General features: G+C 68.5%; 41 protein-coding genes (2 of these 41 cut by a window edge). 26 read left to right on the top strand and 15 right to left on the bottom strand.

Annotation, left to right across the window (positions count from 1 at the left end; genetic code table 11):
* Together ACAG20_RS18460 and ACAG20_RS18465 are read left to right on the top strand one after the other, a co-directional pair.
* Positions 1-397, top strand: the 3' portion of a protein-coding gene (locus tag ACAG20_RS18460) for an MmpS family transport accessory protein (protein ID WP_013831062.1). The gene continues 29 nt to the left of window position 1, outside the view; the window shows 397 of its 426 coding nt (coding positions 30-426); its start codon lies beyond the left edge, outside the window; it ends in the stop codon at positions 395-397.
* Positions 394-3,294 carry an RND family transporter gene (locus tag ACAG20_RS18465; protein ID WP_370493608.1) on the top strand — a complete coding sequence of 967 codons (2,901 nt, stop codon included), beginning with the start codon at positions 394-396 and terminating at the stop codon, positions 3,292-3,294. Before ACAG20_RS18460 ends, ACAG20_RS18465 begins: the two co-directional genes overlap by 4 nt.
* Before the next feature lie 6 nt (positions 3,295-3,300).
* On the opposite strand, the gene ACAG20_RS18470 is transcribed toward ACAG20_RS18465, so the two are convergent.
* On the bottom strand, positions 3,301-3,861 hold the full coding sequence (locus ACAG20_RS18470; protein ID WP_370493609.1) for a TetR/AcrR family transcriptional regulator: 561 nt from the start codon (positions 3,859-3,861) through the stop codon (positions 3,301-3,303).
* 59 nt (positions 3,862-3,920) lie between these two features.
* The gene (locus ACAG20_RS18475; protein ID WP_013831059.1) at positions 3,921-4,394 is read right to left on the bottom strand and encodes a DUF2834 domain-containing protein; all 474 of its coding nucleotides are present in this window, start codon (positions 4,392-4,394) and stop codon (positions 3,921-3,923) included.
* 81 nt (positions 4,395-4,475) lie between these two features.
* Here ACAG20_RS18475 and ACAG20_RS18480 point away from each other — a divergent pair, with 81 nt between their 5' ends.
* Positions 4,476-5,105 (top strand): TetR/AcrR family transcriptional regulator, encoded by a 630-nt coding sequence (locus ACAG20_RS18480; protein WP_370493610.1) that lies wholly within the window; start codon positions 4,476-4,478, stop codon positions 5,103-5,105.
* 67 nt (positions 5,106-5,172) lie between these two features.
* Entirely contained in the window at positions 5,173-6,738 is a 1,566-nt protein-coding gene (locus ACAG20_RS18485) for a phytoene desaturase family protein (RefSeq protein WP_370493611.1), read from the top strand.
* 13 nt (positions 6,739-6,751) lie between these two features.
* On the opposite strand, the gene ACAG20_RS18490 is transcribed toward ACAG20_RS18485, so the two are convergent.
* Together ACAG20_RS18490 and ACAG20_RS18495 are read right to left on the bottom strand one after the other, a co-directional pair.
* Positions 6,752-7,072 carry a hypothetical protein gene (locus ACAG20_RS18490; protein ID WP_112686089.1) on the bottom strand — a complete coding sequence of 107 codons (321 nt, stop codon included), beginning with the start codon at positions 7,070-7,072 and terminating at the stop codon, positions 6,752-6,754.
* Positions 7,069-8,637, bottom strand: a complete 1,569-nt coding sequence (locus ACAG20_RS18495) for a Rieske 2Fe-2S domain-containing protein (protein WP_370493657.1) — start codon at positions 8,635-8,637, stop codon at positions 7,069-7,071. The genes ACAG20_RS18490 and ACAG20_RS18495 overlap by 4 nt, the downstream gene beginning before the upstream one ends.
* A 138-nt stretch (positions 8,638-8,775) precedes the next feature.
* Between ACAG20_RS18495 and ACAG20_RS18500 the strand changes: the two genes are divergently transcribed.
* From ACAG20_RS18500 to ACAG20_RS18515, 4 genes are read left to right on the top strand one after another with little or no spacing between them, the layout of a single operon-like run.
* On the top strand, positions 8,776-9,564 hold the full coding sequence (locus ACAG20_RS18500; RefSeq protein ID WP_112686091.1) for a 1-acyl-sn-glycerol-3-phosphate acyltransferase: 789 nt from the start codon (positions 8,776-8,778) through the stop codon (positions 9,562-9,564).
* A 7-nt stretch (positions 9,565-9,571) separates the two neighbouring features.
* The gene (locus ACAG20_RS18505; RefSeq protein WP_370493612.1) at positions 9,572-10,348 is read left to right on the top strand and encodes a lysophospholipid acyltransferase family protein; all 777 of its coding nucleotides are present in this window, start codon (positions 9,572-9,574) and stop codon (positions 10,346-10,348) included.
* Between the two features lie 3 nt (positions 10,349-10,351).
* A complete protein-coding gene (locus ACAG20_RS18510) occupies positions 10,352-11,146 on the top strand; it encodes a lysophospholipid acyltransferase family protein (protein WP_370493613.1) in 795 nt (264 codons plus the stop codon).
* Positions 11,146-11,979 carry an HAD family hydrolase gene (locus ACAG20_RS18515; protein WP_370493614.1) on the top strand — a complete coding sequence of 278 codons (834 nt, stop codon included), beginning with the start codon at positions 11,146-11,148 and terminating at the stop codon, positions 11,977-11,979. The genes ACAG20_RS18510 and ACAG20_RS18515 overlap by 1 nt, the downstream gene beginning before the upstream one ends.
* 64 nt (positions 11,980-12,043) lie before the next feature.
* Here the strand turns inward: ACAG20_RS18515 and ACAG20_RS18520 are convergent, their stop codons facing one another.
* Positions 12,044-13,753 carry an N-acetylmuramoyl-L-alanine amidase gene (locus tag ACAG20_RS18520; protein WP_370493615.1) on the bottom strand — a complete coding sequence of 570 codons (1,710 nt, stop codon included), beginning with the start codon at positions 13,751-13,753 and terminating at the stop codon, positions 12,044-12,046.
* 149 nt (positions 13,754-13,902) lie between these two features.
* Positions 13,903-14,781, bottom strand: coding sequence for a hypothetical protein (locus ACAG20_RS18525; protein WP_234825650.1), 879 nt, complete (start codon positions 14,779-14,781; stop codon positions 13,903-13,905).
* A 326-nt stretch (positions 14,782-15,107) separates the two neighbouring features.
* Between ACAG20_RS18525 and glf the strand changes: the two genes are divergently transcribed.
* The 7 genes from glf (at position 15,108) to ACAG20_RS18560 (ending at position 24,027) form a co-directional block, all read left to right on the top strand.
* Positions 15,108-16,331, top strand: coding sequence for a UDP-galactopyranose mutase (glf, locus tag ACAG20_RS18530; RefSeq protein ID WP_370493616.1), 1,224 nt, complete (start codon positions 15,108-15,110; stop codon positions 16,329-16,331).
* Positions 16,328-18,229: a glycosyltransferase gene (locus ACAG20_RS18535; RefSeq protein ID WP_370493617.1), complete on the top strand. Its 1,902-nt coding sequence runs from the start codon at positions 16,328-16,330 to the stop codon at positions 18,227-18,229. The genes glf and ACAG20_RS18535 overlap by 4 nt, the downstream gene beginning before the upstream one ends.
* Entirely contained in the window at positions 18,226-18,786 is a 561-nt protein-coding gene (locus ACAG20_RS18540; protein WP_370493618.1) for a phosphatase PAP2 family protein, read from the top strand. Before ACAG20_RS18535 ends, ACAG20_RS18540 begins: the two co-directional genes overlap by 4 nt.
* A 29-nt stretch (positions 18,787-18,815) precedes the next feature.
* Positions 18,816-19,706: a decaprenyl-phosphate phosphoribosyltransferase gene (locus ACAG20_RS18545; protein ID WP_370493658.1), complete on the top strand. Its 891-nt coding sequence runs from the start codon at positions 18,816-18,818 to the stop codon at positions 19,704-19,706.
* Positions 19,684-21,696, top strand: a complete 2,013-nt coding sequence (gene zomB, locus ACAG20_RS18550; RefSeq protein ID WP_370493619.1) for a flagellar motor control protein ZomB — start codon at positions 19,684-19,686, stop codon at positions 21,694-21,696. The genes ACAG20_RS18545 and zomB overlap by 23 nt, the downstream gene beginning before the upstream one ends.
* Positions 21,697-21,984: 288 nt before the next feature.
* Positions 21,985-22,968 (top strand): esterase family protein, encoded by a 984-nt coding sequence (locus ACAG20_RS18555; protein ID WP_370493620.1) that lies wholly within the window; start codon positions 21,985-21,987, stop codon positions 22,966-22,968.
* A gap of 165 nt (positions 22,969-23,133) precedes the next feature.
* The gene (locus tag ACAG20_RS18560; protein ID WP_370493621.1) at positions 23,134-24,027 is read left to right on the top strand and encodes an esterase family protein; all 894 of its coding nucleotides are present in this window, start codon (positions 23,134-23,136) and stop codon (positions 24,025-24,027) included.
* A gap of 67 nt (positions 24,028-24,094) precedes the next feature.
* Here ACAG20_RS18560 and ACAG20_RS18565 read toward each other — a convergent pair whose 3' ends face one another.
* Positions 24,095-24,949, bottom strand: a complete 855-nt coding sequence (locus ACAG20_RS18565; RefSeq protein ID WP_370493622.1) for an endonuclease domain-containing protein — start codon at positions 24,947-24,949, stop codon at positions 24,095-24,097.
* 256 nt (positions 24,950-25,205) lie between these two features.
* Here ACAG20_RS18565 and ACAG20_RS18570 point away from each other — a divergent pair, with 256 nt between their 5' ends.
* From ACAG20_RS18570 to ACAG20_RS18595, 6 genes are all read left to right on the top strand, one after another.
* Entirely contained in the window at positions 25,206-26,168 is a 963-nt protein-coding gene (locus ACAG20_RS18570) for a cutinase family protein (protein ID WP_370493659.1), read from the top strand.
* 381 nt (positions 26,169-26,549) lie between these two features.
* Positions 26,550-28,463: a long-chain-fatty-acid--AMP ligase FadD32 gene (fadD32, locus tag ACAG20_RS18575; RefSeq protein WP_112687646.1), complete on the top strand. Its 1,914-nt coding sequence runs from the start codon at positions 26,550-26,552 to the stop codon at positions 28,461-28,463.
* Positions 28,464-28,486: 23 nt separating this feature from the next.
* Complete coding sequence (gene pks13 / locus ACAG20_RS18580) at positions 28,487-33,823, top strand: polyketide synthase Pks13 (RefSeq protein ID WP_370493660.1); 5,337 nt, start codon at positions 28,487-28,489, stop codon at positions 33,821-33,823.
* Between the two features lie 6 nt (positions 33,824-33,829).
* Positions 33,830-35,431: an acyl-CoA carboxylase subunit beta gene (locus ACAG20_RS18585; RefSeq protein WP_112687219.1), complete on the top strand. Its 1,602-nt coding sequence runs from the start codon at positions 33,830-33,832 to the stop codon at positions 35,429-35,431.
* Positions 35,432-35,953: 522 nt separating this feature from the next.
* Complete coding sequence (locus tag ACAG20_RS18590; protein ID WP_370493623.1) at positions 35,954-37,096, top strand: PE-PPE domain-containing protein; 1,143 nt, start codon at positions 35,954-35,956, stop codon at positions 37,094-37,096.
* A 290-nt stretch (positions 37,097-37,386) separates the two neighbouring features.
* The gene (locus tag ACAG20_RS18595; protein WP_370493624.1) at positions 37,387-39,015 is read left to right on the top strand and encodes an MFS transporter; all 1,629 of its coding nucleotides are present in this window, start codon (positions 37,387-37,389) and stop codon (positions 39,013-39,015) included.
* Here the strand turns inward: ACAG20_RS18595 and ACAG20_RS18600 are convergent.
* Positions 39,005-39,613 (bottom strand): TetR family transcriptional regulator, encoded by a 609-nt coding sequence (locus tag ACAG20_RS18600; RefSeq protein WP_370493625.1) that lies wholly within the window; start codon positions 39,611-39,613, stop codon positions 39,005-39,007. The genes ACAG20_RS18595 and ACAG20_RS18600 overlap by 11 nt on opposite strands.
* Positions 39,614-39,829: 216 nt before the next feature.
* Between ACAG20_RS18600 and ACAG20_RS18605 the strand changes: the two genes are divergently transcribed.
* Genes ACAG20_RS18605 through ACAG20_RS18620 form a run of 4 tightly spaced genes read left to right on the top strand, consistent with a single transcriptional unit; the run spans position 39,830 to position 42,232 of the window.
* Positions 39,830-40,588 (top strand): hypothetical protein, encoded by a 759-nt coding sequence (locus ACAG20_RS18605; RefSeq protein ID WP_370493626.1) that lies wholly within the window; start codon positions 39,830-39,832, stop codon positions 40,586-40,588.
* Positions 40,585-41,334: a hypothetical protein gene (locus ACAG20_RS18610; RefSeq protein WP_370493627.1), complete on the top strand. Its 750-nt coding sequence runs from the start codon at positions 40,585-40,587 to the stop codon at positions 41,332-41,334. The genes ACAG20_RS18605 and ACAG20_RS18610 overlap by 4 nt, the downstream gene beginning before the upstream one ends.
* A gap of 20 nt (positions 41,335-41,354) precedes the next feature.
* A complete protein-coding gene (locus tag ACAG20_RS18615) occupies positions 41,355-41,930 on the top strand; it encodes a cytochrome c oxidase subunit 3 (RefSeq protein WP_370493628.1) in 576 nt (191 codons plus the stop codon).
* Positions 41,931-41,932: 2 nt separating this feature from the next.
* Positions 41,933-42,232, top strand: coding sequence for a cytochrome C oxidase subunit IV family protein (locus tag ACAG20_RS18620; protein WP_370493661.1), 300 nt, complete (start codon positions 41,933-41,935; stop codon positions 42,230-42,232).
* Between the two features lie 90 nt (positions 42,233-42,322).
* On the opposite strand, the gene ACAG20_RS18625 is transcribed toward ACAG20_RS18620, so the two are convergent.
* The 4 genes from ACAG20_RS18625 to ACAG20_RS18640 form a co-directional block, all read right to left on the bottom strand.
* Positions 42,323-45,481, bottom strand: coding sequence for an arabinosyltransferase domain-containing protein (locus tag ACAG20_RS18625; RefSeq protein WP_370493629.1), 3,159 nt, complete (start codon positions 45,479-45,481; stop codon positions 42,323-42,325).
* Positions 45,478-48,750 (bottom strand): arabinosyltransferase domain-containing protein, encoded by a 3,273-nt coding sequence (locus ACAG20_RS18630; RefSeq protein ID WP_370493630.1) that lies wholly within the window; start codon positions 48,748-48,750, stop codon positions 45,478-45,480. Before ACAG20_RS18630 ends, ACAG20_RS18625 begins: the two co-directional genes overlap by 4 nt.
* A 159-nt stretch (positions 48,751-48,909) precedes the next feature.
* On the bottom strand, positions 48,910-49,227 hold the full coding sequence (locus ACAG20_RS18635) for a hypothetical protein (protein ID WP_370493631.1): 318 nt from the start codon (positions 49,225-49,227) through the stop codon (positions 48,910-48,912).
* A gap of 238 nt (positions 49,228-49,465) precedes the next feature.
* Positions 49,466-52,687, bottom strand: a complete 3,222-nt coding sequence (locus ACAG20_RS18640) for an arabinosyltransferase domain-containing protein (RefSeq protein ID WP_370493662.1) — start codon at positions 52,685-52,687, stop codon at positions 49,466-49,468.
* Positions 52,688-52,738: 51 nt separating this feature from the next.
* Here ACAG20_RS18640 and ACAG20_RS18645 point away from each other — a divergent pair, with 51 nt between their 5' ends.
* Positions 52,739-53,404, top strand: coding sequence for an alpha/beta hydrolase (locus ACAG20_RS18645; protein WP_370493632.1), 666 nt, complete (start codon positions 52,739-52,741; stop codon positions 53,402-53,404).
* Positions 53,405-53,411: 7 nt separating this feature from the next.
* Here ACAG20_RS18645 and ACAG20_RS18650 read toward each other — a convergent pair whose 3' ends face one another.
* From ACAG20_RS18650 to ACAG20_RS18660, 3 genes are all read right to left on the bottom strand, one after another.
* Positions 53,412-55,370: a galactan 5-O-arabinofuranosyltransferase gene (locus ACAG20_RS18650; RefSeq protein ID WP_370493663.1), complete on the bottom strand. Its 1,959-nt coding sequence runs from the start codon at positions 55,368-55,370 to the stop codon at positions 53,412-53,414.
* A gap of 181 nt (positions 55,371-55,551) precedes the next feature.
* Entirely contained in the window at positions 55,552-56,316 is a 765-nt protein-coding gene (locus ACAG20_RS18655; protein ID WP_370493633.1) for a decaprenylphospho-beta-D-erythro-pentofuranosid-2-ulose 2-reductase, read from the bottom strand.
* On the bottom strand, positions 56,317-57,671 hold the 3' portion of the coding sequence (locus ACAG20_RS18660) for an FAD-binding protein (RefSeq protein ID WP_370493634.1). The gene runs 40 nt beyond the window's last position; 1,355 of the gene's 1,395 nt are visible here — the last part of the coding sequence; its start codon lies off the right edge, out of view; its stop codon occupies positions 56,317-56,319.

Below are 57,671 nucleotides of genomic sequence, written 5' to 3' on the forward strand. Positions count from 1 at the left end.
ACTGCTGATCGTGGTCGTGCTGGTGCTCGGCACGCTGACCGTGCTGCGGCTGCGGACCTTTTTCGGCGGTGAGGATTCCAGCCTCATCAGCACCAAGGTCGACGACACCAAGCCCTACAACCCGAAAGTCGTCACCTACGAGGTTTTCGGTGAACCGGGCGCGACCGCCGACATCAGCTACCTCGATCTCGACAGCAGGCCGCAGCGCGTCGACGACGCGGTGTTGCCCTGGGCGGTGACGTTGAGCACCACGTTGTCCGCGGTGTCGCCCAACCTCTACGCACAGGGCAAGGGCTCCACGCTGGGGTGTCGCATCAGCATCGACGACGAACTCAAGGACGAACGGACCGCCACCGGCGCCAGCGCCATGACCTTCTGTCTGGTCAAAGCCGCATGAGCGCGCAGCCGAACCCGCATGCCGGCGAGCGCGGCCGGATCGCCAAATGGATTCGGCGCCTGGCCATCCCGATCATGCTCGGCTGGATCGGGATCATTGTCCTGGCGAACGTGACCGTTCCGCAGTTGGAGCAGGTCGCCGAGACGGCCGCCGTGCAGATGACGCCCGAGGAGGCGCCGTCGATGATCGCGGTCAAACGTCAGGGCCAGCTCTTCGAAGAATTCAGCTCCAACAGCTCGGTCATGCTGGTGCTCGAGGGCGACGAACCGCTGGGCGCCGACGCTCATCACTACTACGACGAGATCATCGCCAAGCTCAAGACCGACACCGCCCACGTCGAACACATCCAGGACTTCTGGGGCGATCGCCTGACCGCCGCCGGGGCGCAGAGCCCCGACGGCAAGGCCGCATACGTGCAGATCTACACCGCCGGCAACCAGGGCGAGGCGTTGGCCAATGAGTCGGTCAAGGCCGTGCAGCAGGTGGTGGACAGCGTGACGGCCCCGCCGGGCGTCACCGCCTATGTGACCGGTGGTGCCGCGCTGGCGGCCGATCAGGACAAGGCCGGCACCCGCAGCATGCACGTCATCGAATCGCTGACGTTCGTGGTGATCATCACCATGATGCTGCTGGTCTACCGATCCATCACCACCGTGCTGCTGGCGCTGTCGATGGTGGTGACCGGGCTGATGTCGGCCCGCGGCATCGTCGCACTGCTGGGTTACCACAACCTGATCGGGCTCTCGCCGTTCGCGACCAGCCTGCTGGTGACGCTGGCGATCGCGGCCGCCACCGATTACGCGATCTTCCTGATCGGCAGGTATCAGGAGGCCCGCAGCGCCGGCGAGGACCGGGAAAGCGCCTACTACACCATGTTTCGCAGCACCGCGCATGTGGTGCTGGGGTCGGGGATGACGATCGCGGGGGCCACCATGTGCCTGCACTTCACCCGGCTGCCGTACTTCCAGTCGTTGGGCATCCCACTGGGTATCGGCATGACGGTCGTCGTCATCACCTCACTGACGATGGGGGCGGCGGTCATCTCGGTGGCCGGACGCTTCGGCACGCTGCTGGAACCCAAGCGGGCCAGCCAGGGCCGAGGCTGGCGCAAAATCGGTGCGGCCGTGAGCCGTTGGCCCGGGCCGATCCTGATCGCCGCCACGGCGACCACCATGATCGGCATCCTCGCCCTGCCCGGTTATGAGCCGGGTTACAACGACCGCGCCTACATGCCGGCCGACCTGCCCGCCAACCAGGGCTTCCTGGCCTCCGACCGGCATTTCCCCTCGGCGCGGATGAACCCCGAGATGCTGATGATCGAAACCGACCATGACGTGCGCAACTCGGCTGATTTTTTGATCATCGAGCGAATCGCCAAGCGCGTCACCGGCGTGCCCGGCATCTCCCGGGTCATGTCGATCACGCGGCCGCAGGGCATTCCGATGGAGCACTCCACGTTCGGCTACCTGCTCGGCATGCAGTCGGTGAGCCAGGAGATGACGCGGAAGTTCAACGAAGACCGCACCGCCGAGATGCTGGCGCAGGCCGAGGACATGCAGGGCCAGATCGACACCATGACCAAGATGATCGAGCTGATGGAGCAGATGAACGCCACCATGGGCCGCATGGTCGGCAAGATGCACCTGATGGTCTCCGACATCGAGGAACTGCGCGACAAGATCGCCAATTTCGACGACTTCTTCCGGCCGATGCGCAGCTATTTCTACTGGGAACCGCACTGTTTCGACATTCCGGTCTGTTATGCGCTGCGGTCGGTCTTCGATGCCATGGACGGTGTCGACACCATGACCGACGCCTTCAAGGGGATCATCCCGGACATGGACGCGATGGCCGCGCAACTGCCGCAGATGCTCACGTTGATGCCGCCGATGATCCAGATGATGAAGAACGCCAAGGCCATGATGTTGTCCACCTACGCCACCCAGAGCGCACTGGCCAAGCAGCAGGAGGAAGCCCAGGGGGATCCCGCCGCTATGGGGGAGGCGTTCGACAAGGCCCGCAACGACGACTCCTTCTACCTGCCGCCGGAGATCTTCGACAACGAAGAATTCCAGCGTGGCATGAAGATGTTCATACCCCCCAACGGTCACGGGGTGCGGTTCGTCATCACCCACGAGGGTGATCCGCTCAGCGCCGATGGGATCGAACACATCGACGCGATAAAGCTCGCGGCCAAGGAGGCGATCAAGACCACGCCGTGGGAGGGCTCCAAGATCTACGTCGGCGGTACCGCCGCGATGTTCAAGGACATGCAGGAGGGCTCCGATTACGACCTGATGATCGCCGGAGTGGCGGCGCTGTGCCTGATCTTCATCATCATGCTGATCATCACCCGTGCCGTGGTGGCCGCACTGGTGATCGTGGGTACCGTGGTGGTCTCGCTGGCCGGTGCCTTCGGCATGTCGGTGTTGGTGTGGCAGCACATCATCGGGCTGCCGGTTCACTGGATGGTGCTGGCCATGGCGGTGATCATCCTGTTGGCCGTCGGCGCCGACTACAACCTGCTGTTGGTGTCGCGGCTGCGGGAGGAGATCCACGCCGGGCTGCACACCGGCATGATCCGGGCCATGGGTGGCAGTGGGTCGGTGGTGACCGCCGCCGGACTGGTGTTCGCCTTCACCATGATGACGATGGCGGTGAGCGAACTCCGGGTGATCGGACAGGTCGGCACCACCATCGGCATGGGGCTGCTGCTCGACACGTTGATCATCCGCTCATTCATGACGCCGTCGATCGCCACGCTGCTCGGGAAGTGGTTCTGGTGGCCGCAGGTGCCGCGGCTGCGGCCGCCGCCGTCACCGTGGCCCGCACCGCCGCAACGGGATCCGCATGAGGCGCTGGTGGAATCCGGCGGCGGATCCCACCGGAAGTGGTGAGCGTCCTCAGGTCAATGGCGCCATGATCCGCCGTGCGGTGTCGAGCAGGATGCTGTGCAGCTGCTCGTCGTCGATGTCCTCGAGTTCGGGATCGGCTGCGGTGGTGAAGGTTCCGGCCAGCAGTGTGGTCGTGATGATGCGGTCCTCCGCGGTCGGGGAGGGGCCTTGCAGGAGTGCCGCCGCCGCATCGTGGGTCGCCATGAAGTCCTCGCGTGAGCGCACCGCGTATTCCACGGCGCGGTCGTAGAACAGGAAGGTGAGCCGGCGGTATCGCACCGCCAGCTCGACCACGCCGCTGACCGTCACGTCACGCTTGCCCTGCTCGGTCGGCATCGCCTCGGCGATCTTGATCACCCGCACGATGTCGTCGAACATCGGTTCCACCAGGGCCATCACGATGTCGTCGCGGGAACGGAATTGGTAGTACACGGCCGGTTTGCTCACGCCCAGCCGGTCGGCGATCATCTGCAGCGAGGTGCCGCCCACGCTGTGCTCCATGAACAGGTCCAATGCCGCCTGCACTACTCGCTCGCGCGCGGAACCGCGCGGCGCCACCGGCTTGGCCACGACATCCCTCCCGTCGTCGCGGCCAGCCTAGCGCGCGGGGGTTTTCGACAGCGGTCCTGCTACGCGGTTGCCGTGGCGTGGCGACGCTGGCGTTCCATGGTCGCGAAGTAGAAGGCGTAGGCGAACGCGCAGCTGGTGAACAAGCTCGACACGAAGTACAGCCACGGGTGCCGCAGGCCCCGCCGGTAGCCGTCCACGACGGTGAACAGCGGCAGCAGAATGACGTTGATGATGGTGTAGTCCTGGCTGGCCGAGCCGGCAGCCGGGTTGGTGTACATCAGCTGGATGTACTGGGTCCAGCTGCCCGGCCCCCAGATCGGGTTGTGGTTGGGGCCGCCGGCGTACTCGTTGACGAAGCGGATGTTGAAGTACCACCCCAGCCCGATCGAGGCGATGCCGATCACGTAGTACACCACCTCCATCGGCGAGAACTGTCCGCCCTGAGGTGGTTTCGCGAAGACCGCGCGGTTGGCCGCCACGATCCAGCCGACGGTCGCCAGGCCCAGCACTGCGTGCACGAGGAGCGAGATCATGCGCTCAGTGTCTCCACGGCTGGCAAGTTTTGTCAATATTGTCATTCTGGACGGGCCTGGCGCTGCGGTACGTTTAGCCGCATGCCCCGAGCGCCGCAGACCGCGCGCAGCGAACGCACCCGCGAAGCGCTGCGCCAGGCCGCGCTGGTGCGGTTCCTGGCCCAGGGCGTCGAGGACACCTCCGCCGAGCAGATCGCCGCCGACGCAGGCGTGTCGCTGCGCACCTTCTATCGCCACTTCACCTCCAAGCACGACCTGCTGTTCGCTGACTACGACGCCGGCCTGCAGTGGTTTCGCAGCGCCCTGGCGGACCGGCCACCGGGCGAGCCGATCATCGAGTCGGTGCAGGCCGCGATCTTCGCCTTCCCCTACGACGTTGAGGCGGTGACCCGCATCGCCGCGCTGCGCGCCGATGAACTCGACCCCGAGCGGATCGTGCGGCACATCCGGCAGGTCGAGGCCGACTTCGCCGACGCGGTGGCCGAACGGCTTCGGGCCACCGGCGGTTCAGCGAGGCCCGACGGCGGAGGGGCGAAGCCGGGACCGCCCCATGAAACAGCCGGCGACCCACTGCGAGTCGCGGTGACGGCTCGCTGCATCGCCGCGGCGGTGTTCGCCGCGATGGAGGTCTGGATGCTCGGAGAGGATCGTTCGTTGGCTGAGCTGGCCCGGATGTGCCGGACCGCGCTGGATTCGCTGGCCAACCGCTAGTTACGTCAATATTGACAAAACCTTGCCCGCCGTGTCAGCCTCGGCTCGACGGAAGGCGGGTGCTGGGGTGTGGTCCAAGGCCGATTACGACGCGATCGTCATAGGCGCCGGGCACAACGGGTTGGCGGCGGCGCTCATCCTGCAGCGCGCCGGCCTGCGCACGCTGTGTTTGGAGGCTGGGCGTTACCCCGGCGGGATGGCCTCGACGGTGGAGTTGTTCGACGGCTACCGGTTCGAGATCGCCGGTTCGGTGCAGTTCCCGACGTCGGCCGCGGTCAGTGCCGAGCTGGGTCTCGATGCCCTGGAGAGCATCGATCTCGAGGTGATGTCGGTGGCGATGCGCGGCGTCGGCGACGACCCGCTGATCCAGTACACCGACCCGATGAAGCTGTTCACCCACCTGTCCGAGGTGCACGGCGCCGAGGCGGTCAACGGCATGGCCGGACTGCTGGCCTGGAGCCAAGCCCCCACCCGGGCGCTCGGCCGCTTCGAGGCCGGCCGCCCGCCGAAGACTCTCGATGAGATGTATGCCTGCGCCACTAACGAATTCGAACGATCCGCCATCGACGACATGCTGTTCGGCTCGGTCACCGACGTGCTCGACCGGTACCTGCCCGACCGGGAGAAGCATGCCGCGCTGCGCGGTTCGTTCACCGTGCTGGCCGTCAACACGCTCTACCGCGGGCCGGCCACCCCCGGCAGCGCCGCCGCGCTGGCCTACGGACTCGGCGTTCCCGACGAGAACACCGTGCTGATGAAGAAGCTGCGCGGTGGCATCGGGGCGCTCACCCGGCAGCTGTGCGACACCTTCACCGATCTGGGCGGTGAGCTGCGGCTGCGCACCAAGGTTTCCGAGATCGTCGTCGCAGCCGGCCGGGTGACCGGGGTGTGCACCGAGGCCGGGGAGAGATTGACCGCGCCGGTGGTGGTCTCGGCCGTCGCCCCCGACCTCACCATCACCGGGCTCCTCGACCCGGCCGCCGTGCCCGACGACGTGCGCGCCCGCTACGCGCGCACCGATCACCGCGGCTCGTACCTGCAAATGCATTTCGCCCTCGACGAAGCCCCGGAGTTCGCCGCGCCGTATGAGGCGCTCAACGACCCCGCCATGCAGGCCTCGCTCGGGATCTTCTGCACGCCCGAGGAAGTGCAGCAGCAGTGGGAGGATGCGCGGCGCGGCGTCGTGCCGGCCGATCCGACCGTCGTGCTGCAGATCCCGTCGCTGCACGATCCCGGCCTGGCCCCGTCGGGGAAGCACGCCGCGTCGGCGTTCGCGCTGTGGTTCCCGATCGAGGGTGATGGGAATTACGGTGAGATGAAGGTCGAGATGGGCCAGCGGGTGATCGACAAGATCACCCGGCTGGCACCGAATTTCGAGCGCAGTATCAGCCGGCACACCACCTTCACCCCGCGCCATATGGGCACCATGTTCGGCGCCCCCGGCGGCGACTACTGCCACGGCCTGCTCAATCCGGACCAGATCGGCCCCAACCGGCCCGGCGCGAGGGGCTTTGTCGGGCAACCACTCCCGATCGACGGCTTGTACCTGGGCAGTGCAGGTTGTCATGGCGGTCCCGGGATCACGTTCATCCCGGGCTACAACGCGGCGCACGCGGTGCTGGCCGACCGCTGAGCACGCGCGCGAATCAGCGATCCAGCAGCCCGTCGAGCAACTCCCGGAACTCGTCGGGCCGTGCCGGGGTGAAGGCCGGGGTGGGCCAGCCGGGCACATCCAGAGTGATCAGCGTGCTGCGCAGTGGCCGGTGCACATCCAGCGGCAGCCAGCGCCGCAGATCCGAGCTGCCCCAGATCCGGAACCGGTGAGCCACGCCCAGTGACTCGGCTCGGTAACCCCGCACCGCGCTCAGCGGGATCACCTTCGATGTGCCGGACGGAAAGTGATAGCGGCGCAACGTGATCGCCTGCCGATCCAGCAGCACCTTGCCGTCGTCGTAAACGTCGCTCACAGCTTCTCGCAGCGCAACTCGTGGCCCCTGGCGGTCAGGCAGCGTCCGGTGTTCAGATCCCATTGCCAGCCGTGCTGGTTACAGGTCAGCGTGTCGCCGTCGACCACCCCGAACTTCGACAGGTCGGCCTTCATGTGCGGGCAGCGGCGCTGAATCTGCCAGCCGTCCAGGGTGATCGTCGCCGAGTCGTCGTGGCTTTCGCCGAACCAGCCGTCGGCGTAGACGATCCGGTCCTCGGTGAGGCACTTGAAGAACGTGTAGAGGTATTCGTTGTAGCCGCCGACCCGCCACGCCTTGAAGCGGGTCGACAAGAAGATGGTGTTGACCCAGTCGGGTTCGTTGTCGCGCAGCACGGTGCGCACCAACTCGGGCGGAATGCCGAAGCCGTACCGGAATTTCTCGCCCGGAACCGGCTCGCGCACCATGCGTTTGGGAAAGTCCAGCACCACGGTCTCGGTATGCGCGCCCCCGCGGTGATCCCGCCCGTCGAGCACCAGTTCGACCGGGTAACCGATGCCGTCGCAGATCTCGTTGCTGCTGGCCATGATCGGCTCGAACAGTGCACGCAACCCGTCGAGCATCGCCGGGCCGGCCGCCGGCGCCCAGGACGCCTTCTCGGCGGCCAGCACCGGCGCCATCCGATCGGCGTAGCCGGCGATGTAGTCGGCTTTGCCGGCTGTGAAGATCGTCTCGACGTCGTCGACCGGATGGGTCAGCGAATCCAGTTGTGCCCCGGTGAAATCCGCGGTGGTGCCGGGAACCATCAGCAGCCCGCCGTCGTGGCCGTTGCGCCGCAGTTGGTCCAGGAACACCAGCTGGTCGGGGAAGATGTTGGCCGGATCGCCGTGATCGTCGTTGAGATGGCGTAACTCGGAATCCAGAAAGCACGGCGGGCCGGCCGAGGGCACCACCCATCGGGCGCCGACGTGGGCGACGTACTGCCGGGCGCGGTCCATCTGGCGTTGCCGCTTCTGGGTGCCGAACGCCTCCTTCGCGCGGGCCGGCATGTCGTAGACCATCGGGTACCAGATCGCGCCTGAGTACTGCAGCAGGTGGACGTCGATGGTGCCGAAGGCCGTCAGCACGTCCAGGTCGATCGGACGCGAGTCGTTCATGTTGAAGACGGTGGTCACCCCGTCGCAGACCACCAGCCCCGAGTCGCCGATCGGACCGTCGGCCGGGGCGCGCAGCGCGATGATCATCACGTCCAACTCGCCCTTGGGGCCCGTCACGGTGTGCCGCACCGAGTCGGAGGTCTCGAAGAACCGGTGAAAACCCAGCGCCTCCAACTCCCGGCGCAGGTCGGGCACCGGATAGTCGGGCAGCAGCACCACCGCGTCCTTGTTGACGTGGGCCGCCAGGTGCCGCGGGTCGAAGTGGTCGTGGTGCAGATGCGAGATGTAGAGGTAGTCGCAGTCGCCCAGGGTGTCCCAGTCCAGCGCGGAGTTGTCGGGGAACGGGAACCACGACGCGAAGTAGGCGGGGTTCACCCACGGGTCGCACAGAATGCTGCCCGCGGCGGTGTCGATCCGGAAGCCGGCGTGTCCGACGCTGGTGACCCGCACTTGCACCTTCCCGACGCTGTAACCGATACCTCCCGAGCTTAACGGCGGGGCGCCCGTCGGCATCGCCGAGGCGGTCGAAGCAGGTCGCCGTAATGACCCGGGCGAAGCGGGTCGCCCTATGACCTAGGCTGGACGACTGTGGAGCCGTGGTACGGGAGTGTCGCTACCGTTGCGCGCACGTTGTGGCGCTTCCAGGGGGTGAAGATCACCGTCACCGGTGCGGAGCACGTGCCCGCCAGCGGCGGCGCCGTGGTGGCGATCAACCACACCGGCTACCTCGACTTCGCGTTCGCCGGGCTGGCCGCCTACGACAACCGGCCGCGGCGCCGGGTGCGGTTCCTGGTCAAGCAGGAGATGTTCGACAACCGGTTCGTCGGCCCGATCATGCGCGGCTGCCGGCACATCGCGGTCGACCGCAGCCAGGGCGCCGATGCCTATACCGCCGCCGTCGACTACCTCAAGGCCGGCGAGCTGGTCGGCGTCTACCCGGAGGCGACCATCAGCCGCAGTTTCGAACTCCGCGAGTTCAAGAGCGGCGCCGCCCGCATGGCGATCGAGGCGCAAGTGCCGATCGTCCCGCACATCGTCTGGGGCGCCCAGCGGATCTGGACCAAGGATCACCCCAAGCGGCTGGGGCGCTCCAAGGTGCCGATCTCGGTGGCGATCGGCGAGCCGATACCGCCGACGCTGCCCGTCGACGACCTGCGGGCGCTGCTGCAGACCCGCATGCAACACCTGCTTGAGCAGACCCAGGACGCTTATCCCGAACACCCGGCCGGAGCGTTCTGGGTGCCGCACCGGCTGGGCGGCGGCGCCCCCACGCCCGCCGAGGCGCTGCGGCTCGACGCCGAAGAAGCCGCCCGCAAGGCCGAGCAGCGCGACGCCCGAAATCAGCAGCCCCCGACCGCGACGGGCGGCTCGGAGTAGCCCTGGCATGCAGCCGGTTTTTCGTGCGCTGGAACTGGCAGCGGTGACCATGGTGAAGGTCTCCGCCACCCGACTGGATTTCGATGGCCTGGAACACATCCCGGCCACCGGCGGCGCGGTGATCGCCATCAATCACACCGGCTACGTCGACTTCCTGCCGGCCGCACTGGCGGTGTATCGGCGGAAACGCCGGATGCGGTTCATGATCAAAGCCGAGATGCAGCGGGTGAAGGTGGTGAATTTCCTGATCAACCACACCGGCACCATCCCGGTCGATCGGGGCGCCGGGTCGCACGCCTACCGGCATGCGGTGGCCGCGCTGCGCTCCGGCGAGGTGGTCGGGGTGTACCCGGAGGCGACCATCAGCCGCAGCTTCGAGCTGAAGGACTTCAAGTCCGGGGCCGCCCGGATGGCCCTCGAAGCGCAGGTGCCGATCGTCCCGCTGATCGTGTGGGGCGCTCACCGGTTGTGGACCAAGGATCACCCGAGGGCGCGGCTGGTCGGCAGCAAGATACCGATCACCGTCCTGGCGGGCCCGCCGTTGGCCCCGGCGGGCGACGCGGCCACCCTCAGCGCCCGGCTGCGGGCGGCGATGGTGCCGATGCTGGACCGGGCGCAACGGGAGTATCCGCACCCGGCGGGTGAATACTGGGTGCCGCGACGACTGGGCGGCAGTGCGCCCACTCCGCAGCAGGCTAGGGTTCTCGATGAGCGGGAGCTGGCTGAACGGATGCGCAAAGGGGCGGGTCAGGGCCGACCGGACGCATCGAGCACGGAGTACTAGAGCATGGCCGAACCACTGTTCCGAACCCTGGAGATGGTGATCCCGCCGCTGGTGAGGGCCAACGGGCCGCATCCGACGTTTGAGGGGCTGGAGAACATTCCCGAACGCGGCGGTGCGGTCCTGACGCTCAACCACACCAGTTACCTCGACTGGTATCCGGCCTCGATCGCGGCGCTGCGGCGGAACCGGCGGCTGCGGTTCATGATCAAGTCCGAGATGACCGAGGTGCCCGTGATCGGCTACGTGATCAAGCGCATCAAGCTGATCCCGGTCGACCGCTCCGCGGGGGCAGGCGCCTACGACGTGGCGGTACAGCGGCTGCGCGAGGGCGAGCTGGTCGGGCTGCACCCGGAGGCAACCATCAGCCGCAGCTTCGAACTGCGCGAGTTCAAGACCGGCGCCGCGCGGATGGCCCACGCGGCCGGTGTGCCGCTCATCCCGGTCATCGTCTGGGGTATCCACCGGGTATGGACCAAGGACCACCCGAAGCAGCTGTGGCGCAACCACGTGCCGGTGCTGGTGAAGATCGGCCGGCCGATGGCCGCCTCCGGCGACGCCGAGGCGACCACTGCCGAGCTGCGTGCCACGATGGCCGCGATGCTTGAACAGGCGCAACTGGAGTATCCGCACCCCGCCGGCGCGTACTGGGTGCCGCGACGGCTCGGTGGCGGTGCCCCGACCATGGCCGAAGCCCTGGCGATGCGCGAAGCCGAGCTGGCCGAGCGCGACCGCAAACGCATGGCGCAGCCGCACGGTGGCCGGCTGCGGCGGTCGCTGGCCGGCCGGGGGCGGCGTTGATGGCCATGCCGCAGCACCCGATACCCGCGCTGATCGCCAGTGACGTCGACGGCACCCTGCTCGACAACGCCGAGAACATCACCGAGCGCACCCGGGCGGCGGTGCGTACGGCCGTCGACGCGGGCGCCGGGTTCGTGCTGGCGACCGGGCGCCCGCCGCGCTGGATCTCACCGGTCGTCGATGCGCTCGGGTTCGCGCCGCTGGCGGTCTGCGCCAACGGGGCGGTGCTCTACGACCCGAACGCCGACCGGGTGATCTCGGCGCGGACGCTGTCGGCGGACAGCCTGGTCAAACTGTCCGAAGTGGTCGGCCGCGTCATCCCCGGGGCCGGCCTGGCGGTGGAGCGCATCGGCGAGTGTGCGCACGATGCGGTGACGCCGCAGTTCGTCAGCTCGCCGGGCTACGAACACGCCTGGCTCAACCCGGACAACACTGAGGTGTCCCTCGAGGACCTGCTGTCGCAACCGGCGATCAAGTTGCTGATCCGCAAGGCGGGGGCGGCCAGCGCCGACATGGTGGCGGCGTTGGCGGCCCACATCGGCAGCGCCGCGGAGTTGACCTATTCCACCAACAACGGGCTGGTGGAAGTGGTGCCGGCGGGGATCACGAAGGCCAGCGGCATCGAGGAGCTGATCACCCCGCTGGGGATGGACATCGAGCAGGTGCTGGCCTTCGGGGACATGCCCAATGACCTGCCGATGCTGGTGCAGGCGGGCCACGGCGTGGCGATGGGCAACGCCCATCCGGAGGTGCTGGCCGCCGCCGCGGAGATCACCGCGCCCAACACCGAGGACGGCCTGGCGCGGGTGTTGGAACGGATTTTCCCCGGTTGACGCCGCGCCGGCGGCGCGGGGTTTCTCGCAGCACTTTTCCGCCCTGCCCGCGCCGGGAACGGCGTTAGGTGACGCCGATCACCCGGGAGAAGCGCTCCAACTGCACCGGCGGGCCCTCCGGCGGGGGCGGCGGCAGTTCTTCGGCATTGCCGTCGACAACCCGGATGACGCTGCCGTCGGCCCGGTTGTAGTTCAGCGTGCCGTGCTGGAAGTTCTGGCCGATCCACTCCGGTTCGGGGATCTCCGCGCTGGTCGGCAGCCCCAGCACGCCGCGCTCGTAACCCAGTGCCGCCCAGGCGTCGTAGATCGCCCCGGTGATCGGCTGGGCGCCGGTCTCCGGTGACCAGTACACCGCGCCGCGCTCGAAGGTTGCGTATTTGGTGGAGCCCTCGCCGATCGCCTCGGGCGAGGTGGGGGCACCGAGCAGGCCCGCCGCGCCGCCCAGCTCCAGCCAGCGGGCGTGGATGGCACCGCCTTGCATGGTCCGGACGAGGTCTTCGGGGCCGGGGGGTTCGCCGAAACGGGCGGCGATATCCCGGATCTCGTTGAGCGCGATGTATCCGTGCTCGCCGGGGCACTCGGTCTCGTCGAGGTCGCGGTGGCCGATGATCGCCGGCAACGACAGTGCCGAGCCGCGCGGAAAGTGGGTGAAGGAGCCGCCGCCGGAGGTCAGTTGGACGGTGCTGCGCGGGTCGGTGCGGTCCAGCCCCAATCGCCAGCCCAGCAACCGGCCGACGGTCTCGAGCTGAATCGGCGGTGGCGGCGCGTCGTCGAAGGTGCCGATCATCGACACCCCCCAGGTGTTCTTGTTGAACCCGCCGGCGTGGCTGCCCACGATGCCCTTGGTGATGCCGCCTGCCCGGCCCTCGAACACCTGGCCGTACTTGTCCACCAGCGCGTTGTAGCCGATGTCGCACCAGCCCAGGGCGCGGGTGTGATAGGCGTAAATGGCCCGGATGATCGCCGGCGAATCCTCGGGGGAGTAGTCGTTGGACCCGGCGGTGTGATGCACCACCGCGGCTTGCACCGGGCCGCTCTCCGCCGGCTTGCCGCATCGGCCGCGGGCGCCGGCACCCCATTGGCTGCGCGGAATGATGTTGGGCGGCTGTCCCGGTGCCAGCGCGGCGCTCGGCGGGGTCCATTGCGCGTCGACCGGGGCTTTGGGCGGGGTGATCAGGACCGCGGAGATGTTCTGGGCGAACGGCTGAGCTGCGGTGGCCGGCACATAGCCGAGGTCGGGCTTGGGTGCGGGTCGCGGCTTCGACGCAGGGCCCGGCTTGGCTCCGGTCTTGGCCCCCGGCCTGGCCTCGGGGCCGGGCTTGGCGTCGGCGGCTTCGGGCCGGGTGAGCGCGATCTGGACCGCGGTGGTCCGGCCGACGAACACCGGTTCGGTCCCGTCCGGGCCGGGCGCGGGCGCATCGGCCGGCCGGGGCTGCCAGGACGCGTTATTGACCTCGTGGGCGGTGGCATACCACGGGCCCCACGATCCGTCGGCCCGCCTGGCGCGGACTTTCGCCGAGGTGCCGCTGAGATCGCCGCCGGTGAGCGCCACCATGGTGAAGGGCTCGTCCTGGGTGATCTCCCGGATGGTGACGCCAGGTCCGAGGTCGGGCAGGGGCTGCTGGTTCAGCTTGGTCGCCGCGGCGCTCGGGGGAGCCGGTGCGGTCCCTGCCGACTTCGATCCCGGCCCGGCGTCCAGTGCCCACGGCAGGATCAGCACGGTCGCGACGGTAGCGGTCAGCTTGATCGTCGGCGGGGGACGACGGGTTGGCACGAGCTGATGTTACGTATGTGTCTTGTGTTGTTAGTGATGCGACACGCGTCTACCCGGAGTGGGCGGACGTCAAACGACACCGCAGAGTCCCACGGTGCCCGGCGGTGCGGGCTGACTCTGCGGTGCCGTTTAGGAAACAGGCTTCGTTGTTATGGGGCCGGGACGGCGGCGGGGGCCGCCGCGGCGGCCGGACCGGCGCCCTGCGCGGCTTGCGCGATGGACGGGATCACCACACCCTTGAGCAGGTCGATGGCCTGGCCGGCGCCCAGCTGGTTGGCCGCGCTCATCAGGTCGCTGACGATGCCGCCGCTCCCACTGCTCTCCGGCATGCCCAGCGAGGGGTCGCCGAGGATGGGGTAGGTGCCGTCCAAGCCCGGGTCAAGGCCCACCGGCGAGGTGAGCGGCATGCCGTCGGAGCCCAGCAGGCCGGTGTCCGGGCTGGTCAACCCGGGGCTGGTCAACCCGGGGCTGGTCAACCCGGGGCTGGTCAGCGACGAGTCGGACAGCGACGGGGTGGTCAGACCGGGCGAGGTCAGCCCCGGGGTGCCCAGCGACGGCGTGGTCAGACCCGGCGAGGTCAGGCCCGAGGTGGTGGACACACCGGGGGTGCCCGCCGGCGGCGTGGCCAGCGACGGCGTGGTCAGCGACGGGTCGGTGAGCCCCGGTGAGGTCAGTCCCGGCGAGGTCAGCCCCGGCGAGGCGGGGTAGAGCCCCGGTGAGGTCAGGCCGGGCGAGGCGGGGTACATCCCCGGCGAGGCGGGGTACATCCCCGACCCCGCTCCGTTGCCGAAGCCGCCCGGCACCGGCGGAAGGTTCACGCCGAACTGGGACAGGCCCTGGGTGAGGGCGGAGATCAGCTCGTTGGGCAGGTCGGCCACCGACGCGGCCGCGACGAAGTCACGGTGCTGCGGAGCGTCCTGGCGGGCGGCCAGCTCGGATACTGCGACAACTGCAAACGGACTCGCGACTGCCAGGGCGGCGACTGCGCTCATGGTGGTCGAGAGCCTGCGTCGACGTCGGTTCGGCACGGAAGTCTCCTCAATATGTTCTGCCCTTCAGTCCCGAGGGGCTGTAGAGCGTTTACTGCCTACCTGATCGACGGTACGCGTGTGACTAGTGTGAATAGAGTGACGAGATCGAATCGTGAGGAAACCGCGACCAACCCTTCCCCGGCACCGGCGCCTCGCCGCTTGCCGATATTGCGCTGACGCAGCGAATCGGCGCGTTTCGCCTGCATGACTGCGATCTCGCGGCGCCGCGGGCGGCCCGCCGGGCAGCAGATGCACCGGCGGAAAGCGGCCGGCGCTCAGCAGGCGGGGCGCCGACGCTGCTCGCGGCCGCTGTTCAGCTACCCTTGGCGCCGATGACTTCACCTGCTAGTCGCTACGACCTCTATGTTGTGGGTTCTGGATTCTTCGGCCTGACCATTGCCGAGCGCGTGGCCACGCAGCTCGACAAGCGCGTCCTGGTCCTCGAGAAGCGTCCCCACATCGGCGGTAACGCCTACTCCGAGGCCGAACCGCAGACCGGCATCGAGGTCCACAAATACGGCGCGCACCTGTTCCATACCTCTAATAAGCGGGTCTGGGACTACGTGCGGCAGTTCACCGACTTCACCGGCTACCAACACCGGGTCTTCGCCATGCACGACGGCCAGGCTTACCAGTTCCCGATGGGGCTGGGCCTGGTCTCGCAGTTCTTCGGCCGCTACTTCAGCCCCGACGAGGCCAGGGCGCTGATCGCCGAGCAGGCCGCCGAGGTCGATACCAAGCAGGCGAAGAACTTCGAGGAGAAGGCGATCAGCCTGATCGGCCGCCCGCTCTACGAGGCCTTCGTCAAGCACTACACCGCCAAGCAGTGGGAGACCGATCCCACCGAGCTGCCCGCGTCCAACATCACCCGGCTGCCGGTGCGCTACACCTTCGACAACCGCTACTTCAACGACACCTACGAGGGACTGCCGGTCGACGGCTACACCGCCTGGCTGCAGAACATGGCGGCCGACGAGCGCATCGAGGTCCGCCTCGACACCGACTGGTTCGACGTCCGCGAGGAGCTCCGGGCAGCGAGTCCGCAGGCTCCGGTTGTCTACACCGGCCCGCTGGACCGCTACTTCGACTACGCGCAGGGCCGGCTCGGCTGGCGCACCCTGGACTTCGAGCTCGAAGTGCTCGAGGACTGCGGGGATTTCCAGGGCACCGCGGTGATGAACTACAACGACGCCGACGTGCCCTACACCCGCATCCACGAGTTCCGGCACTTCCATCCCGAACGGTCCTACCCGACCGACAAGACGGTGATCATGCGCGAGTACGGCCGGTTCGCCCGCGACGACGACGAGCCGTACTACCCGATCAACACCCCGGACGACCGCGCGATGGTCGAGGCCTATCGCCGGCTGGCCAAGGCCGAGATGGAGTCGGGCAAGGTGCTCTTCGGCGGGCGGCTGGGCACCTATCAATACCTCGACATGCATATGGCGATCGCCAGTGCGCTGAGCATGTACGACAACGTCCTGGCGCCGCACCTGGCCGAGGGTGTGCCGCTGCACGAGAACAACAGGGAAAACAGCCGATGACCAAACCCAAGAGTTCGCGTGCGGTGAGCCGGCTTTCGCGGATCATCCTGCCGCGCCACGGCGAGCCGCTGGACGTCCGCAAGCTCTACATCGAGGAGTCGGAGACCAACAATCGCCGGGCTCACCCGCTCACCCGGACCAGCCTGGAGATCGGCGAGGAGTCGGAGGTGTCGTTCGCGACCTACTTCAACGCCTTCCCGGCCTCCTACTGGCGTCGCTGGTCGGTGGTCGAATCGGTGGTGCTGCGCCTGGAATTGACCGGTTCCGGCCGCGTCGACGTCTATCGCTCCAAAGCCACCGGGGCGCGGATCGCGGTGGACGGCAAGCCGTTCGGGTCCGTCGACGGCGACGGAACGCCGACGATCGTCGAGTTCGAAATCGGCCTGCAGCCGTTCGAGGACGGCGGCTGGATCTGGTTCGACATCACCACCGACACCGCGGTCACGCTGATCGGCGGCGGCTGGTACGCCCCGACCGAGGCTCCCGGGCGGGCCGACATCGCGGTGGGCATCCCGACCTTCAACCGGCCCGACGACTGCGTCAACGCGCTGAGCGCACTCACCTCCGATGCGGAGGTCGACGAGGTGATCAGCGCGGTGATCGTCCCGGACCAGGGCACCCGCAAAGTGCGCGATCACCCCGGCTTCGCCGCGGCCGCCGCCGCGCTCGGCGACCGGCTGTCGATCCACGACCAGCCCAACCTCGGCGGGTCGGGCGGGTACAGCCGGGTGATGTACGAGGCGCTGAAGAACACCGGCTGCGAACAGATCCTGTTCATGGACGACGACATCCGCATCGAGCCCGACTCGATCCTGCGGGCACTGGCCCTGAACCGGTTCGCCAGGAAGCCCACCCTGGTCGGTGGCCACATGCTCAACCTGCAGGAGCCGTCGCATCTGCACATCATGGGCGAGGTCGTCGACCCGGACGTCTTCATGTGGACCAACGCCCCGCACACCGAGTACGACCACAACTTCGCGACCGACTCCCTCGCCGAGAGCCCCGACCTGCACCGCCGCATCGACGTCGACTTCAACGGCTGGTGGATGTGCATGATCCCGCGCGCCGTCGCCGAGGAGATCGGCCAGCCGGTGCCATCGTTCATCAAGTGGGACGACGCCGAGTACGGGCTGCGGGCCGGTGAGCACGGCTACCCCACGGTGACCCTGCCGGGCGCGGCGATCTGGCACATGGCCTGGAGCGACAAGGACGACGCGATCGACTGGCAGGCCTACTTCCATCTACGCAACCGGCTGATGGTGGCGGCGCTGCACTGGGACGGCAACATTGCCGGCCTGATCCGCAGCCACCTCAAGGCGACCTTGAAACACCTTGCCTGCCTGGAGTATTCGACGGTGGCAGTGCAGAACAAGGCGCTCGACGACTTCATGGCCGGTCCCGAGCACATCTTCTCGATCCTGGAGTCGGCGTTGCCGGACATCCACGCGCTGCGCAAGAACTACCCCGACGCGGTGGTGTTGCCGGCGGCCAGCGAACTGCCCATTCCGTCGCAACGCCGCAGGCCGATGCGCCCGCCGGTGCAGCCGCTGACCATCGGCTACCGGCTGGCGCGCGGCATCCTGCACAACCTGAAGGCCACCGCGCCCGAGCATCATGTGCGCCCGCAGCTCAACGTGCCCACCCAGGACGCCCGGTGGTTTTTGCTGTGCACCCAGGACGGGGTCACCGTCACCACCGCCGACGGCCGCGGCGTGGTCTACCGGCAACGCGACCGCGAGAAGATGTTCACGTTGCTGCGCGAGTCACTGCGCCGCCAGTACCAGTTGTCGCGCCGCTTCGACGACCTGCGCCACACCTACCGCCGGGCACTGCCCACGCTGGCCAGCAAGCAGCAGTGGGAGACCGTGCTGCTGCCCGACGGTGCCAAGCCGGCATGACCGAATTCGCGCCCGCTGGAGATCCCGATGCGGCTCCGCCGCACGGGGAGGACGCCGTGCTGGTCGCCGTGCAGTCGGCACTGGCGGGCCGGACCGGCGTGTTGCCGACGGCGCGGTCGCTGTCGCACTTCGGTGAGCACAGCCTGGGCTGGCTGGCGGTTTCCGCGCTCGGTGCACTGGTCCAGCCGCGCCGACGCCGGGCCTGGCTGACCGCGGGGGCCGGGGCGTTCGTCGCCCACGCGGCCGCCGTGGTGATCAAGCGGGTGGTGCGACGCGAGCGCCCGCACCACCCGGCGATCGCGGTCAACGTGGGCACCCCGAGCCGGCTGAGTTTCCCCTCCGCGCACGCCACCTCCACCACCGCGGCGGCGATTCTGCTGGGACGAGCGGCCGGGCTGCCGGCGAAGGCACTGCCGGCGGTGCTGGTGCCGCCGATGGCGTTGTCCCGCATGGTGCTGGGGGTGCACTATCCCAGCGACGTGGCCACCGGCGTCGTCGTCGGAGCCGCGGTCGCCGCGGCCGCGATCCGCCTGGACAACTCGGGAGGCGCCGGATGAGTGCACACGTGGACGGCCGGGCGCCCGAGATGGGCCCGCCGGGGAACCTGGTCACCGGCATCATCAAGGCGATGCGGCCCCGCCAGTGGGTGAAGAACGTCCTGGTGCTGGCCGCGCCGCTGGCCGCACTCGGCGGTGACGTGCACTACGACTACGCCGATGTCGCCGGCAAGGCGCTGATCGCCTTCGTGGCGTTCAGCCTGGCGGCCTCGGCGGTGTACCTGGTCAACGACGCCCAGGATGTCGAGGCCGACCGCGCGCACCCGACCAAGCGGTTTCGCCCGATCGCGGCCGGGGTGGTCCCGGTGGGGCTGGCCTACGGCTTGGCGGCGGTGCTGGGACTGGCGTCGCTGGTCATCTCGTGGTCGCTCAGCCTCAGCCTTGCGCTGGTGATGGCGGTCTATCTGGCCATGCAGCTGGCCTACTGTTTCGGGCTGAAACATCAAGCGGTGCTGGACATCTGCATTGTGTCGTCGGCGTATCTGCTACGGGCGATCGCCGGCGGCGCGGCCGCCGACATCTACCTGTCGCAATGGTTCCTGCTGGTGATGGCGTTCGGATCACTGTTCATGGTGGCTGGCAAGCGCTACGCCGAACTGCAGCTCGCCGAGCAGACCGGCGCCAAGATCCGCAAGTCGCTGGAGAGCTACACCGGTACCTACCTGCGGTTCGTCTGGACGGCCTCGGCCACCGCGATGCTGGTCTGCTACAGCCTGTTCGCCTTTGAGCGCGACAACGGTTCCGGCTCGTGGTACGCGGTGACCATCATCCCGATCATCGTCGCGATTCTGCGCTACGCGGTCGACGTCGACGGCGGCATGGCCGGCGAGCCCGAGGACATCCTGCGGCGCGACCGGGTGCTGCAGGTGATGGCTCTGCTCTGGATCGGAACCATCGGTGCTGCCGTCGTTTTCGGCTAGCCGAGGGCTGCGGACACCGGACCCCCGGGTCCGGCCGTTGGGCTGGCCGGCGGTCGCCTACACCCCGTCGGTGCGACTGAGTTCGTGGGCGGCGGTGGCCGTCGTGCTGCTGCTGTTCGCGGTCGGGGCATGGCGGCGACGCTGGATCTCCGATGACGGGCTGATCGTGTTGCGCACGGTGCGGAACCTGTTGGCCGGCAACGGCCCGGTGTTCAATGCCGGCGAACGGGTGGAGGCCAACACCTCCACGGTCTGGACCTACCTGATGTACCTCGGTAGCTGGCTCGGCGGGCCGATGCGCATGGAGTACATCGCGCTGGTGTTCGCCCTGGCACTGAGCCTGGCCGGGGTGGCGCTGCTGATGCTGGGCACCACCCGGCTGTACGCACCCAACCTGCAGGGTCGCCGCGCGCTGCTGCTGCCGGCCGGGGCGCTGGTCTACATCGCGCTGCCGCCCGCCCGCGACTTCGCCACCTCCGGGCTGGAGAGCGGGCTGGTGCTGGCCTACCTGGGCCTGCTGTGGTGGATGCTGGTCTGCTGGTCGCAGGCGCTGCGAATGCCACGGTCGCGGGCCCGTGGCCCGCTGTTCACCGCGTGCCTGGCCTTCGTCGCCGGCGCCAGCGTGCTGGTGCGTCCCGAGCTGGCGCTCATCGGCGGCGGCGCACTGATCATGTTGCTGATCGCGGCGCCCCGGCAGTGGCGGCCCCGGGCACTGATCCTGGTGGCCGGCGGCGCGCTTCCGGTGGCTTACCAGATCTTCCGGATGGGCTACTACGGGTTGCTGGTGCCCGGTACCGCGCTGGCCAAGGACGCCGCCGGCGACAAGTGGTCGCAGGGCATGATCTATCTGGCGAACTTCAACGCGCCCTACGCATTATGGGTGCCCGCCGTGCTGTTGACGGCGCTGGGGGCGGCGCTGTGGGTGGGCGCCGCGGTGCGCCACCGCCCGCGGCGTCCGGTGCCGCGCGGTGTCGGCAGGTGGGCGCGGCTGGTGCAGAGCCCGGCGGCGGTGGTCTGCTTCTTCGTGATCAGCGGATTGCTGCAGGGCGCCTACTGGATCCGCCAGGGCGGCGACTTCATGCACGGCCGAGTGCTGCTGGCGCCACTGTTCTGCATGCTGGCCCCGGTGGCCGTCGTCCCGGTGCTGCTGCCCGACGGTGCGCGTTTTCACCGGGAGGCCGGCTACCCGCTCAGCGGCGCCGTCGGCCTGCTGTGGGTGGCGGTGGCCGGCTGGGCGCTGTGGGCGGCCAACTCGCCCGGGATGGGCTATGACGCCACCCGGGTCACCTACTCCGGGATCGTCGACGAGCGGCGGTTCTACTCGCAAGCCACCGGCCACGCCCACCCGCTGACCGCCGCGGATTATCTCGGTTACCCGCGGATGCGCGCGGTACTGGCCACCATCGAGGCCACCCCCGACGGGGCGCTGCTGTTGCCGTCGGGCAACTACGACCAGTGGGACGTCGTCCCGGTCATCCTGCCGCCGCCCCCGGGGGTTGGCGTGCCCACCGATCCCCAACCCGGTGACACCGGACCGCACACCGTGTTCTTCACGAACCTGGGCATGTTGGGCATGAACACCGGCCTCGACGTCCGGCTGCTCGACCAGATCGGCTTGGCCAATCCGATTGCGGCGCATACCGAGCGGCTCGACCACGGCCGGATCGGCCACGACAAGGACCTGTTCCGGGACTTCGTGGTGGCCGACGGCCCGTGGGTCAAGTGGTACCCGCTGATCCCGGGTTACCTGGACCAGGACTGGGTCGCGCAGGCCGAGGCGGCGTTGCGCTGCCCCGACACCGCCGCGGTGCTGGGCTCGGTGCGCGCCCCGATGGGCCCGCGCCGGTTCCTGTCCAATGTGCTGCACGCGGCGAGCTACACCAGGTACCGCATCGAGCGGGTGCCCCGCGACGAGCTGATCCGATGCGGTCTGGCCGTACCCGAGCCGACCCGCCCGCCCTACACCGGGATGCGGCCCGACGTGCCGTGACGGTATGTGTTCGACTGTTCCGAAAATGTGACGGACGTCATGCCGCGTCGGCCGCAGCTACCCTGCGCGGTCGGTCCCACCGGCTCGTATGGTGGCGCGAGCGCAATACGGCGGTCGCCGGAGAAACCGGCGTCCGGCCCATTCGGCGGGTGGTGGCAGAAGTCTAAGAGCCCGATCTCGGCCTTCTGTGGTTGACTACACCGGCACTGTCGCGCACGCGCGCGCAGATCTGGCCCGGCTCGGGCCCACGTTATGAGCACGGCAACGAGATGAATGAGGATGCCCAGGATGAAGTTGCTTGACAGGTTGATGGTCGCCGCCTTCGGCGCGGCCCTGCTTGCGGGGTTGGTTGGTGCCGCCGGTGGTACCGCGGAGGCCAACGCCTTCTCCCGGCCGGGTCTGCCGGTCGAGTACCTCCAGGTGCCCTCGGCGGCGATGGGCCGCGACATCAAGGTCCAGTTCCAGCCGGGCGGCTCGGACTCCCCGGGGCTGTACCTGCTCGACGGCATGCGCGCCCAGGACGACTTCAACGGCTGGGACATCAACACCCCGGCGTTCGAGTGGTACCTCAACTCGGGCATCTCGGTGATCATGCCGGTCGGCGGCCAGTCCAGCTTCTACAGCGACTGGTACAAGCCGGCCTGCGGCAAGGCGGGCTGCTCCACCTACAAGTGGGAGACCTTCCTGACCCGTGAGCTGCCGGCCTACCTGGCGTCGGAGTACGGCGTGAGCCAGAGCCGCAACGCCGCGGTCGGCCTGTCGATGGCCGGTTCGTCGGCGATGACGCTGGCCATCTACCACCCGAACCAGTTCACCTACGCCGGTTCGCTGTCGGGTTACCTCAACCCGTCCACCGGGAAGGGCTGGATCGGCCTGTCGATGGGCGACGCGGGTGGCTACAAGAAGAACGACATGTGGGGCGACGACAACGACCCGGCGTGGCTGCGCAACGACCCGACCGTCAACGTCGACAAGCTGGTCGCCAACAACACCCGGCTGTGGGTCTTCTGCGGCAACGGCAAGGCCAACGAGCTGGGCGGCGACAACATCCCGGCCGTCTTCCTGGAGCAGAACTTCATGATCGGCGCCAACAAGAAGTTCCAGGAGCTCTACACCGCTGCCGGTGGCAACAACGCGATCTTCAACTTCCCCGAGTACGGCACGCACTCCTGGGAGTACTGGGGTCAGCAGCTGCAGGCGATGAAGCCGGACCTGCAGAGCCACCTGGGCGCTACCCCGAACAGCGGCGAGAGCACCGGCTCGGGCGAGTAGTCAGCAGCAACGATGTACCGCCGACGGCGGCGACCTGCGGGTCGCCGCCGTCGACCGTTTTCTGTCCTGCCCGCCGGTGCCGTGTGATTGACTACCTTGCGGAGCCAGGGCGCGTGACCAGCGGCGGGTGACACCACGAAATCTGTCCCGACGAGCGAGGTGGGTATGAGCGGACTGTCGAAGTTGTGGCGGGCACTGTGCGTGACCGTGCTGACCCTGGGCATGTGGGGCGGCGGCGCGATCGTCGGTTCCAGCGCTCAGGCCGCACCGTACGAGAGCCTGATGGTGCCGTCGCCGTCGATGGGCCGCGATATCCCGGTGGCGTTCCTCAACCAGGGCCCGCACGCGGTCTACCTGCTCGATGCCTTCGACGCCCACCCCGAGGTGAGCAACTGGGTGACCGCGGGCAACGCGATGAATACCTTGGCCGGCAAGGGTGTCTCGGTGGTCGCACCGGCCGGCGGTGCCTACAGCATGTACACCAACTGGGAGCAGGACGGCAGCAAGCAGTGGGACACCTTCTTGTCCAGCGAGCTGCCGGACTGGCTGGCGGCCAACCGGGGCCTGGCACCGGGCGGGCACGGCGTGGTCGGCGCGTCCCAGGGCGGCTACGGCGCGCTGGCGCTGGCCACCTTCCACCCCGACCGGTTCGGTTTCGCCGGCTCGATGTCGGGGTTCTTGAACCCGTCGCACACCACCGAGAGCGGTGTCATCAGCGCCGGCCTGGAGAACTTCGGCGGCGTCGACCCGTATGGCATGTGGGGCGCGCCGCAGCTGGGTCGCTGGAAGTGGCACGACCCGACGGTGCACGCCACCCTGCTGGCGCAGAACAACACCCGGGTCTGGGTTTACGCCCCGATGGGCGGCGCTTCCAACCCGGCCGCGATGATCGGCGATCCGTCCGAGGCGGCCGGCAGCGGGCGGTTCTTCAACATGCAGTACCGCCAGGCGCGCGGCCGCAACGGCCATTTCGACTTCTCCGGCGGTGACAACGGCTGGGGTTCGTGGTCGTCGCAGCTGGGGGCGATGGTCGGCGACATCGTCGGCGCGATCCGCTAAATCCGCGTTGACTTAATTCTTCATTGAGGCTGCACTCCTGGCGCAAAAGTGCGAGTAAGCATCGCCCTCAGTGCAGCATCAACGCGTTCCAGGCGGCCCTGACGCGGCGGAGGACGTCGTCGCCGCGGTGTTCCTTGAGCACCTTGATGTGCGTCCAGCCCAGCTGCCGGAGGTACTCCAGCCGGGTGGCGTCCCAGACGTACTGCTGCCGGTCGGTGAGGTGGTGCTCGCCGTCGTACTCGACTGCGAGCATGAGGTCTTGCCACCCCATGTCCAGAAAGTACTTCCAGCGACCGTCCGGCCCGGGGACCGGGATCTGGGTGGTCGGGCGGGGAAAGCCGCCGTTGATCAACAGCAGCCGTAACCGGGTCTCTTTCGGCGATTGGGCGCCGGCGTCGACGAGGTCGAGCGCGCCCTCGAGCTGACGCAGACCGCGGGCATGGCGGTGGCGCCGGGCCAGGTCGAGCACCTCGGCGGTGTGGAAGCGGGTGGCGTTGGCCAGCGCGTCCAGCCGGGCGACCGCCTGGCCTAGGCTCCCACGCCGCCCCAGGTCGAAGGCCGTCCGCGCCACCGTGGTCACGGCCATGCCGCGGCGGAGTTGCTGCTCGCCGGGGAGCAGTAGGTCATTGCGGGTCAGCACGCCGGCCGGAGGCCGGGTGTTGGGCGAGATCAGTTCGATCGGGACGGTGGCATCGACCCATTTAGCGCCGGGCAGCGCAGCGGCCGCGGCCCCGGCGACCACCGCCTGGCCGCCGGACCACAGCCAGGCGGCGACCGTGCGCTGCAGCAGGTTCGGGCGGATGCGTGCCGGTAGGTACACATTCGGTAGCACCGCGACGTGATGGCGACGTAATTCGTAGCGGGTCAGGGTCCCGGCCGCCAACGCCGCACTGCCGAGAAAGGGCATCTGAGGATCCGTCATGCCCAGATGCTGGCCGCGGCGGCTCCCATCGCGTCGACGATGATCCACAGCACCAGTTGACGCTGCGTCCAGGGCGCAAGAGTGCGAGTAACCACCGCCCTCAGCGCAGCATCAATGGTGAAAGCCGGCGATCTGTACCGTTATAGGCGATATGGCCAAGAAAGCACGCAAGTCCACCGCGAAATCCCCCCGTAAATCCCCGGCGAAAGCGCTGCGCAACCGGCGGCGCGTGCTGGCGTGGGTGGCCGCCGGTGCGATGGCCCTGGCGGTCGCGCTGGTGGCGGTGGTCGTGGTGATCTGGATCCGGCACCCCGGCTCGCCGCCGATCGCAGATCAGCCGTCGGAGGGCGTGCCGCCGACCAGTTCGGCGCCGCCGCGGGCCAAGAAGCCCCGCCCGGCCTACCAGGACGCCAGCTGCCCGGACGTGCAACTCGTCTCGGTGCCCGGCACCTGGGAGACCTCGCCCACCGACGATCCGCTGAACCCCACCCAGTTCCCCATTGCGCTGTTGCTCACCGTCACCCGCCCGATCGCCGAGCAGTTCGACGCCTCCCGGGTGCAGACCTACACGGTTCCCTACACCGCGCAGTTCCACAATCCGTTGTCGGCCGACAAGCAGATGAGCTACAACGACAGCCGCGCCGAGGGCACCCGCAACACCATCAAGGCGATGACCGAGATGAACGAGAAGTGCCCGTTGACCAGCTACGTGCTGATCGGCTTCTCGCAGGGCGCGGTGATCGCCGGTGATGTGGCCAGCGACATCGGCAACGGGCGCGGCCCGGTCGACGAGGACCTGGTGCTGGGAGTGACGCTGATCGCCGACGGCCGCCGCCAGGAGGGTCCCGACAGCGGTATCAATGTGCCGCCGACCCCGCCGGGGCAGGGCGCCGAGGTGACCCTGCACGAGCTGCCGATCCTGTCCGGGATGGGGCTGACCATGACCGGCGCGCGCGAGGGCGGTTTCGGCGACCTGGCCGAGCGCACCAACGAGATCTGCGCGCGCGGTGACCTGATCTGCGCCGCCCCGCAAGAGGCGTTCAGCATCGGGAAGCTGCCGGCCACCCTGGAGACGCTGGCCGGTGGCGCCGGTCAGCCGGTGCACGCGTTGTACGGCACCACCGAGGTCTGGAGCCAAGATGGCCTGTCCGCCACGCAGTGGACGCTGAACTGGGCGCGCGAGCTGGTGGACAACGCCCCGCATCCGCCACACGGCTGAATCTGGCGAAGTTAGGACGCCGCGCGTAAACCCCGCGGTTTAGCGAGGTTCGACGAAGGAGAGGCGAAGCTGGAACCGCGCCGTGAACCCCGCGGTTTAGCGAGGTTCGACGGAGGAGAGGCGAAGCTGGAACCGCGCCGTGAACCCCGAGATGGCCGTCACACGCGGTACCGTTTGATTTGGCACACGCCGCGTCGACCTCTAACATTAAGAAGAATTTAAGAGCATGCGGCTCATGGCCGCGGGACCAGCAGCAGGCGTCGAGGGGTATCGGAATCCCGCTACCATCTGTGAGGTCCCGGGCCCGCGCGACGGACCACACCACGCGGCCGGCCGCGCCCGGCAGCCGACTGAACGTATGTTCGCGACAGGAGATTTTGCATGGCCCCGGCACCAGCACAGGCCGCATACCACAACCCGTTCGTCAAGGACGGCAAGATCCGGTTCCCGGAGAACGCCAACCTGGTGAAGACCGTCGAGCGCTGGGCCGCACTGCGCGGGGAGAAGGTGGCCTACCGCTTCCTGGACTACTCCACCGAGCGTGACGGCGTGGCCCGGGAGCTTTCCTGGTCGGAGTTCGGCGCCCGCAACCGCGCGGTGGCGGCCCGCCTGCAGCAGGTCACGCAGCCGGGTGACCGGGTGGCGATTCTGTGCGGGCAGAACCTGGACTACCTGGTCTCGTTCTTCGGGATCCTGTACTCCGGGCGCATCGCGGTGCCGCTGTTCGACCCGGGCGAGCCCGGCCACGTGGGCCGGTTGCACGCGGTGCTCGACGACTGCACCCCGTCGGCGGTGCTGACCACCGCCGATTCCGCCGAGGGGGTGCGCAAGTTCTTCCGCAGCCGCCCGGCCAACGCCCGGCCGCGCGTCATCGCGGTCGACGCGGTGCCCGCCGAGGTGGGATCGACCTGGGTGATGCCCGAGTACGACCGAGACACCATCGCCTACCTGCAGTACACCTCCGGCTCCACCCGCACCCCGACCGGCGTGCAGATCACCCACCTGAACCTGCCCACCAACGTCGTCCAGTTGCTGGATTCCCTCAAGGGCCGCGAAGGCGACCGGGGCGTCAGCTGGCTGCCGTTCTTCCACGACATGGGCCTGGTCACCATTCTGCTGTCGAGCGTGCTCGGTCAGCAGTTCACCTTCATGAGTCCGGCAGCCTTCGTGCGCCGGCCGCACCGGTGGATCCGCGAGCTGGCCCGCAAGGAGGGCGAGACCGGCGAGGTCTACTCGGCGGCTCCCAACTTCGCCTTCGAGCACGCCGCGGCCCGCGGGCTGCCCAAAGAAGGCGACCCGCCGCTGGACCTGAGCAACGTCAAGGCGATCCTCAACGGCAGCGAGCCGGTCTCGGCGGCGTCGCTGCGGAGGTTCAGCGAGGCGTTCGCTCCGTACGGCTTCCGGGAAGAGGCGATCAAGCCGTCCTACGGGCTGGCCGAAGCCACCTTGTTCGTCTCCACCACCCCGCCCGAGGAGGGCCCGCGGATCATCTACGTTGACCGCGAGGAGCTCAACAACGGCAACCGGTTCGTCGAGGTCCCCGAGGACGCCCCGAACGCGGTCGCGCAGGCCTCGGCCGGCCGGGTCAGCGTCGACCAGTGGACGGTGATCGTCGACTACGACACCGCCACCGAGCTGCCCGACGGTCAGATCGGCGAAATCTGGCTGCAGGGCAACAACATGGGCAGCGGCTACTGGAACCGCGAGCAGGAGACCATCGACACCTTCAAGAACGTGCTGAAGGCGCGAAACAGCCCGTCGCGGGCCGAGGGCGCCGATGAGAACGGCTTCTGGGTGCGTACCGGCGACTACGGCGCCTACTACCAGGACGAGCTCTACATCACCGGTCGGGTGAAGGACCTGGTGATCATCGACGGCCGCAACCACTATCCGCAGGACCTGGAGTACTCCGCGCAGGAGGCCAGCCGGGCGCTGCGCACCGGCTACGTCGCGGCGTTCTCGGTGCCGGCCAACCAGCTGCCGGCTGAGGCCTTCGACAATCCGCACTCCGGGCTGAAGTTCGACCCGGAGGACAGCTCCGAGCAGTTGGTGATCGTCGCCGAGCGCGCCCCGGGCGCCCACAAGCTGGACCACCAGCCCATCGCCGACGACATCCGGGCGGCGATCGCGGTGCGCCACGGTGTGACGGTGCGTGACGTGCTGCTGGTGTCGGCGGGGTCGGTGCCGCGCACCTCCAGCGGCAAGATCGGCCGGCGTGCCTGCCGGGCCGCCTACCTGGACGGCAGCCTGCGCGGCGGCACCACCGGTCCCAACGCCTACCCCGACGAGGCCTGAGTCCGATGAGTGAGGCACCGCAGATGACCGGCGACGACGCAGCATTGCGCGGCACCAGCCGCACCGACCTGTCCGTCGCCGACATGCGGGCCTGGCTGCGCAACTGGGTGGCCAACGCCACCGGGCAGCCGCCGGAGAAGATCAACGAGACCGCCCCGCTGATCGAACTCGGGTTGTCCTCGCGCGACGCGGTGGCGATGGCTTCTGACATCGAGGACTTCACCGGCGTGACCCTGTCGGCCACGGTGGCGTTCCGGCACCCGACGATCGAGGCACTGGCCACGGTGATCATCGAGGGCGAGCCGGTGGTCGTCGATCATTCCGGCGATGAGGACTGGTCGCGTGAGGCCGATGTCGACGACATCGCCGTGGTCGGTCTGGCCACCCGCTTCCCGGGCGACATGAACTCTCCCGAGGAGACCTGGGAAAAACTGCTGGCAGGGTTCGACGCGATCACCGACCTGCCCGAAGGCCGTTGGGGCGAGTTCCTGGCGGAGCCGCGCATCGCCGAGCGGGTCGCCAAGGCCCGCACCCGCGGCGGCTATCTGTCCGACATCAAGGGGTTCGACGCCGAATTCTTCGCACTGTCGAAGATGGAAGCCGACAACATCGACCCGCAGCAGCGGATGGCGCTCGAATTGACTTGGGAGGCACTGGAACACGCCCGCATCCCGGCGTCGAGCCTTCGCGGCGAAGCGGTCGGGGTGTACATGGGCTCGTCCAACGGCGACTACCAGAACCTGGCGCTGTCCGACCCGAGCATCACCCACCCGTATGCCATCACCGGTAACGCCAGCTCCATCATCGCCAACCGGGTCAGCTACTTCTACGACTTCCGTGGACCGTCGGTGGCCGTCGACACCGCCTGCTCGTCGTCGCTGGTGGCGGTGCACCAGGGCGTGCAGGCGCTGCGCAACGGCGAGGCCGACGTGGTGGTGGCCGGCGGCGTCAACGCGCTGGTCACCCCGCTGGTGACGGTCGGCTTCGACGAGGTCGGCGGCGTGCTGGCCGCCGATGGCCGGATCAAGTCGTTCTCCTCCGACGCCGACGGCTACTCGCGCGCCGAAGGCGGCGGTGTGCTGGTGCTCAAGCGGGTCGACGACGCCCGCCGCGATGGCGACCAGATCCTCGCGGTGATCGCCGGCTCCGCGGTCAACCACGATGGCCGCTCCAATGGGCTGTTGGCGCCCAACCCGGACGCGCAGGAAGCCGTGCTGCGCAAGGCCTATAAGAACGCCGGCATCGACCCGCGCACCGTCGACTACATCGAGGCGCACGGCACCGGCACCATCCTGGGTGACCCGATCGAGGCCGAGGCGCTGGGCCGGGTGGTCGGCCGCGGCCGCGCCGCTGACAAGCCCGCGCTGCTGGGCGCAGTGAAATCCAATGTGGGACACCTGGAGTCGGCAGCCGGAGCGGCCAGCCTGGCCAAGATCGTGCTTGCGTTGCAGCACGACAAGATCCCGCCGTCGATCAACTACGCCGGCCCCAATCCCTACATCGACTTCAACGCCACCCACCTGCAGGTCGCCGACACCGCCACCGACTGGCCACGCTATGGCGGTTACGCGGTGGCCGGGGTGTCCGGCTTCGGGTTCGGCGGGGCCAACGCGCACCTGGTGGTGCGCGAGGTGCTGCCGCGCGACGTGGTCGAAAAGGAAGCTCCCAGCGAGCCCGAAGAGCCGGTCACCGAACAGGATCCAGTGCTCGAGCACGAGGCGCCCCGCTTCGACGAGTACGGCGAGTTCATCCACGACGAGCCGGCCGCGACCGGCGACGAGGACTACCCGCTGCCCGGGCTGACCGAGGAGGCGGTGCGACTACGCGAGGCCGCACTGGCCGAGCTGGCGGCCCGCGAGCCCGCAAAACCCCTGATTCCGCTGGCGATTTCGGCCTTCCTGACCTCACGCAAGAAGGCCGCCGCTGCGGAGTTGGCCGACTGGATCGACAGCGAGGAAGGCCGGGCCACCCCGCTCGAGTCGATCGGCCGGGCGCTGTCGCGGCGCAACCACGGCCGGTCTCGCGCGGTGGTGCTGGCCCACGACCACGACGAGGCCGTCGCCGGTCTGCGGGCGGTCGCCGAGGGCAAGTCGAAGCCCAACGTCTACTCCGCCGACGGCCCGGTGACCAACGGGCCGGTGTGGGTGCTGGCCGGATTCGGTGCGCAGCACCGCAAGATGGGCAAAGAGCTCTATCTGCGGGATCCGATCTTCGCCGAGTGGATCGAACGCGTCGACGCGCTGATCCAGGACGAACGCGGCGTCTCGATCCTGGAGATGATCCTCGACGATGCGGTGGACTACACCGGCGACACCGTCGAGTACCCGATCGAAGCGGTCCAGCTGGTGATCTTCGCGATCCAGATCGCCCTCGGCGAACTGCTCCGCGCGCACGGCGCCACGCCGGGGGCCATGATCGGCCAGTCGCTGGGCGAGCCGGGCGCCGCCTACTTCGCCGGCGGCCTCTCGCTGCGCGACACCGTCCGGATCATCGTGCCGCGCGCCCGGTTGATGGGCGAGGGCGAGGCGATGCTGTTCGGCGAGTACATCCGGCTGATGGCGCTGGTCGAGTACTCCGCCGAGGAGATCAAAACCGTTTTCGCCGACTTCCCCGACCTCGAGGTCTGCGTCTACGCCGCACCAACTCAGACCGTGATCGGCGGACCGCCCGAGCAGGTCGATGCGATCATCGCCCGCGCCGAGGCCGAGGGCCGCTTCGCCCGCAAGTTCGCGACCAAGGGCGCCAGCCACACCGCCCAGATGGACCCGCTGCTGGGCGAATTCACCGCGGATCTGCAGGGCATCGAGCCGATGCCGCTGGCCTGCGGCTACTTCTCCACCGTGCACGAGGGCAGCTATATCCGGCCGGGCGCCGAGCCGATCCACGACGTCGACTACTGGAAGAAGGGCCTGCGCCACTCGGTGTACTTCACCCACGGGGTGCGCAACGCCGTCGACAACGGTTACACCACCTTCTTGGAGCTGGCGCCCAACCCGGTGGCGCTGATGCAGGTGGGGCTGACCACTGCCGACGCCGGGCTGCCCGACGCCCAGCTGATCGCCACCCTGGCTCGCAAGGCCGACGAGGTCGACTCGATGACGATGGCGATGGCCCAGCTCTACGTCCACGGCCACGACCTGGACATCCGCACGCTGTTCCCGCGGCACACCCAAGGCCCGGTCGGCCCCGAGGAGTTCGCCAACATTCCGCCGACCCGGTTCAAGCGCAAGCCGCACTGGCTCGACGCCCGCTTCTCCGGTGACGCCACCGGTGTCATGCCCGGTTCGCACATCGCGACCCCGGACGGCAGGCACGTGTTCGAGTTCGCCCCGCGCGGTGAGACCGATCTGGCCGCGCTGGTGAAAGCTGCTGCGGCAGCAGTGCTTCCGGATGCCACGCTGGTGGCCTCCGAGCAGCGTGCGGTGCCGGCCGAGGGTTCGCGGCTGGTGACGACGTTGAGCCGGCACCCGGGCGGGGCGTCGGTGCAGGTGCACTCCCGCATCGGTGAGTCGTTCACACTGGTCTACGACGCGCTGGTGTCGCGCGGCGGTGCGGGCGGTGTGGCGCTGCCGATGGCGGTCGGAGCCGGGACGGCGATTGCCGCCGAGGGGTCCGGAGCATCCGTTGCGGCGCCGGCCGAACCCGAGGTCGACGATGCCGAGATCCTGCATGACAACCTCACCCAGGGCGCGAACCTGGGCGCCGGCTTCGCCAAGTGGTCACCGGATTCCGGCGAGACCATCGCCGACCGGCTCGGCGCGATCGTCGGCGGGGCAATGGGTTACGAGCCCGAGGACCTGCCGTGGGAGGTCCCGCTGATTGAGCTGGGCCTGGATTCGCTGATGGCCGTACGGATCAAGAACCGGGTCGAATACGACTTCGATATGCCGCCGATTCAGCTGACCGCGGTCCGCGACGCCAATCTCTACAACGTCGCCGAGATGATCAAGTACGCGGTCGAGCACCGCGACGAGGTCCAGGCGCTGCATGAACACCAGAAGACCCTGACGCCCGAGGAGATCGCCGCCGAGCAGGCCGCGCTCATCTCCGGTGCCACGGTGTCCAGCGTGACCGCGCCGGCACCGGACCCGCAGGCCGAGCCCGAAACCGATGCCGCGCCGCCTGCCTCGGACATCCCGATCCCGCCGCCGCCGACCGATCCGGCGGGCCCGGGTGGCGCGCCGATCCCGCCGCCGCCCACCAACCCCGAAGGCCCGAGCGGTGTGGCCAAGGCGACGGCCGCGGCCGCGGCCGCCAAGGTCCTCACCCAGGAGGCGGTGACCGAGGCGCTGGGCGCCGACGTGCCGCCGCGGGATGCCGCCGAGCGGGTCACGTTCGCGACCTGGGCGATCGTCACCGGTAAGTCCCCGGGCGGTATCTTCAACGAGCTGCCCGCACTGGACGATGAAGTGGCCGAGAAGCTCGCCGCACGGCTGTCGGAGCGGGCCGAGGGCATCATCACCGTCGACGACGTCAAGTCGGCCGCCACCATCGAGGCGCTGGCGACCATCGTCCGCGACCACCTCGAAGAAGGGGTGGTGGACGGGTTCGTCCGCACCCTGCGGGCCCCTAAAGAAGGCTCGAATGCCGTGCCGCTGTTCGTCTTCCACCCGGCGGGCGGCTCAACGGTGGTCTACGAACCGCTGATGAAGCGGCTGCCCGCCGACACCCCGGTCTATGGCATCGAGCGGGTGGAAGGCTCCATCGAGGAGCGCGCCGCCGAGTACGTGCCCAAGCTGCTGGAGTTGCACGACGGTCCGTTCGCGCTGGCCGGCTGGTCACTGGGCGGGGCGCTGGCCTACGCCTGCGCGATCGGCCTCACCCGGGCCGGCGCCGACGTGCGCTACGTCGGGCTCATCGACCTGGTGCTGCCCGGCGAGCCGATCGACCAGAGCAAGGAGGGCATGCGGGCGCGTTGGGACCGCTACGCCCGTTTCGCCGAGCGCACCTTCAACGTCGAGGTGCCCGAGATCCCCTATGAGGAGCTGGAGAAGCTCGACGACGAGGGCCAGGTGCGCTTCGTCCTCGATGTCGTCGCGCAGAGCGGCGTGCAGATCCCGGGCGGCATCATCGAGCACCAGCGCACGTCGTACCTGGACAACCGCGCCCTGGACACCATCGAGATCCAGCCCTACGACGGGCACGTCACGTTGTACATGGCCGACCGCTACCACGACGACGCCATCGTCTTCGAGCCCGCGTATGCCACCCGCAAGCCGGACGGCGGCTGGGGCGAGTACATCTCCGACCTGGAGATCGTGCCGATCGGGGGCGAGCATATTCAGGCCATCGATGAGCCGTACATTGCCAAAGTGGGCGCGCACATGAGCGAGGCGCTCAACCGCATCGAAGGAAAGTAGGCGCGCGTGACCGGCCAACCCCCGCCACCCGTCCCCCCTGAAGATCTCCCACCCGTCCTGCCCAAGACCACCGCCGAACTGCTGGCTGAGCTCCGCGAGAAGCTGGAGCTCGCCAAGGAGCCCGGCGGTGAGAAGGCCGTCGCCAAGCGGGAGAAGAAGGGCATCCCCAGTGCCCGCGCCCGGATCAATGCGCTGCTGGACCCGGGCAGCTTTATGGAGATCGGCGCGCTGTGCAAGACCCCCGGCGACCCGAATGCGCTCTACGGCGACGGCGTGGTGACCGGCCACGGCCGGATCAACGGCCGGCCGGTCTGCGTGTTCAGCCACGACCAGACCGTGTTCCAGGGCTCGGTCGGGGAGATGTTCGGCCGCAAGGTGGCGGCGCTGATGGAGTGGGCCGCCAAGACCGGCTGCCCGATGATCGGCATCAACGACTCCGCCGGCGCCCGCATCCAGGACGCGGTGACCTCACTGGCCTGGTACGCCGAGCTGGGCCGTCGCCATGAACTGCTGCGCGGCCTGGTGCCGGAGATCTCCATCATCTTGGGCAAATGCGCTGGCGGAGCGGTGTATTCGCCGATCCAGACCGACCTGGTGGTGGCGGTGCGCGACCAGGGCTACATGTTCGTCACCGGTCCGGACGTCATCAAGGACGTCACCGGTGAGGACGTCACCCTCGACGAGTTGGGCGGCGCCGACGCGCAGGCCCGCTACGGCAACATCCACCAGGTGGTCGAGGACGAGGCGGCGGCGTTCCAGTACGTCCGGGACTACCTGTCGTTCCTGCCGTCGAACACCTTTGACGACCCGCCGATCGTCAACCCGGGCCTGGAACCGGAGATCACCCCGCACGACCTGGAGCTGGATGCCATCGTGCCCGACTCCGACAACACCGCCTACGACATGCACGAGATCCTGCTGCGGATCTTCGACGACGGCGACATCTTCGAGGTCGGTCAGCAACGCGGCCAGGCGATGATCACCGCGTTCGCCCGGGTCGACGGACATCCGGTCGGGGTGATCGCCAACCAGCCGATGTACATGTCCGGTGCCATCGACAACGAGGCCTCGGACAAGTCGGCCGGCTTCATCCGATTCTGCGACTCCTACAACCTGCCGCTGGTCTTCGTCGTCGACACTCCGGGGTTCCTGCCCGGTGTGGAGCAGGAAAAGGGCGGGATCATCAAGCGCGGCGGCCGGTTCCTCAACGCGGTGGTGGAGGCCGATGTGCCGAAGGTGACCATCACCATTCGCAAGTCCTACGGCGGCGCCTACGCGGTGATGGGTTCCAAGCAGCTCTCCGCCGACCTCAACTTCGCCTGGCCCACCGCCCGAATCACCGTGATCGGCGCCGAGGGCGCGGCGCAGCTGCTGATGAAGCGGTTCCCGGACCCCACCACGCCGGAGGCGCAGAAGGTCAAGGCGGACTTCATCGCCGGCTACAACGAGAACATGGCGATTCCGTGGGTGGCCGCCGAGCGCGGTTACATCGACGGGGTGATCCAGCCGCACGAGACCCGGCTGCTGCTGCGCAAGTCGCTGCGCCTGCTGGCCGACAAGCAGAACACCCGCAAGGTGCAGCGCAAGCACGGCCTGCTGCCCATCTAGGCGAGTCTTGCTAGGCGCAGTCTTGCTAGGCGCAGTCTTGCCGCGAGCGTGCGGGTCCCCGGCCGACACGCCGAGCGCTCGGCCGGATCCGCGCACGCTCGCGCCCGGGCTGGTGTTGCTTCGCGGATGCACGGGCGGCATCGGGTCAACGACGCATGGATGACGCCGCTGTGCTGGCCTGCACCGGGCGGCGGGCCGTCCACGCATTAAGTTAACCTTCAGCGTTTGGTGTCGACCGGCTGCGGCGCGCTGTTATAACGCCTGGTCAAGCCGCAAATCATCGTCCGACGATACTAAATTTGACATAACAGAGTGTGATTGGAATCATCCAGTCGACAACGGTCCGTTGATCTGCGGACGTGCGACCGCGGCGAGGAAGTCGGGATGTTTGATGCAGTCGCGGCACGCTCCGGGCGCCGCACACCAGGCCTGCTAGCCGCGCTGGGCGCCGTCACCTTGGTCGCCGGACTCACCGGCGCCCCGCAGCTGACGTCGCTGCCGGCGGCGCCCGCTCAGGCCGGCGTGCTGCTGTCCGCCGGCACCGATTCACTCGCGGATTCGAACATTGCGCTGATCATGGGGCCCAGCATGATCCCGACCCCGAGCCAGCAGTACGCCGATATCGTGAACGACCTCTTTTTGCAGCCGCGCGGTTTCGCCGGCGAACTCGAGGTACTGACCACGCCGGAGGCACCCTATTTGCTGGATGACTCCATGGCCGAGGGCGCGCAGACTCTGGTCGACAGAGTGCAGAGCCTGATCGCGGACGGGCAGGCCGGCGCCGATAACCCGGTGACGGTCTTCGGCTACTCGCAGAGCGCCGCGCTGACCACGCTGGCCATGCAGCAACTCTATGACGCCGGGGTGCCGACTGACGCCGTGCGCTTCGTGTTGATCGGCGATTCGGCGAACCCGAACGGCGGCCTGCTGGTCGGTTTCGAAGAGATGCAGGACTTCTACGACGCCATGCGAGATTCCGGCGTCACGTTGGGCAACCCGACGCCCAACGATCTGTACGCCACCGACATCTACACCTTGGAGTACGACGGCTACGCGGCCTTCCCGCACTACCCGCTGAACTTCCTGGCTACCCTGAACGCGATCATGGGTATGGCTACGCAGCACATGGCCTACCTCGGACTGACTTCCGAGCAGCTTGAGCAGGCGATCCTGCTGGAGTCCAGTCCCGACAGCCTGATCAACTCCTACATGGTTCCCAGCGAGCACCTCCCGCTGCTGTTGCCGCTGCTGTTCATGCCCGTGTTGGGAAAGCCGCTCTACGACCTGCTGGAACCGACCATGCGGATCCTGGTGAACCTCGGCTACGGCAACATCGAACACGGCTGGTATGACGGCCCGGCCGACCAGCCGACGATGTTCTCGCTCGATTCCCAGGACGTCGACTGGCCGGAGTTCAACGCCGCGTTAGCCGTGGCGGCGCAGACCGGCTGGGACAACTTCGTTGCCGGCTTGATGGACCCGGCAACCTATCAGTGGCTGGACCCGGCCGACGATCCCGCCTTCGCGAATTTGATTGCGGCCGGCGAGGCTATGGGCCTCGGCGGAGGTCCGGTGCCGGAGCTGCTCGAGAACTTGACGAACCTGATGTGGGAATCGCTGGTCGGCCAATACCTCGACCCGGCTTACTGGGCGGACGTCTCCTAAGGTCTCTTTCGCCGCGAGCTGGGCCCCGGCTCACTGCGAGTCGCGCTGCGCACACCGCGGCGCCCGCCGCAGTGAATGACCGGTATCGGACAGATAAGTGTTGCGTAACGCTTCTGCAACACCAGCCACTTTTGCATCAGACCAATTATCGTTTACCCCAGGCGATCCCACGCGGGACGAATCGTCGAGGTTCCAATTGGTCGGGGCCGCAAGGTGATTCCCGGCTGCGCGGATCGTCCCACAGAACCCGTGCGAGAAGGGGATGGCGTGTGTCCTAACGACGAAGAGCGATGAGCCTGCTGTTGCCGGCGCCGCGGCCCGCGACGACAAGGCCCGCGGCGCCACGGCCTGCGGCGCCACGGCCTGCGGCGACAAGGCTGGCGGCGCCGAAGCCTGCTGCGCCGACGCCCGCGACGCCAAGCGGCGGAAAACACCGCAGCGCTGCCGATGAACGCAACCGTGTGCTGCGCAAGGCGATTGTGGCGTCGGCGGTCGGCAACGCCACCGAGTGGTACGACTACGGGGTCTACGCCGTCGTGGCGACCTATCTCACCGGAGCATTCTTCCCGGACACGCTGGGCAATCTGGGCACCATGCTCGGCTTCGCGATCTCGTTCGTGCTGCGGCCGCTAGGTGGCATGGTCTGGGGTCCGATCGGTGACCGGTTCGGCAGAAAGTCGGTGCTGGTTGCGACCGTTCTGTTGATCGCGGTGGCGACCACCCTGATCGGCGTGCTGCCGACCTATGCCACCGCCGGTTGGTGGGCGCCGGGCCTGCTGATCGCGCTGCGCGTCGTGCAGGGGTTCTCGACCGGCGGCGAATACGGTGGCGCTGCAACGTTCATGGCCGAAAGCGCACCGGATGCCAAGCGCGGTACCTATGGCAGTTTCCTGGAATTCGGTGCGGTGGCGGGTTTCGTGTTCGGCAGCGCGGTCGTGCTCGCGCTCGAGGCGATGTTCACCCATGAGCAGATGGTCGCCTGGGGTTGGCGGATCCCCTTCCTGTTGGCCCTGCCGCTGGGCGTGGTCGGCCTGGTGCTGCGCAGCAGGATGGAAGAGACGCCGGTGTTCACCGAATGCGTTGCCTGCGAGGAGATCACCGGCTCGGCCTGGGAGCGCCTGGTGGACCTGCTGACCAACTACACCAGGCCGATCCTGGTGACGTTCGCGTTGTTCGTCGTGCTGAACATCATCGACTACACCCTGGTGACGTATCAGCCGACCTACCTGCACGCGACGGCCGGACTCGACGAGCGCAGCCGGACCACCGTGGTGCTGATCGGGCAGTTGGCGACGATGGCCTGCATCCCGTTCGCCGGCGCCTGGTCGGACCGGGTCGGACGAAAACCGCTGTGGCGAGCGTCGCTGCTGGGGTTCGCCGTGCTGGCGCTGCCGATGTACTGGCTGATGGGACACGGGTTCGCCTTCGCGCTGGTGGGTTTCACGGTGCTCAGTGTGCTGTTCGCCGCGCCCCTGGCAACGGTGTCGGCGACGTTCCCGGCGTTGTTCCCCACCCAGGTGCGTTACGCAGGGTTCGCGATCGCCGACAACGCCGCGGTCGCGGTGTTCGGCGGCACCGCACCGGTATTGGCCGACTCGGTGATCGAACGCACCGGGTGGCAACTCTTTCCGGCCGCCTACCTGGTATTTGCTGCGCTGATCGGGCTCGTCGTGCTGCGGTTCCTGCCGGAAACGCTCGGATACTCGCTGCGCGGTACGGGCGTGCCGGGTGTGCCGGGCGAGCTCGAGCGCGAGTTGTCGGTGCTGACCGCGGAGGAATCGGCCCGTGCGCGCCGAAACCCGGCGTTCGACGAGGTGTGGGCAGTCGACAAGTACCTCCGGCCGCGGCAGCGGACACCCGCCGGCTACCGGGGCGTCCCGCAGCTCGCCGGGGTGAGCGGCCCGCGGATCAGGGTGTGATCACTCGCATGCCGTACAGGTAGGTGGTCAGGTACTCCTCGATCACCGGCGCCCGCATTTGTTTGGCGTCGGGGATGGTGATGAGCAGGGCGTAAAGGCCGACCAGAAACGAGATGCCGTTGTGCATGACGTCGACGTCGGCCGGGATCTCGCCTCGGTCGCGGGCCCGCTGCAGTTCCTCGATGACCGCGACGATGACCGGGTGGGTGGGCCACACCTCGGTTGGCGGTCGGGTGGGCGAGAAGTGCAGCACCAGCAGGTCTTTGAACAGGTGACCGCCGAGCCGGCGTTCTAGCTTCTCCAGCACGTGGACGATCTGCGCGAGGGTGGCCCGTACGTCGTGGTCGCGGCTGAAGAAGCGGGTGAGTTCCCCGGCCATGCGCACCTCCTCGCGGTGCTCCAGCTCCAGCAGGACGTGTTCCTTGGTGGGGAAGTGGAAGAAGAACGTGCCGTGGGCGACGCCCGCCGCCGCGACGACGGCGCCGATGTCAGCGGCGGCCATGCCGGCGCGTTTGAACTCGGCGAGCGCCGCGCCGAGTAACCGCTCGCGGGTCTGCAGACCCTTGCGGCCCCGGTTGTCGGTCTTTGAATTCGGCACTGCGGTCAACTCCGGCTTCGGCGAACTGGTTCGGTCGAGTCTAGACCACCGGTAACTGACTTGAATCAGAATTACGCTTGGCAACCGCGGCCAGGCCCGCTACGGTACGGAGGACGTTAAGGCCGGTGCTGCAACGTGTACTACGGCGGAGTGCGGCGGGCTGCAGGCCAGCAGCAGCGGCACCAATGCTGACTCAAGTCATCTCGGAGGGGTTCGGTGCAGATTCTCGAGGAAGTCCAAGACCTGCCCAGCGCAGGCAATATCAAGGCCCAGTGGGTCAGCCTGTGGACCGGACCGGCGGTCGGTGCCGTGCTGGTGGTGGCCTTGCTGGCGTTCCCCGGCTTCTTTCCGCCGATGTCGCCGACCATGACCGCCGAGCAGGTTGCACGGTTCTATACCGAGCACACCGACTGGATCCGGTTCAGCCAGATCACGTTCAACCTGTGCGGGATCATGCTGCTGCCGTTCTTCATGGTGATCGTCGTCCAGATGAAGCGCATGACAACGCAGAGCCACATCTTCGCCTACTGCTACTTGACGGCGATCGTCAGCGGCGCCACCATCTTTGCGCTGTCCAACGTCTTCTTCCTGGTCGCGGCATTCCGCCCGGACCGCAACCCCGAGCTGACATTGCTCCTCAACGACTTGGCCTGGATTGTGTTCATCGCACCGATCGGCATGGTGTTGGCGCAATTCCTGCTGCTGGCCGCCGCGGTCCACTTCGACGACGGGCCGGATCCGGTGTTCCCCCGCTGGGTCGGCCCCTATTCGCTGGCAACCGGTCTGGCGATGATCCCGGCAGCAGGCGCGGCGGTCTGGCAGACCGGTCCGTTGGCCTGGGATGGGCTGCTGTCGTTCTGGCTGCGCAACGGGGCGTTCGCGGCGTTCGTGGTGGTGATGTTCTTCGTGCTGCGTCGTGCGGTGCTGCGCCAGGCCGTTGCAGATGGCGTTGTCGACGAAGTGGTGGCCGGGTGAATCTGCTGACCCCAGACCGGTATGTCGTCACCGCGGCGGGCGCCCCGGCCGGCAAACCCGATGTGCGCTTTTTGACCTGGTTCTTCCCGGTCTGGTACACCGTCTTCGGCATCATCATCTGCGTGTTGACCCGGGTGACACCGCCACCGCGGCCGGATGTCACGACGGCGGGGAAGGTCGCGTTCTTCACCGAACATCAACTGACCATCCAGATCGGGTTCGTCCTGCTGCTGATCCTGCTGGGCGGTGCTCCGCTGACCAACGGCCTGGTCATGTACCACATGAAACGGATGTCGGTAGGGTCGGTGTTCGCCTACGGCTACATCGGCGGCATGAGCGTCGGTGCGCTGCCCGGGTTCTTGCTGGTCGGCGTCTGTTATCTGACTGCGACGTTTCGGCCCGATCGTGATCCGGAACTGATCGGCTGGCTCTACGATCTGGGCAATCTGTCCTACAACGGGTCGCTGGGTTGCTTCACCACCGCCTACGTGGTGCTGGCCATCGCGGTCCTGTACGACAAGAACAACGTTTTTCCGAAATGGTTTGGCTACGTGACGGTTTGGCAGGTCATCACCGAGGTCATCGCCACCCAGTTCTTCCTGTTCTACTCCGGGCCGCTCGCATGGAATGGCGTGCTCAGCCTCTGGTGGGCGGTCGTGGTGTTCTCGGTGTGGCTGGGTGCGCTGATCTTCGTCCTCCGCCAGGCCACCATAGCTGAACCGGTCGACTCGCCAGGCCTGGACTGAGGGCCGGAAGGACAACTCTGATGCTGCAACTTGAGGTTCCCACCGCACCACGGATACGACTGCCCGGTGACGGCCACATCTGGGTGATGGTGCTCGGCGATCTGGTCATCTTCACCGGCTACTTCATCATCTTCATGGTCTATCGGACCATGAATGCGGCTGAGTTCCTTGCGGCCCAACAACATCTCAACGTCAACATCGGCGTGATCAACACCGTGGTGCTGCTGACCAGTTCCTGGTTCGTGGCCCGCAGTGTGCTGGCCGCCAGGGCCGGAAACCACGGCTCGGCGGTGCGGTTCGTCTATCTGGGGGCAGCCGGCGGGGTGTTGTTCGTGGTGCTGAAAAGCTACGAATGGGCCGCCAAAATCAGTGCCGGGCAAACCAACTCCGACCTGTTCTTCTCGTTCTACTACGTGATCACCGGAGTGCACCTGGTTCACGTGCTGATCGGACTGATCGCACTCGGCGTCGTCGTCCGAGAGCTGGGCAACCCGAGCCGGCGCCGGCCCGCGGTGGTCGAGTCGGCAGCGATTTACTGGCACATGGTGGATCTGTTGTGGGTCATCATCTTTGGCCTGCTCTATGTGATGAGGTGAGCATGACGGTTTTCGGCTATCGCGAACATCGGCACGAGACCGAGCGGTCGTTGACCTGGGTATGGGTCGTGCTGGTGGCGATCACCATCGGGTCGTGGACCCTGGCGCCGGCGCACCTGACACACACCGCGCAGGCCAGTGTGCCGGTGACGGCGCTGGTGCTGGCGCTGGCGTTCGTCAAGTCGCGCATGATCATCGGCCACTTCATGGAGGTCCACACCGCGCCGCGCTGGCTGCGGTACGCCACCGACGGCTGGCTGGCCGCGTTGATCGCTACGGTCTTCGTGATTTACCTGTTCTGAGCCCTCCGTCGCGGGCGTGAGCGTGCGCAGTCGTACGCCAAAACCGGCGTGTCGCTGGGCAAACACGCACGCTCGCGCCAAAGGGGGAACTCAGGCCTTGATGCGGATTTCACCCGGTGTCCACCAGCCACTGCGGGTAGCGCTGCCCAGCTCCAACTCGGCCGGCGAGGCCGGCACCACTTCCTCGAACTTGCGCAGCGAGCCCCAATCGCGGCCCCAGTCGTGGTTGAGATAGGTCGCCATCACGTGTGCCCGCAGCAGCATGTCGGAGATGCCGAGCAATCCGCCGTTGACCCCGTCCTGCCAGGTGTCGGTGTCCTGCTTCTTGGCGTTGTAGTCCGGGGTGATCCGGTACTTGGGTACCTCGGTGACACCGTTGGCGTGCAGCATCGGGTGCTGACACGGGAACGCCAGGCCCACGGCCCAGTCCAGCAGCACCGGCTGCTCGGAGCCGATGTACTCCTGGATGGTCTTCACCTCCGGCAGCCGCGGCGGGGTGAACGCGATCCAGTCCCGCGGGTTCAGCGACTTGTCCACGGCCACAATGCGAACCGCGACCGCGTCGGCCGGAATCTGCTTGCGCGGGTAGCGCAGGTTGCGCCACATCCGCGGCCATTCGCCGAACAGGTCGTAGGGCACCAGCCGCCCGCCGGGTACCACGGTGCCGTCCGGCCCGGGCAGCCCGTATTCGAGTTGCACGTCCTGGCCGGTGGTGTAGCCCTTGAGCACGCTGTTGCCGGCGATGGTGCCCGCTGCGGTCACCGCCAGCAGCGGATGCGCGTCATCGGCCGGCGGCAGGGCGTACCACGCCGACGTCAGCTTGGACTCCTGCTGGCCGTCGGTCGAGTAGCTGCCGGCCAGCGGGATCCGCGCCGGGTCCAGACCGTAGGGCAGCGGGACGGTCGAGCCGTTGATGCCTGCCGTGATCAGCTTCTTCGGGGCGTCCCAGTCGTAGTCGGTGCCGGGCTGGGTGATGCTCATCCGCAGCGACTCGGCCACGATCTTCTCCGGCACCCCGCTGGCGGTGAACCCGACCGGGTCGACACCGCCCAGCGGGCCCAGTTCGCCGTACATTCCCGGCAGCGGGGTCAGCGCACCGTCATTGGGGTCGGGCTCGACCAGCACGTTGTCGGCCTGCCCGCAGCCGCCCACGAAGGCCCGCACGTTGGCCAGACCGTTGGAGTAGCTCGGGTATTCGCGGACGATGCCGATCGCCATCGAGGCCACGAACACGCACACCATGAAGCCGGCCGCCACCGGCACCGGGGCGGCTGTCAAGGCCCGAGCCACGCGGCCCTCGCCGCGGTCGCGGGGCGCGAAGTGCAGCCAGGCCGCCCACCCCGCCGTGATAGCGAACAGCGCGAAGAAGATCGTGCTGACGGTGACGCCACCGATGCGCGGCATGTCGGCGTTGAACGGCACCCCGTAGCTCGAGACGTACCACCAGCCGTTGGTGGTGGCGAAACACAGCGCCAGCACGAACAGCACCGCCGCGGCGAACGCCATCCGGTTACGCGACCAGCGCACCACCTGCCGGGATACCAGCACGGTCGTCAACGCGGCCATCGCGCCGGCCACCGCGGCGAACAGCCCGAAGTGGTGCACCCACTTGGTGGGGGCGAACATCAGCGAGAACATCGTCGCCAGGATGACGCCCATCAGCCGCCACACCGGCCCGCTGGCCACCCCGGCGATCCGCTTGCGCCGCAACATGATGAACATCGCGGTGAACAGGCACAGCGCACAGATCAGGAACCCGAACCGTCGTGACAGCGAACCGTCGACGGTCGGCAAAACCAGATAGTAGTAGCGCAGGTTCTCGGTGTACCAGGCCTGGCTGGGCCCGATCGCGGTGCGAATCCTGGTGGCTTCCAACACCGCCCGAATCGTCTGGTCGGCGAAGACCACGGTCAAAATCACCGCGCCGGCGGCCAGCAGCGGGGCCACCAGCGCCCAGGTGCCGTGAATCCGGTCCCGGCGCACCAGGATGCGCAGCAGCGGCCGCCCACCGGCCAGCAATGCCGCCACCGCGATCAGCCCGGTCGGCTGGATGCCCAGCGTGAACGCCGCGCAGATGATCGCCAGCGCCGCCGGGGTCAGCCGGCCGGAGATGATCGCCCGCTCCACCAGCACCCAGGTGATCAGCGCGCCGACCGCGATGATCCCCTCGGGCCGCAGGCCGTTGTTGAACGGCATCCACGCGGCCAGCAGCACCATCCCGGCCGCCCACAGCGCGGGCTTGCTGGCGGCCACCGCCGGACCGAACCGGGGCAGCACCTCGCGGCTGAGCAGCAGCCAGCACACCAACCCGGCCACCAGATCCGGCAATCGGATCCAGATGCTGGCGTCGGAGACGTGCGTCATGATTGCCAGCAGGTTGTAGTACCAGCCGAACGGGTCCTCCGGGCTGCCGAACCAGCGGAAGTAGTTGCTCATGTAGCCGGCGTGATCGGCCACCCGGGCCATGCCGAGGATGTAGCCGTCGTCGGACGAGTTCGCCCCGATCACGTACCAGACCACGAAGCCGAGCACCACCGCGACGTCGGCCAGCGAGAAGAACCGCCACCGCGACGGGATCAACCGGTGCATCCGGCGGCCGTCGAGCCGGTCGAGCCGCCACAGCGCCAGCACCGCGATCACGGTGGCCAGGATCGCCGCGAAGATCGCGGCCCGCTTCAAAGCCGTTGGCTGGGTGGAGAACCGGGTGTCGATCTCAGCGGTCAGCGAAAGGCCTTCCGGCGCCGGGCCGCTCAGGTCGGAGAACACCCCGACGATCTGCGGGCGCAGGTTCGGGTCCGGCCAGCCGTAGCGTTGTGTGACCCCGCCGATGGTGGCGAAGGTGCCGTCGTGCGACGACGTGACCTCGATGTCGGTGCAGCCGGGGCCTTCCACTTTGGCTCGCGGCGCGGTGGCCAGCACCACGTTGCGGTCGGTGACATCGACCCGCTTCTCGGTGACGGTGATGAACAGCCCGTTGAGGGCGGCGTCCTTGCCCTTGGCCGGTGCGGTCGACACCAGCGTGCCGCCCTCGGCGGGCAGCTCACGGACCAATGCACACGGCGCTTTCACCGACATCGAGATCGGGGTCTGGGAGATCAATGGCGCGGTGACGCTGTGCAACTCGCCGTGCTGCGGCCAGTTCAGCGTCGCGGTGGTCTGCACCACCGGCAGCAGCGGGGTGGCCACCGACAGCAGGAAGCCGACCAGGCCGGCGATGATCGCTACCAGGCGCGTGGTTCGAATACTCATGGCAGTGCTCGAATCGGTCCGGGCCGGCTCCAGCCGGTAACGGTCATGGTGCCCTGGTCGATGACGGCATCGGGCGCGTCCTTGGCCGGGATCAGCCGGTGGTAGGCCTCCACCGCACCCCAGTCGCGATACCAGTCGTCACGCAGGTAGGTCGGCACGGTGGTGGTCCACAGCATCGCCTGGGTGATCATGAACGGCCCGCCGTCTTCGGCGGACTGCCACAGGTTCGATGACGCCGCGGTCTGCTTGTGATCGGGCATGATCCGGTACTGCGGCAGCTCGGCGATGCCGAGGTGTTGGGTGAACGGCCGCTGGCAGGGGAAGTTCGCCGCGACCGCGATGTCCATCAGCACCGGGGTCTGCGATCCCATCAGCTCAGTGATGGTCTGCACCACCGGTACCCGCGGCGGGGTGAACGCGATCCACTGCTCGGTGGACAGGTTGGGGTCATTGGCGACGATCCGCACGGTATCGGTGCCCGGCGGCGCCCAGGCCAGCGGGAAACGCAGGTTTCGCCAGGAGTTCTGCGGCCCGATGTCGATGGGCTCCACCTCGCCGGCGGATGTGACGCTGCCGTCCGGTCCGGTGATACCCCATTCCAGTTTCAGCGGCTGGCCGTAGTCGAGCTTGCCGTCCTCGCCGTGCGACCAGATGGCGCCGGCGGCGCTGACCACAACAATGGGAGCCCGATCGGTGCCGCTTCCGTGTTCGGGCAGCCGGTACCAGACCGAGGTGGCGTGTGCGGCCACCTGCTCCTTGTACGACCCGAGCACCGGTGTGACGGCCGGGTCCAGCCCGAACGGCAGCGCCACCCGGGAACCGTTCACCCCGTCGGGGGCGTCGTCGGGAATCTTGCCGCCGGCGGTGCCCGCGGCGTCGCTCTGGTTGGCGCTGGGCTTGTTGGGGGAGGCGTCGGCGTTGGGCACCCCGGGCTTGGCGATCACCGCCAGCGAGGTCAGGTCGTCGTCGACGGCGTTGGGGTCGAAACCATACGGGTCGGCGCCGCCGAGCGGGCCCAGCTCGCCGTAGCGTTGTCCCGGGATCGGTTGCAGCAGACCGGCATTGGTATCGGGCTCGGCCAGCACGTCGTCGGCCATCCCGCAGGACGACAGGCCGGACAGTAGGGCGTCGGCGTTGGCCCGCGCGGTGGTGTAGGCCGGGTAGCGGCCGGCGGCGGCCTTGGCCATCGAGCCGACCATCAGCAGCACCATCAGGGTCGCGACGACCAGCAGCGGCGTCGACGCCAGGATCCGGTTGCGCCGGGTGGCGGTGACCTGGGTGTGGCCGGCGTAGTCCAGCCGGAAGTGCTGCCAGCCGGCCAGCAGGCCGGTGGCGATCGAGGCCGCCAGGAACATCGACGTCACCGGGCGGCTGGCGATCACCGGCGGGATGTCGAACCACGGCACCCCGTAGCCGCCGACGTAGAACCAGCCGTTGACCCCCGAGGTCGCCCAGGCGACCAGGAACAGCAGCGCGGTTACATAAAGCGTCATGTTGCGTCGGCTGTGCAGCCCCACGCGGGCGAAGGTGAAGGCGGTGACCGCGGCCAGTGCCCCGGCCAGCCCGGCGAACCCGCCGAACTGCACCGCCCACTTGGTCGGGGTGAACGTCAACAGCAGCAGGCCCACCGCCGTGGTCCCGATCAGCCGCCAGGCGGGCCCGCTGGCCACCCCGGCGATCCGGCCGCGCCGCAGCAGGATCACCAGCATGGCGAACATGCAGAACAGCAGCACCAGCACGGCGAACCGGCGGGTCATCGAGGCGTCGACGTTCTCCTCGACGGTTAAGAAGTAGTAGCGCAGGAACTCCTGATACCAGGCGATCGTCGGCCCGACCACGTATTTGATGCGGGCGGACTCGGCGACCGCGGCCAGCGTCTGCGACCGGCACACCACCACGGCGATGGTGGAGGCGGCCGCGGCCAGCACCGCCAGCGGGGCTAGGAGGCCGTCGGTGAGGCGACGGGTTCGGATGACGGCTTCGATCTTGCGGGAGCCGGTCAGCAGCGGAGCCAGCGCGATCAGCCCGTGCGGGGCCAGCGTGACGGTGAAGACGGCCACCAGGATCGCGCATGCGGTCGGCAGCAGCCGGCGGGTGGCGATGGTGTGTTCCACCAGTACCCAGACCACCAGGGTGCCCAGCGCGATCAGCGGTTCGGGGCGCAGGCCGTTGTTGAACGGCAGCCAGGCCGCGGCGAACATCATCGCGGCGGTGAACACCGCGATCCGGTTGCCCGACAGTCGGCCCAGCCGCGGCAGAATCCGTCGGCTGATGATCAGCCAGCAGGCCATGCCGGCCAGCGTGGCGGGCAGTCGCATCCACACCCCGGCGGTGCTGATGCTGCTCAGTTGCCCCAGCAGCGCCGGATACCAGTCGAAGGGGGCCTCGCTGGCGCCGAAGAATCGGTAGTAGTTGGCGACGTATCCGGCGTGCGCGACATTGCGCGCCATCGTCAGGTTGTAGCCGTCATCGCTGGAAATCGCGCCGATGACGTGCCACAGCGCCAGAATGCCCAGCACGCCGACGTCGGCCAGCCAAGTTATCGGGTTGGCCTTGAACCAGTGCCGCCAGCTGCGCGGGGTGCGGTGGGTGTGGCGGCGGTCCAAGACCGCCAGCGCGATGATCGACGCCAGCACCGCCAGCACACCCAGGGCCATCACGGCGGCCTTGAGCGTCGTCGGGTTGGTGATGAAGCGGGTGTCGACGGCGATGTGCGCGCTCAAGCCGGGCTCCGGGCCGATTTTGAGCTCGGTGAAGATGCCGCCGATCTGCGGTTTGTTTTCGGGGGGCAGGCTGCCGGACGCGCCCGGTATGCCGACGAATTCGGCGCCGACGTCACCGGGGTTGGCCCACAGGCGCAGTTGGCTGCACTCGGCGATCTTGTCGCGGGGGGCGGCCGCGGCCACATGATCGCGGTAGGCGGCGAATACGGTGGTCTTGTTGGCACGAACGAACAGGCCGTGCGCGGTGGCATCGACGCCGCCTGCCGGCACGGTGGACAGCACCAGGCCGCCGTTGGCGGGCAGCGTGGCGATGGCCGAGCAGGGAATGGTGATGTCCAGGCCGCGCGGTGCTCCGGAGACCAGCGGGGCGGTGACGTCGGTGACGTGGCCTTGCGCGTCGACGCCCTGTGGCCAGGCGATGGTGGCGGTGGTCTGTCGGGCCGGTAGCAGCGGCGTGATGCCGCACAGCAACACGCCGGCGATGCCGGCGACCACCGCGATCAGCCGGGCGAGTCGATAGCGGGGCTGGTCGTGGGGGGAGGACACGAGCCTCGATGTTATGCGACCGGGGTCCCGAAGCCGGGACCCCGTCCCGTCGCGCGGCCGGGAGATATGTGGTTGTTGCCCGCCTCCGAGCCGGGACCCCGTCCCGTCGCGCGGCCGGGAGATATGTGGTTGTTGCCCGCATCCGAGCGACAACGCACGTTATGTCGGCTTGCGGGCGGCGGTCTGGCCGGCAGCCCGGGCGCGCAGCGCCATGACCCGCTGGTGGATCCGGTACTCGGTGCTTCGCGGCATGCCCGCCGGGCCGTAGAGTCCGCGGCCGCGCCGGTACACCCGACCACGCTCGCGCTCCCAGCGCAGCGCATCCGAGATCGCCTTCGACGGCCGGCCGGGGACAGCGAAGCCGCGCGAGTCCAGTTCGGCCGCCAGTTCGGCGATGCTGCACCGGCCGTGGTGGAGAAGGTAGTGAGTCAGTACGTAACGCAGCTCGATGCCGCGCAGTGTGATCGCGTTCGTCATGACCGGACCCTGCCATCGCTGTCTGACACTATGACCGGCCCTTGCCATCGGGCCTGACACCATGACGAGCCGGCGCGGCTGGGTGTGGACAGGCCGCTGCCCAGCTGGACCCGCCATCACGGCCTGACATAACGCACGTTGTCGCTCGGAGGTGGGCAACAACCACCTGCCCGATGTCCGGTTACGGCTGGGGCAGCTGGGAGTCGCGGTCGGCAGCTGGGACTCGGGGTCCGCAGCGTCAGTGCCGCAGCGGCGCCGGGCTCCACAGCCCGGAGCGGACCGCCGTGCCCAGATCCAGCTCAGCCGGCGTCGCCGCCGGGTAGTACGGCGTCAACTGCTGCAGCGCACCCCAGTCCCGGAACCAGTCGTGGTTCAGATAGCTGGGCACGGTGGTCGCGCGCACCAACAGCTCGGTGATGCCCAGCGGGCCACCGCCGTTGTTGTCCATCACCGGCGAGTTCGCCTCGGCGCCGAACCGGTCCGGCAGGATCCGCCACTTGGGCACCTCGGTCACCCCGTTCTGGTGGCCGAACGGCCGCTGACACGGGAACGCCAGGCCCACCAGCCAGTCCAGCAGCACCGGGTCCGACGACCCGACCACCTCCTGCAGGCTGCGCAGCTGCGGGACGCGCGGCGGCGTCACCGCGATCCAGTGCTGGGGCGCCAGGTCGTCGTCGCGGACCACCAACCGGATCCGGGTGGCCTCGGCGGGGATCGATGACATCGGCGCACGCAGGTTGCGCCACGCCGGGACCGCACCGATGTCCCCGAACTGCACGGTGCCGCCCGGCTTGTCGCTGGCGGCGCCGGCCTCGGTGGCCCACTGCGCGGTCACCTCGTCCCGGTCGAACCGGCCGGCGGCCGCCACCACCAGCAGCGGTCCGGCCTCGGCCCGGTCGGCGGGCAGCCGGTACCAGGCCGAGCGCAGTTGGGCGGGCACCTGTACCCCGGGACGCCAGCTGCCCAGCACCGGGACCCGGGCCGGGTCCAGCTTGTAGGGCAGCCGGGCCCGTGAGCCATTGATGCCCTCGCGGGCGGTGGTGCCACCCTCGGTACCGGCTTCACCGCTGCTCTCGGCGCCGGTCTGCGCGTCGTCGTCGGCCAGCCGGCCCAACCCAGGCGGCCCGATCACCTGGTCGGCGGAGACGTCGGCGGGAATCCCGTTGGGCGCGAACCCGGCCGAGAACGTCGCACCCAGTGCTTCGGCGACCGGCGTGTCGACCGGCTCGAGCATCCCGGCGTTGGGGTCCTGCTCCACCAGTACGTCATCGGCCAGCCCGCACGTGTTGCCGGTGCCCAGCACGGGAATGGCAGCCAGGTTGGACCGGCCCACCGTCCACGCCGGGTACTGGCCGAGCATCGACACCGTCAGCGACACCACCTGGAAGACGACCAGCACCCAGCAGGCGATCGCCAGCGGGTAGCCGGACAGCGCCGTGAAACGCGGCGGGCGATCCTCGCCGTTGAAGAAGTGGAACCAGGCCGCCACCAGCAGCGCCAGCACGGTCAGCCCCACCCCCATGGTGGCGAACGCCAGATGCCACTTGGGGAACGCGTTCGACCACGGCACCCCGAAGTTGGAGACGTACCACCAGCCGTTGACGCTGGCGAACGACAGTGCGGTGATGAAGAGCACCAGCGCGGTGAACAGCGTCCGGTTGCGCCGCGAGTGCATCGCCGCGGCGCCCACCGCGACCGCGGCCAGCGCGCCCAGCGAACCGGCCAGCCCGGCGAACACGCCGAAGTGATGCGTCCACTTGGTGGGGGTGAACATCATCGCGATGAACGAGATGATGGTGATCCCGATGATGCGCCGGCTCGGCCCGGCCGCGGTGCCGGGAATCCGGCCCTTGCGCAACGCCATCGCCACGCTCACCGCCAGCGCGACGCCGAGCGCCAGCACCGGGAACCGCCGGGCCACCGAACCGTCCGGGGTCGCCAGGAACAGCCGCTCGTAGCGGACGTGCTCCTCGAACCAGGCCAGGCTGGGGCCGACCGCGGACTTCAGCGTGCTGGCCTCGATCTCGCCGGCCAGCGTCTGGTCGCGGAAGATCACGATCGCGGTGATGCTGATCGCGGCGGCGATGGGCGCCAGCAGCGGCGCCAGCCCGAACTGCGCCGAGCGCCGGTGCAAGATGGTGCGCAGCGGCCCGATCGCCACCAACAAAGCACCGATGGAGGCGATCCCGGTCGGCCCGGAGAACAGCGTCAGCGCGCCGATGATGCAGGCGACCGCCAATGGCAGCAGCCGGCTGGTGGCCACCGCCCGTTCCACCGAGCACCAGGTCGCCAGGATGCCCAGCGCGATGATCGGCTCCGGGCGCAATCCGTTGTTCAGCGGCAGCCAGAACGCCAGGAACATGCCGGCCGCGGTCCAGGCCGCCGCGGTGCTGTGTTTGACGGCATGCCCCAGCCGGGGGATCACCTCACGGCTGATCAGCCACCAGCAGGCCAGTGCCATGGCCAGGGTGGGCAGTCGCATCCAGATGCTGGAGGTGGACACGTGCGCCCACACCGCGAGCAGGTCGTAGTACCAGCCGAACGGCGCCTCCGGGGTGCCGAACCAGCGGTAGAAGTTGGCCATGTAGCCGGCGTGCTCGGAGATGCGCGCCATGGTCAGGATGTAGCCGTCGTCGCTGGTGTTGGCTCCGACGAAGTGCCACCACACCAGTACCAGGGTGACCAGCGTGTCCAGCGGCGACATCGACCACCAGCGGGCCGGCAGGAACCGGCGGTGCCGGGTGCCGTCGGCGGTGTCCAGCACGTGCAGGGCGATCAGCGCGATGACCGTCAGCGCCACCCCGAGGAGCATCGCGGCCAGCTTCAGCGGGGTCGGCGCGCTGGAGAAGCGGGTGTCGACGGTGGCGGTGAATTCCAGTCCGGCCGGCGCCGGCCCGGACAGGTCGGTGTAGACGCCGACGATCTGCGGCCGGAAGTCATAGCCGCTGCGGGTGCCGGTCAGCGGCGAGCCGGGGTGCTCGGCATTGGGGCCGTGCTTGAGGCCGACGAACTCGGCGGTGACGCGGTCGGCGTGTGCGGTGAACGTCAGCTTCTGGCAGTCCGGGCCGAGCACCTGCGACAGCGGCGCCACCACCACCGGTACGTTGCGCACCACCAGGACCAGGTCGTCGTTGACGCGTTCGATGAGCAGCCCGCGGTCGACGGCCTTGGGCGCCTGCTTGGGCACCGTGGACAACAGCACGGTGTCGGTTTTGGTCAGGCCCGCCGCGGCCTGGCACGGCACGCTGATATCCAGATCGGTGGCCACGTAGCTGATCAGCGGGGCTTGCACGCTGGTCAGGACGCCGTTCTGCGGCCAGTTGAGTTCCGCGGTGGTCTGGTTGACCGGCAACAGCGGGGTGAGAATCGCCAGCAGGGTGCCCAGTACGCCGGCGACGACGGCGACGGCCCGAGCAATCCGGAAGTCGGCGCGCGTATCGGTCACGGACCTAGATGCTATCGGGGTGCTTTGCGGCCCCGCGTGGTGTGTCTAGCCGGGCAGACTTGGGCTATGGACACTGTTGAGTACGCCCCCGGCCGGTCGGCCGATTTGTTCGGTGAGCGTTCCCGGGCAACCGCACTGCTGTGGCACGGCAAACAGCCCGACGCCCGCACGGCGCTGCGGCCGCTCGCCGACCTGGTGGCGGCCCACGGCGTGCACGTGGTGGTGCCCGACTGGAATTCCCACCACGACGACGGCGGGCGCGCAGATCTGCTGCGCTCGGTGCAGTTCGCGCGGGAACGGGCCGACGACGCTGACGGCCTGATCCTGGTGGGGTGGTCGATGGGCGGCCTCGCGGCGGCCGGGCTGGCGATTCACGCCGACCGGTTCGACGTCCGCTTCTCCCACGTGGTGTGTCTGGCCGGCGCGTTCCTGGTTCCCGATCCGATCAGCGGCACCGAGCCGGTCGCGGCGCTGCCGGGCGGCCGGCGCTGCCCGATCACGTTGCTGCACGGCACAGCGGACGACGTTGTTCCGGTGACGGCGAGCCGTGAGTTCGCCGCTGCCCTGGCGCACCACCGGTGGCCGGTGGAGTACGACGAGTTGTCCGCCGATCACGGGTCGATCGCCGGGGCAAGTTATGACCCCGAGGCCGACCGTTATGCGGCCGCCACCGACCGCCGCACGTTGGCGGTCGCCGCCGAGGTGGCCGAGCGCATCGCGGCCCCGCGGTGACGCCGGTTCACCGCCGCACGGCCAGCACGAACGGCCCGATCTTCTCCACCTGGAACGCCGGGCCGTCGAACAGCGCCGCATCCAGTTCCACGGTGTAGCGCTTCACGTTGGGGTGGTTGGGATAGACGTCCTTGGCCAGCCGCAACGTGTAGGTGTCCCCGGCACCGGGCCGCAGCAGAAACACCGTCGGCGCCGGCCACGGCAGGTCGTCGAGGGCGCGGGTGAACTGCGCCGAGGTCTCCAGCTTCGACCATGACTCGATCGCGGCGGCCCGCGCCGAGAACTGCGCCAGCGGGTTGGCGTAGTGGCTCGTCAGACCCTGGAAGCCCCAGTAGGGGTAGAAGGACAGGAAGCTGTAGTCGGCGGTGAGCACCACGATCTCATCGCGCGCCTTGCCGGTGGCCTTGGTGACGGCAGCGTCAACCGCTTCGTAGTACTTCGCCGCACCGGGCGGGCGCCGGTCGCCGCGCTGGCCGTGACCGTCGGTGTCGGTGTAGGCCACGGTGATGTCGGGGCGCAGCACCTCGGGGATGTCCTGGGTGAACGCCAGCGCCCCGGCCAGCCCGACGGCCGTGGCCACCGGGTACACCACCCGGTGCCAACCGGTGCCGGCTTGACCGAGCGCCCGGGCGCCCTCGACGAAGCCGAACACCCCGGCGGTGGCCAGCAGCACCGTCAGCGTCGGCTGCAGCCGGAAGCTCAGCAGTGTGGTGCGGGCGAGCGTCGACAGCATCGACAGCAGCGACCACAGGTAGACGGCCACGACGCCGATCGCCAGCGCACCCGCCCGAGTGGAGCTGCGGGCTTTGACCACCAGCCACCCGGTGCCCAGCAGGCACAGTGCGCCGAGCAGGGTGAACTGCAGCATCGGGAAGCTCAACTCGGCGCCGTCACCGGGCAGGTAGTGCCGGGCGCTGCCGGTGTCGCTGACCGGGTGATGCAGCGTGGCCAGCAGGTACGGCGTCCAGGTGATCGCCGCGATGGCCAGTGCGACCACACCGATCACCAGCAGCCGGACCAGCGGGCTCAGCGCCGCCTTGAGGCCGTCGCGGAGGCGCGATGCCGCCAGCAGTAGCGCCATCAGCGTCACGGTGAACGCGCTGTAGGCCACCAGCAGGGTGTAGAAGGTGGCGGCGAAACCGAGGAAGACGCCGGTGCCGACGATGGCTCCCCAGCCCGTCCGCCCGCCGGCGCCCCAGCCCCGGCGCTGGTTTGCCGCGAGACGCAATCCTGCGACGGATTCGCCGGCGTGTCGGTCGTCAGATTGCGCCTCGGCGGGTGAGGCGTCGGGGGAGCCGGCGCCAGGCCGGGCCCCGGCGCGCAGGCCCGACCAGGCCAGGATCAGCACCGGCGGCAGCAACACGGTGATCATCGCCGCATAGGGCTCCGGGGAGCTGTAGGCCAGCGTCACCGCGGCGCCGGCGATGGTGGCGATCAGCGCGTACTCGAAGCGGATCAGCTTGTTCCACAGCACCAGCGCGACCGCGACCGCCACGGCCATCGAGGTGATCGCCCACGGCTTGTACATCTCCCAGCCCGGGATCCCGGTCAGCGCCGCGGCCCGGCCGCCCAGCCAGAACCAGCCCGGCGGATAGAACGACGGCAGGCCCAGGTAGGTCATATCGGCAAGCGCGGGACTGTCGGTCATCCGGGTCAGGTATTCGGTGCGGAACTGCTGGTCCACTGAGATCCCGAACAGATACAGCTTGGTGGCGCCCAGCGGCATCGCCAGCGTCACCACCGAGAAGGCGCTGGTGAACACGACCGCCGCCAGCCACGCCAGGGCCCGCCGGCCCCGTCGCCATAGCAAGCCGGCGCCGGTCAACCCGGCCAGGCAACCGACCTGCCCGACGGTGGTCAGCGCGTGCAGTTGGTTCGACGACGGGTACGCCGGCCACTCGACCCGGGCGATCGCCACCAGGGCGACCACGGCGACGACGACGGCGATGAGGCCGGCCAGGATCATCTGGGCCACCGTGTTCAGCGCATTACGCACGGCCACCACCAGTCCCAACTGTCACCCGGAGAGAGATATAGGTCGATTGCCCGCCTCTGAGCGACAACCGTTGTCGCTCGAAGGTGGGCAACTCACCGAAACCTTCCCCCGCGTGACGTGTGTGACGCACGAGACCGGCGCGGCTCATCGGCTAGATGGGCAGTCGGCGGAAGATCGCCCGCGGGACGTGGCGCAGCACCATCATGACGTAGCGGAATGCCCCTGGCGCCCAGACGATTTCCTTGCCCTTGGCGGCCGCGGTGACGGCCAGCTCGGCGACGTCTTCCTTGTCGACCGTCAGCGGCGCTTCCTTGACGTGCGCGGAGAACCGGGTGCGCACCTGGCCGGGCCGGATCACCAGCACCCGAACCCCGTCGTCGCGCAGCGCCTCGCCCAGGCCGAGGTAGAAACCGTCGAGCCCGGCCTTGGTGGAGCCGTAGACGAAGTTGGTGCGGCGCACCCGCTCGCCGGCCACCGAGCTCATCGCGATGATCTGCCCGAAGCCCTGGGCGCTCATCTTGTTCGCCAGCAATACCCCGACCGAAACCGCTGCGGTGTAGTTGACCCCGGCGACCTGCACGGCCTTGGCCTGGTTGTGCCAGAGCTCCTCGGCATCGGCGTCCATGCCGAACGCCACGATGGCGACGTCGATATCTCCGTCGCTGAAGGCCGACTCGATCATCGCCGGGTGGCTCGCGGTGTCGAGGGCGTCGAAGTCGATCACCCGCACCGACTTGGCGCCGGCGGCCTCCATCGCGGCCACGGCGTCGTCGCGGCCGGGATCGCCCGGCAGGCAGGCCAGGACCACCTTCGCCGAGGCGTGGCGCAGGTAGCGCGCGCAGATCGCCAGCCCGATCTCGGACGTACCGCCGAGCAGCAGGATGGACTGGGGATTTCCGGTGGCGTCAAGCACCATCTAGAGCAGCTCCAAACGTCGGGCCATGTCGGAGGCGAAGACCCCGTCGGGATCGACCTTGCGGCGCACCGCAATCCACTCGTCGATGCGCGGGTACATGGCGTGGAAATTCTCCGCGGTGGTGCGGGAATCCTTGGCGGTGTAGAGCCGGCCGCCGAACTCCATCACCCGGCGGTCCAGCCCGTTGAGGAACTCATCGACCCCGGGCCGCATCGGGAAGTCCATGGCGACGTTCCAGCCGGCCATCGGGAAGCTCAGCGGCGCCTGGTTGCCGGGTCCGAACAGTTTGAACACGTTCAGCGCCGACGAGTGCCCGCTGGCCTGGATGTCGCGGATGATCGCCTTGAACTCCTCGACCGCCTCGGTGGGAACCAGGAACTGGTACTGGGCGAAACCCGCCGTGCCGTAGGCCCGATTCCATTCCCCCAGCAGGTCCAGCGGGTGGTAGAACTGCGTCAGGTTCTGCACCTTGCCCCGGTAGTGCCCGCCGCGCCGGTAGTACAGCTCGCCGATCACGCTGGCCGACAGCTTGTTCATCAGCCCGTTCGGGAAGATGTCGGGCACCGTCATCAGCTGCGGCGCGTCGAATTTCAGTGGGTCGCGGGCCAGCTTCTTGGGCAGCTCGTCGCGCCGCGCCAACCGGCCCCGGGTGATCGCCGCCCGGCCGAGCTTCGGCGGTGCGCTGACGGCGTCGAACCATGCCGAGGAGTAGGTGTAGTCGGCCTCGCTGCCGTCGCTGTGGAAGGCGATGGTCTCTTCAAGAGTGGTGGTGTTGTCGCCGTCGTTGATGAAGTACGCGGTTTCGGTGGGGGTCATCGCGATGACGGCGCGCACGATGATCCCGGTCAGCCCGTTGCCGCCGACGGTGGCCCAGAACAACTCGGACTCGGGGCCGTCCGGAGTCAGATGCCGCACGGAACCGTCGGCGGTCAGCAACTCCATGGACACCACATGGTTGCCGAAACTGCCCTCACTGTGGTGATTCTTGCCGTGGATGTCGCAGGCGATCGCGCCGCCGATGGTGACCTGGCGGGTGCCCGGCAGCACCGGTACCCACAGGCCGAACGGCAAGGCGGCCTTCATCAACTGGTCCAGGCTGACGCCGCCGTCGACGTCGACGACGCCGTCATCGGCGGAGATCGAGTGGATCCGGTTCAGCGCGGTCATGTCGACGACCAGGCCGCCGCCGTTCTGGGCGTTGTCGCCGTAGGAGCGGCCCAGGCCGCGGGCGATCACGCCGCGCCGGTTTGCGAGGGATCCGTGATCGGATGCGCGCGCCACGGCTTTGGCGATGATCTCGACGTCCGGGGTGGACAGCACCTGCGCCACGCTCGGCGCGGTGCGGCCCCAACCCG

It is taken from the genome of Mycobacterium sp. pW045, from assembly GCF_041287085.1.
In the GTDB taxonomy this organism is placed as follows: Bacteria; Actinomycetota; Actinomycetes; order Mycobacteriales; family Mycobacteriaceae; genus Mycobacterium; species Mycobacterium algericum_A.

Bases quoted from the DNA above. Each gene is read 5' to 3' on its own strand.
- ACAG20_RS18465 (WP_370493608.1), top strand. From the start codon at position 394: ATGAGCGCGCAGCCGAACCCGCATGCCGGCGAGCGCGGCCGGATCGCC.
- ACAG20_RS18475 (WP_013831059.1), bottom strand. From the start codon at position 4,394: ATGATCTCGCTCCTCGTGCACGCAGTGCTGGGCCTGGCGACCGTCGGC.
- ACAG20_RS18480 (WP_370493610.1), top strand. From the start codon at position 4,476: ATGCCCCGAGCGCCGCAGACCGCGCGCAGCGAACGCACCCGCGAAGCG.
- ACAG20_RS18505 (WP_370493612.1), top strand. From the start codon at position 9,572: ATGCAGCCGGTTTTTCGTGCGCTGGAACTGGCAGCGGTGACCATGGTG.
- ACAG20_RS18510 (WP_370493613.1), top strand. From the start codon at position 10,352: ATGGCCGAACCACTGTTCCGAACCCTGGAGATGGTGATCCCGCCGCTG.
- ACAG20_RS18515 (WP_370493614.1), top strand. From the start codon at position 11,146: ATGGCCATGCCGCAGCACCCGATACCCGCGCTGATCGCCAGTGACGTC.
- ACAG20_RS18535 (WP_370493617.1), top strand. From the start codon at position 16,328: ATGACCAAACCCAAGAGTTCGCGTGCGGTGAGCCGGCTTTCGCGGATC.
- ACAG20_RS18540 (WP_370493618.1), top strand. From the start codon at position 18,226: ATGACCGAATTCGCGCCCGCTGGAGATCCCGATGCGGCTCCGCCGCAC.
- ACAG20_RS18545 (WP_370493658.1), top strand. From the start codon at position 18,816: ATGGGCCCGCCGGGGAACCTGGTCACCGGCATCATCAAGGCGATGCGG.
- ACAG20_RS18555 (WP_370493620.1), top strand. From the start codon at position 21,985: ATGAAGTTGCTTGACAGGTTGATGGTCGCCGCCTTCGGCGCGGCCCTG.
- ACAG20_RS18560 (WP_370493621.1), top strand. From the start codon at position 23,134: ATGAGCGGACTGTCGAAGTTGTGGCGGGCACTGTGCGTGACCGTGCTG.
- ACAG20_RS18565 (WP_370493622.1), bottom strand. From the start codon at position 24,949: ATGACGGATCCTCAGATGCCCTTTCTCGGCAGTGCGGCGTTGGCGGCC.
- ACAG20_RS18570 (WP_370493659.1), top strand. From the start codon at position 25,206: ATGGCCCTGGCGGTCGCGCTGGTGGCGGTGGTCGTGGTGATCTGGATC.
- fadD32 (WP_112687646.1), top strand. From the start codon at position 26,550: ATGGCCCCGGCACCAGCACAGGCCGCATACCACAACCCGTTCGTCAAG.
- pks13 (WP_370493660.1), top strand. From the start codon at position 28,487: ATGACCGGCGACGACGCAGCATTGCGCGGCACCAGCCGCACCGACCTG.
- ACAG20_RS18595 (WP_370493624.1), top strand. From the start codon at position 37,387: ATGAGCCTGCTGTTGCCGGCGCCGCGGCCCGCGACGACAAGGCCCGCG.
- ACAG20_RS18615 (WP_370493628.1), top strand. From the start codon at position 41,355: ATGCTGCAACTTGAGGTTCCCACCGCACCACGGATACGACTGCCCGGT.
- ACAG20_RS18620 (WP_370493661.1), top strand. From the start codon at position 41,933: ATGACGGTTTTCGGCTATCGCGAACATCGGCACGAGACCGAGCGGTCG.
- ACAG20_RS18625 (WP_370493629.1), bottom strand. From the start codon at position 45,481: ATGAGTATTCGAACCACGCGCCTGGTAGCGATCATCGCCGGCCTGGTC.
- ACAG20_RS18635 (WP_370493631.1), bottom strand. From the start codon at position 49,227: ATGACGAACGCGATCACACTGCGCGGCATCGAGCTGCGTTACGTACTG.
- ACAG20_RS18645 (WP_370493632.1), top strand. From the start codon at position 52,739: ATGGACACTGTTGAGTACGCCCCCGGCCGGTCGGCCGATTTGTTCGGT.
- ACAG20_RS18650 (WP_370493663.1), bottom strand. From the start codon at position 55,370: ATGATCCTGGCCGGCCTCATCGCCGTCGTCGTCGCCGTGGTCGCCCTG.
- ACAG20_RS18655 (WP_370493633.1), bottom strand. From the start codon at position 56,316: ATGGTGCTTGACGCCACCGGAAATCCCCAGTCCATCCTGCTGCTCGGC.